This window comes from Marivirga sericea (genome assembly GCF_900177665.1).
In the GTDB taxonomy this organism is placed as follows: domain Bacteria; phylum Bacteroidota; class Bacteroidia; order Cytophagales; family Cyclobacteriaceae; genus Marivirga; species Marivirga sericea.
The window spans coordinates 288,356-346,026 of sequence record NZ_FXAW01000006.1; the positions used below are offsets into that span (position 1 = coordinate 288,356).

The following is a 57,671-nucleotide window of genomic DNA, read 5'->3' on the forward strand; positions in this document are numbered from 1 at the left end:
AGCAATACCTTCTACTAAGTTTCGCCACGACAAAGCAATGATTCCAAATCGTGGATTCACCTCTCCTTTATGATATTGATTGTTAATAGTGGAATAGTAGCTATCCGGATATATCAAAATTTTTTCAAAATGTGACAAGTAAATTCGAGGGAGACCAAATGTTAATTGCACTGACAGTGCCGCCACAAGGACTTTCATCTCCTCTGTAACTTCTTCCATGTTTCTTGGAATAAAGGTTTTGGCCTTAATGAACTGCCCCACGCGTTTCATAAACTCTTGCTGATGTTTTAGTTTGAGGTTCCGAAAATATGGGGAATACTTCTTTAACTTTCGTATTTGCTCTTGACTAAGGCGTTTTCCACCTATCATTCTAAAGTAGTTTAGAATAGGAAGAAAAACATTCTTGAAGATCATAAAAGCAAGGAGCAAAAGTGAACCTATGGCTATTATTTCTCCCAAGATTTACGGCAAAAAGTCAGGCTTATCCAACTTATTATTAATTCTATAAGCAGCATTTACTAAGCCTACATGACTGTACGCTTGCGGAAAATTCCCCCACATAGAGCCATCCGAAGATTTTACATCCTCACTTAGTAATCCAACATGATTTGAATAGCCAATAACCTCTTCAAAAGCTTCCATGGCTTCCTCAGTTCTACCTACACAAGCAAGCGCTTCAGCATACCAAAATGCACATATCAAGAATGTAGTTTCGGGCTCTCCAAAATCATCAGCATGCTTATAACGGTAGAATAGGCCTTTCCCTACCTTCAAGTCTTCTTCCAAAGCCTTCAAATGATCTTTGGCTTTTTGACTATTGTGAGGCATGTAATTCATCATAATCAGCTGTAAAGTACTGGCATCCATTCTTTCCACTCCTTCTGCTTGTGCATACGCCTTTCTGCTAGGAGCATAACATTTTTCTAAGTGAGCAGCAGCTTGCTTTAATAACTTTTCTGCTTTTCTGCCCAATTCAATCTCTCCAATTTCTTTTGCTATCTTCATAGCAGCATGGCTACCAGCCCATTGAAAAAGGTGAGTGTATGCATGCTTTTGCTTCAAATTTCTGAATTCCCATAAACCTGCATCCGCTTCATCCATAGTAAATTCAATCTTGTCCAAAATAGTTTTCAACAAATAACCCGACTGGGACTTTTCCATATTCGCAAATCGCTTATCGGTGTACAGCGGGAGGATAGCTAATAAAATTTGCCCATAAACATCATTTTGAATATGTGTGTAAGCATCATTACCCACTCTAACAGGTTGATTGCCCATGTAACCTGGAAGATCTAGCTCTTTTTCAATAATAGTGCTTTCACCAACCAGATTATAAAGTGGCTGAATTCTTTCTTTTCCCCTCATCGGAATATTTGTGAGGTACAAAAAGTAATTTTCCATTTCCTCAAAGTGCCCAATATTATTGAAAGCAGTTAATGTGTAGTAAGTGTCGCGCATCCAACAATAGCGATAGTCCCAATTACGAGTACTACCTGGTGATTCAGGCAAGGACATCGTAGGAGACGCAATGATTCCTCCAGTATCCTCATACTGATGAATTTTCAACGCTAAAGATGACCGTATAACCTCCTCTTGATAATGCTGGCCAATACTGGTGGATTTTACCCAGTTTTGCCAATAAAAAACCGTTTTATTAATGAAGTTTTCAGCCGTTTCCTGCAGTTCCGCTTCCAAAGGAGCGCCATAAGTCATCACCATATAACGTGTTTTGGTTAGCACAAAAGGACTGCTGTCCATCAACATATTAATCGGAATATTAGTCGTTAGTCTCAATGTTTCGGGCAGGCCAAAATAACGGATGTGACTACTTCCTCTTTCTCTAGTTAACTTCTTTTGACCGTAATCACCCACTGGATTACAAACCACTCTCAATTGTGGCAGACCTCTTAGAGGCTCGATTTTTCTAATCAGCATTTGAGGGCGATAATAGCGGTCAAATTGACGAAATCTCGGAGCGCAGTCCGTAATCTTGTAAGCAAACTCATCCGTTTCCACAACTGTTTCCAGCACATTGGTATTGGGAATATATGCTTGAGTAATTTTGTAATTTTCTGATGTCGGTTTGATGCTAAACTCACCCCCTTTCTCTCCTCCAATCAAACTCCCAAAAATAAAAGAGCTATCAAAACGAGGCATGCACATCCATTTAATATCGGTGTCTTTTCCAATTAATGCTAAATAGGCGCAATTGCCAATCATTCCAAGGTCGTAAGTATGTCTATCTTGCATATTCTTATTTCTTAAAGTCTATAATTTTTTAAAATATTCTAAAGGGAAAATATGGTGCCTTAAAATATCATTTGCCATAAACAATTTCGCCCAAATTAGCATCGAAATTTTCAATCGCATCTTTAATGAGTCGAATGGCTTCTAAATAGAAAACAGGATTTATTTTATCAGCAGTATCTGTAATTTTATGATAATCGGGGTGGTCATCCACTCCAAAATAAATAAAAGGTATTTGTGCTTTGTGGAAAGGAGCATGATCTGATGCAGTAACCCAGTTGGGTTTTTTCTTAGGCTCGTCTCTTCCAAATAATAACTCGATGCCCTTATCCTTGGCTGCTTCCTTAATCAGTGGCTTTAGGAAAGGAGTAAAATATGTTCCCACAGCATATAACTCATTTTTATCGCCTCGGCTAACCATGTCCAGATTGACATTCATCTTGATTCTACTGGTATCCATTACCACTGATTGCATAAAAAATTTCGCACCTTGCAAGCCCATCTCTTCAGCATCAAAAAAAGCAAATAAGAGATTGTTTTCTGGCTGGTTTTCCCTGAAATATTCAGCTAAGGCTAAAAGTGAGGCCACTCCGCTTGCATTATCATCCGCTCCATTAAATATTTCTGTGCTATTTTTCATGCCTACGTGATCATAGTGTGCAGAAATCACAATAAAATTCTTCCCTGAAAACCCTTCTACAAAACCCAAAATATTTACCGCTGGAATACTGTCTTTACCAAATGTAAAAGACTGCGTATAATCTTGTACATAGGCAGAAACGCCTAGTTTTTGCAACCTTTGAATAATAAATCTTCTAGCTATATCATTCCCTTCTGTATTCGTTTTTCTTCCTTCCAAAGAATCAGATGCTAAAAAATACAAATCATTCATTACCTTGGCAGAGTCAGGGAACGCTGAAACGGAATCCTCTTGTGCAAAACCATGCTGAACAAAGAGCAGACTAATAATTATAAGGTACAATCGGATTGGCTTCATCAGGATACGGGTTCTTTTATATTTTTCATTCTAAATGATAAAGAATAAATTTATAGATAATGACGTTAAGATTCAGCTGATTATGCAAAAATCTTTAATTTTTCTGCGAATTTAGTTTTATGCGACATTTTATATTTTCATTATTATTGATTTTTTCTTCCTTGAGTGCTTATTCTCAAGAAGCTTTCCCGTTTTTAAACAAGAGCAATCAGCTGCCAGAAGATCTACTGAAGAGACGTGCCGTAGTTTTCATGAATGTCAATTCTTTAGAGTGGGATAAAGAAGCTCAAAAAATCCATAATAGTTTTATTGAAATAGGGGTGGATGCTGTGGCATACTATGCTTTATCAGATATTATGTCTGGTGAAGATGCCACAACTGCTTTCTATTCGGATATCACTCAAAGGAGCATTGAGAACATGCTTATTATCCATCAAACTAATTCAGGTTTTGAATTGTATGCTACCAAGATTCCCCCAGAAGGTGGGTTTTTCCAAAAAAATATGCAAGCTTTCTTCTTAGATGCAAAATCACTGGAAAAATTAGGGGCTGATTTGCAAATAAGGGTTAATAAGTCAGATTTAGAAAGGGAAAACTTCTTAATAATTGATGTCCCGGAAACTTTCAAGCGTACAAATGTGATCAAATCTAGAAGAGTTGCCAGTTTTAACCCTGATATCAGAATTGATAAGCTGGCAGTGCCCAAATTTACAGATAATATAATGCTTGATATGGATATAGATAAAGCAAATGCTGAACTGGACTCCATCATGAAACAACATTATCCGTTCAAATTCGGATTGATTGATCCTGATATGACAACAGAAGAGATGATTAGCCAAGGCTATTTGATGGTACTTAAAAAACTACAAAACAATGGTGAAAGTCTTCGAAGAATGCTGGGGTATGACCTATCAGAACGAGAGACTTTATTAATATCAGTGAGGAAAGGGAAAAATGAAAGAGTAATGAAGTACCGAATAGGCGAGCATGTGCATAAATACTATGTGCAACAGCTCTATACCAAAGATATATACCTAGGTAATACTTGGGATGCTGGAAAAACATGGCAAGAAGCCCTAATTAACCATATTGAAAACCTCAAAGCTCAATTAGAAAGGTAGTGTTGTAATGGGAAGAGATCTTTTTAGTTCTTCGTCATTAATAAACTGCTTTTAAGTCACCTATTGGAAATAAAAAACTTAGGTATGAGATTTGATAACGCTTCAACTACTATTAAAAAACTTAAACATTATTCGATATGAAAAAGCTGAGTGTATTTTTTACTACAATTTTATTAATTTCTATTTCTCCACAAATACGTGCTCAAGACAGATCAGAAACTAAAAACCTAAGAACTATTTCTGTAAGCGGTTTTGCAGAAAAAGAAATTGAACCTGATATTATTTATTTTACTATTTCTTTAAAAGAGTACCAACTGAAAAACGGTAGTAAGTTTCAAATGAGTGAATTGGAAAATCAATTGGTGCGCGCAGTTGAAAAAGCTGGCTTTGATAAGGATATTCTGACGGTTGAAAACGTCTTCGGCTACAACTATAGCTGGAACAAAAAGACTGAAAATAAGGATTTTATGGCAAGAAAGCAATTTCAATTAAAGTTGCCAGGTGCAAAAAAGTTAAATTCTATACTCGAAAAGCTTGACCCAAAGGCCATTGAATATGCAAGAGTGAGCCAATACACTCATTCACGTTTGCAAGAACTTAATCAAGAACTGCAAGTTGAGGCTGTGAAAAATGCAAAAGCTAAAGCAGAGGCTCTATTAAAGCCCTTAGCTGAGCAAGTTGGTAAAGTCTTGGAGGTTTCTGAAAATCAACAAAAATATCAGCCCATCTATTACAAGTCTTATCAGAATAATAGAATGATGTCAGCATCTGATAGTGAAAGTATGGCAGTGGAATCAGACTTAGACTTTAAGAACATCAAATTAGAAGCAGAGATACATATTGTCTTTTTGATTCAATAATTTGTAATTAAGCTTATATATTGCATTTGATTTAACTAAAGCCTATTAGCTAATTATGGCTTAGATTAAGTTCAATACTTAAAAGCAAACAATGAATTTGCTTTGAGTCTTAAAACTTTATAATCCGTATAAAAAATTTTTACTATGCAACCACTAGAAATTAATAGCTATGAAGACTTCAAAGCCTATGAAGGACAAGAATTAGGCGTTTCCAATTGGCACACCATTGACCAAAAACAAGTTAATCAATTTGCAGATGCCACACTCGATCACCAGTGGATTCATTTGGATGAAGAAAGAGCCGCTAAGAGTCCATTTGGAGGAACTATAGCACATGGATATTTAACACTGTCTTTAGCGCCCTATTTATGGGAGCAGATTGCAAATGTTAAGAATCTAAAAATGATGATTAACTATGGAATAGAAAAAATGAAATTTAATCAGGCAGTGAAAGTTGGCTCATCAGTCAGGTTGAAAGCGAGTTTAAATTCAATAGTGGATTTGAGAGGTGTGAGCAAAGCTCAAATTGATATCGTTATGGAAATAAAAGATGAGAGAAAACATGCATACACAGCATCGCTCATATTCTTATATCATTTTAACTAATCGAATTTAATCTCAAATTTTCAGAATAAAATGGGATAAAATGCCCAAATTATAGAAAGGCTTTTTGGAGATAAAATTAGGCAGTAGCTTCAATGTTGCTGTCTTTTTCTACTTCATGTTGAGAATATGTAGGACAGGTTCTTTGAGCACAAGCTGAAGCAAAAAGTATTAAACCAGATATTGCTGCGAATAATTTTATAGATTTTTTCATGGGTTCCTTTTTTTATTAAATGATGTTACAAATTTAGGTTGATATTTTTTGATAAAAAATACGGATAGAGTCATTTGTTACTTCTTAGCTTTTATTATGTCCGCTGGGAAAGATAATCGATAAATGACCATATTTTAGCATTAAAGCTTCTATATCTTAAGATTAAAAAGACTTATCTTTTCTTGACTCTTGTAAGTTTAAGTTTTTTAGTGTCGCTGCACGAATAAAGTTTACATTTGTGCGTAAAATAATACATCAAAACCTATGTTACATAATTGTTGAATAAAGACTAAATTCATTTTTTAACATAATTTTTTAAGCCAAATCTTTCTTAATACGTATTTTTGAAAAAATTCTCTCTATGAAAAACTTCATTTCGATCTTATTTATTGTCCTTTTGACCATTTCTTGTGATTCTTCAAAAGAAAAGAAAAATGAATTATCTGAAGAAACTGAAAAGAAAGATTTACAAGTTCCCTCTTTTAGCGGTGCTATCGCTTATCAGTTTGTTCAAACCCAAGTAGATTTTGGTCCGAGAGTACCGAATACCGACCCACATTCAAAGACAGCGCAATACCTTATAAGCCAATTGGAAACTTTTGGAGCCAATGTTAAGACTCAGAAATTTGAAGCAGATACTTATGATGGTGAAGTCTGGAACTTAACGAATATAATTGGTTCCATTCAGCCTGAAAAAACGAAAAGAATCCTATTGGCAGCGCATTGGGATACAAGAAAAATCGCTGACAAAGATACTGAAAGAAAAGACGAGCCAATTGATGGTGCAAATGATGGCGCAAGTGGAGTTGGTGTAATATTAGAAGTTGTTAAGGCTATTCAAAATGCAGAACATAAGCCTAATGTAGGAATAGACATCATATTTTTCGATGGTGAAGATAATGGCGAGCCACAAGGCTTATCAGGAAGAGATCCTTCCAAAACATGGTGGTGTTTAGGCTCTCAATACTGGAGTCAAAACAAGCATATCCCAGGATATTCGGCATACTATGGCATTTTACTGGACATGGTAGGTGGTGTTAATGCTCAGTTTCATAAGGAAGGCTATTCCATGAAATATGCCCCAAGCATTGTGGAAAAAGTTTGGAATACTGCAGATCAAATTGGATATGGGAGGTATTTCATCAATAATAATGTGGCTTCCATCACGGATGATCACTATTTTGTAAATGAATTTGGCAAAATCCCCATGATTGATATCATTGCCCATGAGCCAACTTCAGGGGATTTCTTTCCTGATTTCCATCATACTCATAAAGACAATATGGACATCATTTCGCAGGAAACCTTAAAAGCAGTGGGCCAAACGTTATTGCAAGTCATTTATGAAGAGCAATGAAAAATATAAAATCAAGTTTTAGTAGATTTAAGACTGATTGCGTGATCTAGTAGTCCGCACTGACTTTCAGCCCACCACTTCCTAAAAAAACAACATGCTCAATATGCCGCTCAGCATAATGACTTTGCAAAAATTGCTTAGAAAATGATAGTGCTTTATCGTGTCCGCTTGACTTAACTTATGAATAAAATAGATTACAAAAAGAGTTAAGCCAGAGAAATAGAAGTATAAAATATCGTTTTCCAAGAACTGTGTCATATAGAAGATCAGGAAATAAAAAAGTGATATAAGAACATACAAAACCAATTTAGTTTTGCGAATCCCCCAAATAATAGGAAGGGTTTTACATCCAAAATCGGCATCTCCTTTCCAATCTTCCATGTCTTTAATTATTTCCCTAATAAGGCTTATGGCAAAAGCAAAAAGGCCGAAAGTATGCACTAACACAGGTTTTTGACCAAAATACAGTGAAATAATTGAAATGGAGAGACCTGTTAAAACAGCGACTATAAAGTTTCCTACGAAAGGGAGCCTTTTCAATTGATTGGAATACAACCATAGCATAAAAGCCGATGCAAAGTGAATAGCACCTATCTTCCAATCTAAAAAGGCACCAATAATAATAGCCGCGAAATTCAAAAAAGTATGCCAGAACAGAACCACTCTACGCTTGATTACCTTTCCCACTATTACTTTCTCTGGTTTATTGATGTAATCTATTTTTACATCGTAGTAATCGTTGATGATGTAGCCAGCTGCAGCTAAAAAAACCGTACTTAAACTAAGTAAAAAAAGCTCCAAATTGAGAATACCAATACCTTCTAGCAGATACAGTGCGGTAAGATATTGAGTCAGCACTATAATCAAGAGGTTTTGAACACGAATCAGCTTTACAAAACCTGGAAATGAAAAGTTTTTTGGCAACTGCTGTGTCATTATGTGGTTTCAAATGATTGATCGTTTAAATTTCAGTAATCAATTGCTTTTGTCCTAATAGGGGCTGTATTATTTTTTGAATAATATAATTTATCAACAACACCTTTGGGAGAAAGCAAAAAACTTTTAACACCGATAACTTCTAGTTGATTCCTAAAAAGTACTCTTCATTGCTCTTGTAATAAGTACTGCTTTAATCTTGAGATCAACTACTCTTGGTTGTCTAATATACTTTGACTAATTAATCTATACATTTCCTGTGCGGCTTCGTCATTTTGCAGCATTTCCATATGCTTATCTAATGTTTCTAAATCACCTCTTTTGGCTGGTCCAGTTTGCACAGATTTAGGGGAATGCTTCAGCGCTTTATCAATGGTTTCTAAAACCAATGGATGTAATAATGAAAAATCCAGCTTAGCATTGTTCATGATTTTCTCTGAAATACTCATCATGTGGTTTGTAAAGTTACAGGCAAATACTGCCGCCAAATGCATTTGTTTCCTTTGTACGGTAGAAACTATCTGAGTATTTTTACTCAAAGACTTTGCAAGATTATTCAAAATCTTTAGCGCTTCTTTATTCTCACTCTCCAATAAAAAAGGAAGATGCTGAAAATCTAGCGTTTTGCTTTTAGAGAATGTTTGTAAAGGATAGAAAACGCCTGTAGCGGCTGCTGTAGAAAATTCCAAAGCATCTAAGCCTTTGCTACCAGAAGTATGCACCATCAAACTCTGTTCAGGTAAAGCAATCTCATGAGCAATACTTTTAATCGTATCGTCAGGCACTGCTAAAATGAAAATTTGCGAAGGACTGTCTGTGAAATTTAAATCAGTTTTTACCGAAGCATCATATAAGTTTCCGACTAGTTTCTTTGCAGATTTTCCGTCCGGAGAGTACACCTCTTTTACAAAATGGCCAACATTTTCAAGAGCCGCTGCCAAATGCCATGCAACATTACCTGCTCCTATGAAACTGATATGGTATGCTACATTTTTCACTCCAAGCCTTTTCGCTTCATTTTATAAAACTCTGAATACCGTCTGAAAATGGCCATTCCAAAACCTATGGTCAGCACTAAAGTACCAATCCATAGCAAATTAATAAACGGCTTTTCGAGTGCTTTGAGAATTACATAATCCTTTTGAGTGGTTCGGACAGAAAGTGTAAATGTATTGGATTCTGGCTTGATGTTTTCAATATTGAGCTTTATACCAATCTCTCTGTTTTCATCCGGCATTCGACCTGCCATATTATCTCTAATCAAATAATAGGGATTCAAGATATAATCTTCACCATCTCCATAAACTTTGATGGTAGCCCTAACCGCAAGGTCATCTCCTTTTAGTTTCTCCCCTTCTATTTCATCTACTCTTTTAACTTCCTCTAAAACGGTAACAAAATCATTTAGGAAGAATTTCTCTCCAAAAGTGACGTCCATTTTTTTGGCTTCCGACCATTCAATCTCTTGTGTTGGATCAGGAACTGAAGAAACGTGCGTATATAAATCTTTGGTAAACTTCCTTCTGATATCAGGCGAAGAAATCAAACCACCCATATCGGCATTGATTTGTGCTCGTGGGAAAAGTGAAAACTTTTCTCCATCAGCATGAAGATAATCCACTTTGTAATAATGATTAGCTCCGTATACTTTCAAGGTATCTCCCTTTTTCAAGCTCTCATCTTCTCTTGTAATTTCTCTTTTGACTATTTTATCGTTTTCATTTGAAGTGTTCTCCAAATAAGATGCTTTTACATATCCACCATCATAAGTTTCAAAAAAACGACCCTTATAAGTCAAAGTATATTCACCCATTGTTTGGGGATCATTTATGAACAGTGGAATATTCTCTTGATTAAAGTTATCTTCGACTTCCTCAGAATTAGTCAATAATAAACCGGTATCGTTAACGGAAATAGTTCTGGAGTAACCTGTGGAAAATAAAATTCCCAATAGCATCATACCTAAACCCATATGGGCAATAGCTCCACCCGAAAGCTTATAATTACTTTTTACAATCTTAAAGAATATTTTAGCATTTGCAGTAATAGTATATATAGAAGCAATCACTAATAATATATATGGAATATTGGTCATTCCAGCCATAACAATTATTAATGCAGAAATGGCAAGAGTGATCAAAATTGGCATCAAAAGAGAGTCTTTCACTTCTGATTTCTTCATTTTCTGCCACCAGAAAAATTGACCTGTTCCAGACAAGATTGCTAAGCCCATGGCAAACCACATCTGCCATTTAGTATAAAATTCAACCTGGTCAGCTGGAGGAGCTAGATTTGAAATGCCCCCAAAGGACTGAATAATGGAATTGTAAACTGGAATTGAGGTGGGTAACAATATTTGAAAGCCCATTAAGCACAGTAAAGTAGCTCCCATAAAAATCCAAAACTCTCTAGAATAGGTAGAAACTTCTTTTTCAGTTGATGGGATATGTTTCCAGCGTACTACAGCCAAAACAATTGATATAATTAAAAAGCTTAATAAGTAAAGAAGTAACTGACCCGAAAGTCCTAAATCAGTAAAAGAATGAACAGAGGATTCACCTAAAACGCCACTTCTTACCATGAAGGTGGCATATAATACCATCAAGAAAACTGAAAGAACCAAAATAATGGAAGCTTTCAAAGCCGTTTCACTTTTCTTGTAAGTGATCATGGTGTGAATACTGGCTACTAAAACCAACCAAGGCACTAAAGAGGCATTTTCAACTGGATCCCAATTCCAAAATCCTTCAAAGTTCAAGGTTTCGTAAGCCCAATAGCCCCCCATTAAAATTCCAACCCCTAAAATAGCAGCAGAGAACAGTGCCCAAGGCAATGCAGGGCGAACCCATCCTATGAAATCCTTTTTCCATAATCCCCCAATAGCATAAGCGAATGGAATTAAAGTAGTAGCATAACCCAAGAATAAAACAGGGGGATGAATCACCATCCAATAATTTTGCAGTAATGGATTTAAACCCGTACCGTCTTCTGGGACATAATTTGGATTGATATTAAATATAGGCGCATCCATTGCGTCTCTCAATAAGATGAATGGAGAACTACCAATTTTCAAATCGCCTATGACTACTCCCAAAATCATGGAAGCAAGAAAAGCCTGTACTACTGAAAAACTCACCATCACGGAGGGTGCCCATTTTTTATTGGTCAATAATATGACAAACCCTAAAAGTACATTCCAGAATGACCAAAGCAAGAAACTACCTTCTTGTCCTTCCCAGAACGATGAAATTATGTATTCTACTGGAAGCACCTTTGAAGAATGGCTCCACGCATAGAAATATTCATAATAGTGATTAGAAATGATGGTGAATAGCGTAATGACAATGCCGAAAACCGCTAAGCCATGAACAACATAAGTAATTTGCCCATTTTTCATCCAGCCTTTTTGCATTTCAGGCAATGGGCTTTTTTCTGCTTTGTAGAAATTAAAAATAGAAATGAGGGCAGCTACAAAGCTTATAATAACAAAAAGGTGACCAATGTCACCTATTGCAGTATGTATCATATTTTCGAAATCAAATTAAATAACAGTTTCTTCTTGATATTTTGACGGGCACTTCATTAAAATTTTATCGGCAATAAATGTTGCTTTTTGGAATGAACCAATTACCACGACTTGCTCAGAGCGTTTGAAATCTGCAGGCATAGGCTCATTGTAAAAAACTTCTTGTTCCATTCCATTTTCATCTACCATCATGAAAGTGAAAGAAAGTTTATCATCAGAAGGATTCAATCCAATTATTTCGCCTTCAGGACTTTTTTTCAATTCACCGACTACATGAATTTTTGTTTCATTTCCATCTAATGCCATATCGTGGGCATCTTTGAAAGAAACATAGGAACTGGCATCACCTGCAGTGGAAACAATCATCATAATAGCAGCGGCTATTACGATTATACCAAAAATATAGGACTTTTTCATTTGTATTAATTTTATTCTCCGATTGGAACAAAGGTACTACCCAAAAAATTCTTTACTCTCTCTCTTTTAAGGATTTTTCTAATTTTTTTACTTTTCGCTCAGTCATAATAGCATAAATCATAAGTCCTGCAAAAAGCGTTACGATAACGGCTACCAACACATAGATTTTCCCGTCCGCTCTCATTCCATCAGCCATCTCTATCTGGCTATTGCCATAGTCTTCTTCTACAATTTCAGTTTTTTGAGCCGAAAGCCCTAAACTCATCAGCAACAGGGAGAAAACAATAAAATATTTAATCTTCTTCATCAATTTTTGATTTAATAAATGACAATCTAATTCTTAATTCCGTTAGCCAAACGCCCAATAGTGTCCAACCTATAACGGCAGGATAAAAAACCATTCTTAATCTACCATCTAATTCATACGCATTAAAGCCTGGGTTACCACCATTTCCAGGATGTAAAGAATCTGTAAGCCTTGGTAAAATAAATAATAGAGGAATCAAGGTGGCGTAAGCGAAGATATTGTAAACTCCTCCGATTTTTGCTTTTTGCTGTGGATCTGTAATTGAATTTCTCAATAAGATGTAGGCAAAATAAATTAACATCCCGATGGCCGAGGCATTTTGCTTAGGATCTCCACTCCAAGGCGCTCCCCAAGTGTAATTCGCCCATATCATGCCCGTGGCTAATCCTAAAATCCCAAACAGGATGGAAGTATTGACCAGTTCAATGGCATAAATATCATATTTGAGATTGCCTGTTCTTAAGTAGCGGATAGAAAAAATTACTGAAGCGGTCAGCATTATAACCATACCGAACCACATTGGCACATGAAAGTGCATAGCGCGGATGGTTTCATTTAAAATAGCCAATCTAGGAGCTTCCATCAATAAGCCCGCAATTAGTGTGTAAAACACCAGCCCAACTCCTATAATTTTCCACCAAGTCTTTCTCATTTCAAATATAGAATAATAATTAATATCATAAACACTTGTTATTTGGTACTCATTATCATGCAGAGACAAGTTCATCTCTTGTATTTGCCTAATAGGCTCTATTTAATTTCTCCAAATAAAAGGAAATAATATATATGCCGTAGTGATGACAATTGCATCTACGGATATTAAAGTAAACAGTTTGTCATTCATCAAGCTAATGTCAATCCCATCTATAGCATTCTTTGAGAGTCCTACCGACATCAGTAAAATAGGTAATAATATTGGGAAACTTAACACTGCCATTAACGCTGTGCTATTGTTGGCTTTGGAAACAATACCCGAAACCAAAGTTAAAACTCCAGAAAATCCAATAGCAGCAAAAAGTATGGTTAGAAGAAAATAAATATGATTTGAAACCTGATTTCCTAAAATAATAGCGTACACAGCAAAACCGATAATCGCTATTACAACAGAGAGCAAAATATTAAAAATAAGTTTACCACTTAAAATGACCTCAGGTTTACAAAGTGTATAGTAATACAACATTCTTCCTTCTCCCTCCTGTAAAAAACTTTTAGCTACCCCATTAATATTGGCAAAAACAATAATAATCCAAAACAGAGCATTCCAAGTGACCGTTTGCATTTGGCCAGTTCTCACATTGAAGCTTAGATAGCAAATAAAAATGGTGCTTACCAAATAAAGTAATATTCCATTGAAGGCGGTTTTATTCCGCCATTCTAGTCTAACTTCTTTTTCAAAAATGGATATTACTTGTTTTATCACGGTGCAAATTTAATAGATAAACCTCAATAAGGCATGGTAAAAACGGAATGTTGTGCTTAATTTGCACAAAAAATTAAACATGAATATTACCCCGACTGATTTTGATGATTTATATATAATTAAGCCGACAGTATTTGAAGATTCAAGAGGCTATTTTTTTGAGAGTTTTCATCAAAAGAAATTTGAAGATGCAACTGGAATTCAATGTGAGTTTGTGCAAGACAATCAGTCCCGTTCGATTTATGGTGTAATTAGAGGTTTACATTTACAAGCTCCTCCAGTGGCTCAAGCAAAGCTAGTAAGAGTATTGAAAGGGGAAGTTCTGGATGTGGTAGTAGATTTAAGAAAAGATAAACCCACTTATGGGAAATCTTTTTCGATTCATCTTTCTGCAGAAAACAAACAGCAATTATTCATTCCAAGAGGTTTTGCACACGGAATTGCGGTATTAAGTAACGAGGCTGAATTTTTTTATAAATGCGATAATTATTACAGCCCAGAAAATGAAAGAGGCATAATGTTTAATGACGCCTCCTTAAATATTGATTGGAAAATTGTTCCTGAAAAAAGAATAATTTCTGAAAAAGATCAGAACAATTTATTGTTCAATGATTTTAAATCGCCTTTTTAAATCAACTAGCTAATTCTTCCTTTTTACTATTTTCTGATTCGACTTTATTCAGATATTTATTAAAGCCAAATATTAAAATAATAATGTATGCAATTCCCAGGCCAACTAAACCAGAGTAAAAACCTAATTTAATTAAGCTGGGACTATCTGGTTTTGAAAACACTGTAAAACCATCAATAAGCTCAAAACTTGGCATTAAAAATATCTCTTGTTCTACCTTCTGTAGTTCATTATATTGATTTCTGCTCTCTTGAAATACTGCAATCGGTCCATATTCTTGATCCCCAATAAATAAATTTGTCTCTTTTGCACTTTCTTTACCTGATACATTATAGCTAGCTATTAAAGCTTTTTTCAAACTATCCAATCTAGAAAGCTCTAATCTAATATTTTCAGCCTTACCCTTGAGGATTTCCTTTTCTATCTCAAGTCTTTTAGAAACAAACTGGTTTTCTTTGAAATAATAAACCAAAGGTTCCTGCAACTTTGTTAAGCCCTGATTGTCAAAAACATTAACAAAAATTTTATATGTGGTTTTATTGTCTAGTCTCAGTTTTTCAACAAACTTGTTAATTGTTTCTTCATCATCAATTTTGCCTTTTAATTGTTCCTTTAAAACTTCCAACTGCACAATTTCTTCTTCTGACACGAAGGGTTCGTAGCTAAAGCCTTTAAGATTCTTTGCTTGAGTAGTATCTATATCAAGCAATTTAGCAAGCTGGACATAATTTTGCTCCCCGCAAAGCTGCTGAAGTTTATCCACAGAATTTTCCATTAATCTACCACTAGAATACCTAGAATTAATTAGCATGTAGCTACTGTAGTAATCCGGAAGATAATAGTTTAACGCAACACCTGTAAAACCACCAAGTATCGCGAAAAGTAAAATTAGTTTGACATACTTAAACGTGGCATTTCTAAAGTGAACAAACACCATTATTATTCCTACAAATATGCTTTTGAAAAACCTCCCAATAGTGGAGAACAGCTCTCTCAAATCAATTTCATCAGAACTATTGGAATTCTGTGATTTTTTGTCTATTTCTGACATAATATCTTAAAAATTTTTACAAATAAACGGAAGTTTTGGATACTATTGAAATAAATTTTGTTTTGAATCATTTATTCTGTTAGACAATCCTTATTTTTGAGTCCAAAAAAACCTTAAAACCATTGAAAACTATATTAATTACAGGAGGCGCAGGATTTATTGGCTCTCATGTTGTGCGACTATTTATTAATCAATATCCTGAATATAAAATCGTCAATCTTGACGCCTTAACTTATGCAGGCAACTTAGAAAATCTCAAGGATATCGAAGGTAAGCCAAATTATATTTTTGAAAAAGGTGATATCACTGATGAAAATTTTATTTTTGACCTTTTTGAAAAATATGATTTTGATGGAGTGATCCATTTAGCTGCAGAATCACATGTAGATAGATCCATTAGCAATCCTCTCGAATTTTTGAAAACCAATATTTTTGGCACGGTGACTTTGTTGAATGCCGCCAAAGATAAATGGAAAGGTAATTTTGAAAGCAAACGATTTTATCATGTTTCCACTGATGAGGTTTATGGTTCCGTTGACGATGGAGGGTTCTTCACTGAAGAAACTTCATACGACCCTCAATCTCCATATTCTGCATCTAAGGCCGGTTCAGATCATTTTGTTAGAGCTTATGCTAATACTTATGGGCTTCCAGTTGTTATCAGTAATTGCTCAAATAATTACGGGCCAAACCAGTTCCCGGAAAAACTTATACCGCTCTTTATTAATAATATTAGAAATAACAAACCCCTTCCTGTATACGGAAAAGGGGAAAATATAAGAGATTGGCTTTTTGTAATTGATCATGCTAGAGCCATTGATTTGGTTTATCATAAAGGAAAAAACAAAGAGACTTATAATATTGGTGGCTTTAACGAATGGAAAAACCTAGACTTAATCAAGGTTATTTGTAAAACGATGGATAAAAAGCTAGGTAGGAAAGAAGGAGCGTCCGAAGAGCTAATAACTTATGTAAAAGATCGAGCTGGTCACGATTTGAGGTATGCCATCGATGCAAATAAAATCATGAAAGAGCTGGGATGGGAACCTAGTCTTCAATTTGAGGAAGGAATTTCCAAAACCATTGATTGGTATCTGGACAATGAAAAATGGCTTAAAAATGTCACTTCGGGTGCCTATCAGCAGTATTATGATGAAATGTATAAAGAAAGAAACTAGACCCTAGATATTAGAATCTAGACTCTGAAATTAGGATTTATAAAATATAGAACCAGTCTATAATCTAGGTTCTAGCATCTAAAAATCTAAACTATGAAAGGAATAATATTAGCAGGAGGGTCAGGAACAAGATTGCACCCATTAACAATTGCATTGAGCAAGCAACTTATGCCGGTTTACGATAAACCTATGATTTATTACCCGCTATCCACATTAATGCTAGCTGGAATAAATGAGATTTTGATTATTTCAACCCCTGAACATACTGGTCTATTTAAGCAATTATTAGGAGATGGCGCTCAACTTGGCTGTCACTTTGAGTACGCTGTTCAGGAAAATCCCGAAGGGCTGGCACAAGCCTTTATTATAGGTGAAGATTTTGTGGGAGATGATGATGTAGCACTGATTTTAGGGGATAATATCTTTTATGGTTCTGGAATGTCTACGTTATTACAATCAAATAAGAAACCGGAGGGTGGAATAGTGTATGCCTATCATGTGCATGATCCTGAACGATATGGAGTGGTGGAATTTAATGAAAATGGGAAAGCAATTTCTATTGAAGAAAAACCCCAAAAGCCAAAATCGTCTTTTGCTGTTCCTGGCATCTATTTTTATGACAACAGAGTGATTGATATTGCTAAAAATATTAAGCCTAGTCCAAGAGGGGAACTTGAAATCACCGATATCAACAAAAAGTATTTAGAAGAAGGGAAGCTAAAAGTAAGTGTTTTAAACAGGGGAACTGCCTGGCTGGACACCGGAACTTTTGCCTCTTTAATGCAGGCTTCAGAATTTGTGAAGGTCATTGAAGAACGACAAGGCTTGAAAATTGGCTGCATAGAAGAAGTGGCCTTCAGAATGGGCTTCATTAACAAATCTCAATTACAAAAGCTTGCAGAGCCATTGGTGAAAAGTGGCTATGGGGAGTACTTGATGCGTTTGATTCGGCAATCAAAATAACTGTTCCTATAATCAACTTCTCAAAGCTTCTTGTATGTTATTGTTGCATCATTTACTATTTGGCGCTTAGCAAAAGAACTTTTAAAAAGGTGGGCCGTAAGTACTGGCTTTCCCACTTACTCATGGCACAAGAACAAAATCCCTCAAAAACTACTTTAGCTTCAGCCTTTAAAACAATTATTTGGCCAAGGAGGAAATATATTCTCATTGGTTTGGTTCTCATCATAATCAGTAGAGCCGCTTCATTAGTTTTGCCCGGCTCGAGCAAAATTTTGGTAGATGAAATAGTGCCAAATGGCGACCTGCAAATGCTTAAGTATTTAATTTTTGCTGTAGTAGGTGCAATTGTAGTTCAGGCAGTAACTTCCTTCGCTTTGACACAAATCCTGAGCGTGGAAGCGCAAAATCTAATCGCTCAACTCCGGTCAAAAGTTCAGTCTCATATCTTAAAATTACCAATTCGCTACTTTGACAATGCCAAAACCGGAGAATTGGTTTCCAGAATAATGACTGATGTAGAAGGTGTTAGGAACTTGGTAGGTACTGGACTAGCTCAAATGGTGGGTGGAATACTAACATCCATTGTCTGCTTGATAATTCTAATCACCATTAGTCCAATGATGACACTTTATGTCCTTGTTCCAGTCGCTATTTTCGGTTTTATTTCTTTAAAAGCATTCGGAAGAATTCGCCCCATCTTTAGAGAAAGAGGAAAAATCAATGCAGACGTTACAGGAAGGCTAACAGAGACCTTAGGCGGCATAAGGGTAATAAAAGGGTTCAATGCAGAGCTTCAGGAAATTAGGGTCTTCGCAGAAGGAGTTGATAAATTATTCAAAAATATTAAATCCAGTTTAACAGCAACTAGCTTAATCACTAGTTCTGCCACATTACTTTTAGGCTTAGCATCAGCAGGTATTATGGGGATAGGAGGGTGGATGATTATGAATGATCAACTGACTTTTGGTGACTTTCTAGCTTTCACGCTCTATCTCGGCTTTATGATTGCTCCTATCGTTCAAATGAGCAACATTGGTAGTCAACTAACAGAAGCTTTCGCAGGACTAGACAGGACCGAGGAGATTATGAATACGCCCGTGGAAACCGATAATCCAAACAGAACAATCGAATTGAAGGATGTTAAGGGCCAAATAGAATTTCGAAACGTATCCTTCGCTTATGAAGAAGATAAAGATGTAGTCAGAAATATCAGTTTTGAGGCATTACCTGGTTCAGTTACAGCTTTTGTTGGTACTTCAGGCTCTGGTAAAAGCACAATCTCCGGCTTAGTATCTTCTTTTTTAAATCCTGATGAGGGTGAAATATTAGTGGACGGTCATGATTTACAGAAAATAACCTTGCAAAGTTATAGAAGCAAATTAGGCGTAGTCTTGCAAGAAGATTTCCTATTTGAAGGTACGATAAAAGAAAATATTCTATTTCCACGGCCTGCTGCAACGGAGGCAGAATTAATGAATGCGGTTAAATCCGCCTATGTTCATCAATTTACAGATAAGTTTGAAGACGGTTTGGACACACAAATCGGAGAGCGAGGCGTAAAACTTTCTGGTGGTCAACAACAAAGAATTGCAATTGCAAGAGCCATCTTAGCTGATCCTAAAATATTAATTCTGGATGAGGCAACCTCTAATTTAGATACTGAAAGCGAGCATTTTATACAATCGAGTTTGAAAGAATTAATGAAAGGAAAAACAACTTTCGTAATTGCACACCGACTAAGCACCATTAGACAGGCAGATCAAATCTTAGTGATTGAGGATGGGAAAATTGCGGAAAAAGGTCAGCATGATGAATTAATAGATAAGAAAGGGAGATATTTTGACCTTTATACATATCAGGCAAGAATCTGATTTCGGAAATCGTGTCTTTTTTTTACCTATGTATTAAAAATCCTATATTCTCAAGAAAGCCCTTTGCAATAATTAAAAATTTAAACATTTACGTACTTTTGCGAACATATTTAATCAAAAACTACTGTAGGTTTTAAGACCGAATCCAAAGTATTTTAGATCAACCCCATAAATTGTATTAAATATTACGCATCTGAATTTCTTTGATTTAGCTTGTCCAAACCTCACTAGTTATATTTGATGCATGATTTCGAATATATTTAGAACATTAAAAAACTCAAGACTTAATGACAATATCATTAAGGGAGTTATATTCATTCTCCTCTTTTTAGGAATGTTGATTAAATCTTTCATGAATAGTTAGAGCTTTCAAGTTTAACAAGCAATATCGTCTTTGGCATATTTTTTGGTTAGTTTTACTTAATCAATAAAACACATAGCCATGAAAAGACTATTCAATTTAATTCTCGCAATAAACTTAATATTTTTAGGAAGTTGTTCATTCAACGGTCAAGATGGTGCACCAGGCCCGCAAGGCCCCAGAGGACCTCAAGGACCAGCAGGACAAAATGGCCAGGATGGTCAAGAAGCATTCGTATTCGAATATGTTGACTTAACATTTTCTTCAGGAAACGAATACAGTTTACTTTTAGAACTACCCAATGATTTTGAAATGCTGGAATCCGATGTAGTGTTGGTTTATTTTCTATATGATTATTTCGAAGATGAAGACCTTGATTTATGGAGAGCATTGCCTCAAACCGAATTCACAGATTTCGGAACTTTAATCTACAACTACGATTTCACCCGATTTGATGTAAATCTATTTATGGATGGCAATTTTGATCTAAATCTTCTGGGAGCTAGGTTTACTGATAATTGGATTGCCAGAGTAGTAGTAGTGCCTGGCCAATTCACAAATAGTAGAGCCACAAATCCTGTTGATTATAAAGACTATAATGCTGTCATTGAATACTACAATATTAGTGAAGAACATGTAGTTACTGTCAAATAATTTAATGTTCATGGTATTCTGTCGGGTAAGTCAAAAATTTGACTTACCCTTTATCTTATAATTATACATCTTTAACCGTTGAGGCTTGTAATTGATCTAAAAGCTAAGCAAAAAACGCTTGCTTTTTATTAGTAAACTTACATCTATATATTTGATTGCCCCCCTCGGATACGTATAAAATTCGGGGCTTTCGATAAAAAGCAAGTTATTTTCTTTAGAAAACTTAATTAAAAGTTACAAATAAATTATCTTTCGGATTAATTGGGGTCAATCAATATATGGACGGCATTCTAAGCTTTTTTGATAATACGGAACACATACTCTACACTGTTTTCGCTGCAGTTATTATCATCTTTCTCATTTTTGACTTGGGATTCTTCAATAGAGATGCAAAAAAAGTATCTCTACGGTCTGCTACTTATCAATCAATCTTTTGGATAGTGATCTCGGTAGCCTTTGGCTATTTGATATATAAGTTTTATGGCGGCAGTGTAGTGATGCTAGAATATTTCTCAGCGTACGTGGCGGAGTACGCCTTATCAGTAGATAATATTTTTGTCATCCTACTCATCTTAAGATATTTTAAAGTCGAAGAAAACCTATATCATAAGATACTATTTTGGGGTGTTTTAGGAGCCATCCTGTTTCGTGCAATTTTTATATTTTTAGGTGCTTACCTCGTAGACCAGTTTCATTGGATTCTCTATATATTTGGGGCCTTTTTAGTATATAGTGGTGTAAAAATATTCTTCCAAAAATCGGAAGATGACCTTGACCCTGAAAAAAATGTGATCATTCAGTTTGCAAGAAAATATCTTAAAATCACGAAAGGTAATTTCAGTGGTAAATTTATAATCAGAAGGGGAAATATGATTTTATTTACCCCTTTGTTCTTAGTCATACTGTTAGTAGAATCAACGGACTTAATATTTGCAGTGGATTCCATACCTGCGGTATTTGCGATTACTCAAAATGAATTCATTTTATATACCTCCAATATTTTTGCTATACTAGGTTTACGAGCTAAATTTTTCTTGCTTGCTGGCATTATTGATAAATTCTATCTTCTACAAAAAGGGCTCTCTTTTATATTAATTTTTATTGGAGCAAAAATGCTCTTAGAATTTGTGCATATCCACATCAATACTCTAGTCTCCTTTAGCGTGATATTCTCAACTCTACTACTTTCCATCTTGCTCTCATTAGTTATTCCACCAAGGAAAAATTCCAAAGATTTGGTTCCTTAAGCGATACGATATCTAAAGCTAAAGACTTATGAACTGATCATGAACTAATATCAGTTAATCTTGGAAATCAACAGGAAGTATACTTTTTGGCAATAGTTTAAGCAAAACAGGTAAGGTTAAGAATGAAGCAGGCAGTTCTATTATTACAAATGCTGGAATTGAATTTAAAATATCGATCAATTTCACTCTGACTAATTCCTTTTCTTCATCGCTTAAAGGCTGCGCTTTAAACTTTTCAAGCAAATGCCATAGCTCACTGCTCTCTCTAATTTCTTGCCCAATGCTTACCCTATTTTTTTTGAGAACAGAAGCTATCCTTTGAAGAATTGTTTCGCTAATAACTTGAAATGAATGCTTATTTTGCAGAAAATATACTTCTTTCCAATTTTCTATTACAAATGATTCAATGGCTATTAAACTAATATCTAGCTCTTCCTCTGAAATCCCTAATCGTTGCGCCAATTCTGTTAAAAAAGCTCGTTCTTCAATGCTTATAACTTTATCTGCCCAAATCATTAAAATAGCCAGTTCCAGCACGTACTTCTTCAGCAACCATGTATCTGCTTGTCTCAAATCAATTTGATCTAACGTAACTCCATCTTTAAAAGCCTCTTTTGCTAGTTTGCTTTGGGCCTTCGATAAATTAGCAGAGCTTAAAAAATTGAAAAACATATTACGCTCTTCTCTAGCAATAATTTGATTGGCATGGGCGGCAGCAGCTATCACCTTCAAAAGCAAAATTTTCATAGCGTCCTTGTGCCATTTTATGTTGTGAAAATTCCCAGCACGCCATTCCCCAAAATAATAAGTGTCTAAAAAAAGTAGGCTATTTTGAAAGAGACTAGCCCAATAATTATCCCAACGAGACTTTAAAAACAACCTTCTATGAAGTACCTGTTCAGTAAATCTAACATCCTCTACCCTAGGCCTATTAAAAAACAGCAGTTTCTTTTTATTTATACTAGGATCTAAAATTGAATAAAATCTACCAATAGATTGGCTCGTCTCCAAATAATAATCCTTCCAATCACTTTCTCTTTGCGGTAGACTTACCTGCTTTAGTCTGGCACTATGTATAAAGCTCTCTAGCAGTACGATTTTCATCTTCCCTAAGCTATTCCATCTTTGTTCTTTCGGATGCCTAAGGCCTGGAGCATGAATAGGATGACCATAAATCAAACCAGTAGGTTGAATTAATTTGTATAATAGATTATCCTGATCTTGAATTTGATATTGGTTCAGATCGATCGGATACGGACTCCTGAATTTGATATACTCTTTTAGCCAACCTTTTTCAGCAGGATTCATATGGTAGATTTTAGCTTTCTCCTAATTGCTTATAAATTAGCTAATTAATTCTACAATAGAAATTAAGAAATTGTATTTTTCTATTATTCACTCCTTTGGACGACTAAAATCTAGCCCTTAGGTTTATATTTTGCCTTGCCAAACATCTGTTGTGCATCAGTGTTTTCCATTAACTCTTGAACACTGACTTCTGGATTATTTGCCATATAGGACTTTACAATTTGCCAACCTACCCAAATACCTATTCTACCAGGACATTGTTGACTGATTTCAAAGGTTTTTGGTCTTTCTCCTATGAATTTATTTTTCATAAAGTGACTTGTCTCATATAATAAATCATTTTCTAAGAAATTAGCCCAAATGATATGCTCATTTTTATTAATATCTGCTATTTCTTTAGCCGTGTAACCAATGATCAGAGAATCTGGAGTGCATGGAATTGTCATTTTGGTCATATAATATGACTTGCCATAAAATATCATATCAGCCAAAAGGCTCTGGTCGCTCCTATCAGTTTTATTTCGCTTTTGAGTCAGTAAAAGCATTGTCATCGGAACTATATATTCCTTTTGGTATCGCATTAAGATATAATCAGGAACACCATTTGGTCCATAAGCTGCATCTGGACCCAAAAAATAATCAGCAGCAATACTAATTAAACTATCCGAGACAAAAAGATCTTTCTGCAAACCCGCCAAAACAATTTCTAATTCAGGAACCACTACATCTGGATAATAATGCTTATAAAATTTAAACGCTCTTTCAAAATCTACCTGTAAGCTATTAAAATCTCCGAACGTATTTCTAACTTGTTGATAAAGCGTATCTTTATAAGCAGGAGATGAAAAAATATTGACCATGCTATTAACTACCACTGAATCTGCAGTGTATCTCCTTCTTTCAAAGAAATAATCTGCAACAAAAGGATTGTTTTCGATAAATTGAATTGCTCCCTCCTCGGACTTTAAAGAGACCATCTTTCCTGTAAGATCATTAAGAGGAATTTCAATTTCTACGTCAGTAACATTTGGTGCCTCCTCACAAAATTTATCTGAATCGCTACATCCTGAAAAAACAAAAAAGACGATGAAGGAAGTTAGTATACAATATTTATTACTTTGCATAAGTCATTGATTATATTTGTTCTGAATATCAAACCCAAAATAAATGAAAAAATTGCTCTTTTCTACTCTATTCCTGTTTTCAGTTTATTTGGCAGAGGCACAAGTTAGATTTGGATTCAAAGCTGCTCCCAATATTTCTTTCAACCGAATAGAGGCTGACACCGACAATACCCAATTTGATACCGATGGAGTTGGTTTGCGTTTCCAATTAGGGCCTATTTTCGATATCGAATTTAAAGAAAATCACTACTTTAGCACTGGACTTATTTTTACTTCCAAGCGATCTGCTTTTGTTGCAGATTCACTCGGAGCTACTTATGATGAAGACTATAGTCCGCAGTATTTACAAGTACCTATTACTTTAAAACTCTTCACTGAAGAAATAGGTTTGGATAAGAGAATTTACTTTCAGTTCGGAGGAACGGTTGACTTTAAGACCAACAATGAAGGAGAAGAAGAGAATATTGTTCAAAGCTTTAGGTTTATTGATTTAAACTCTTTGCTAGCCATCGGATTAGAATATGGAATCGGCATCAACACGAAAATATTTGGAGGCATTATATATCAAAGAGGTTTATTAAATACTATCAAGGAAAATAATTATGATGATAGTTTTAATCTAAGAAATGATTTTGTTGGTTTAGAAATTGGAATAATCTTTTAATTTGTTGCCGGCAAACTCATTACATAATAATCATCTCTACCGATTCTAATATCGTCATCTTGAATCCAAGGATTATAAATTCTTAAAGTTTTATAAGTCGTTCCTTGTGCTTTAGCATAATCTACCCAATCAATAGAATTACGAACTGTATCATAACGGTAAACGAAGGGCTCGTACAAGTGCTCTTTGACAATATCCAGACCATAGCTTTCAGGACTCTCAAAAATTTGTTTAATAGCTAAAATTCTAAAAACATAGCGAGAAGTTTCATCATTAAGCATTAAATCATAGAAATTATCTACTTTTTGATTATCCAACGCATTTTGCATTCCTCTCATACCTCTATTGTAAGAAGCTGCTACCAAGGTCCAATCTTCAAATTTAGCATATGACCTTTTTAGGTACTTGCATGCAGCCCTTGTTGACAGGACAGGGTCATACCGCTGGTCTACGTCTCTATTAATTTCTAGACCGTATTCTCTCCCTGTACTTTTCAGAATCTGCCAAAATCCTGCTGCACCAGCATAGCTATCCACATTCTCCAGACCACTTTCAATTAATGCTAAATATTTGAAATCATCAGGAATCCCGTATTCAGCCAAAATCGGTTCTATCACAGGAAACCAACGATTAGCTCTTTTAAATAAAAATATAGTGTTGTTGTGCCAATAGGAGTTTATATGAAGTTCTTTATCCAGTCGTTCTTTTACATCATCAATCTCCAACGGAACATTTTCACCTGCTAAATCAATTTTTTCTGGAATAGGTATAGTTTTCGCATTTTTAAAAGCAATTGGCTGCATCTGTTCGGCTACTGGTTTATGAATTTCAGTTTTTCCTTCCTTGCGGAAAAAAGCTACTATCAAAAACGTAACTAAAGAAGCTATTGAAATATATAAGGCAAATCTACTGTCTGTCATATAAACTGTTAACTCTTCTTAACTTTAGAAGTTTGGAGAAAGCATAAATTGTGAATAGAAGTTATCTATTACTTTCACTGCTTCGGTTGGCGTATCTACTACTGTAAACAAGTCCATATCTTCGGGGCTGACATTGTTCTCAGCTTCAATCAAAGTATCTTTTATCCAATCTATTAATCCTGACCAAAACTTTTTCCCCACCAATACTATTGGAAATCTCCCTATTTTATGTGTTTGAATAAGGGTTAGGGCTTCAAAAAGTTCATCCATAGTTCCAAAACCACCTGGCATCACTACAAACCCCTGTGCATACTTTACGAACATGACCTTTCTAACGAAAAAATAGTCAAACGTTATTAGCTTATCTGGATCAATGTAAATATTATTGAATTGCTCAAAGGGCAATACTATATTAAGTCCTACTGACTTGCCGTTTTCGCTTTTTGCTCCTTTATTTCCTGCTTCCATAATCCCAGGTCCTCCACCTGTAATTACACCGTATCCATGCCGGACTAACTTAGCTGCTACTTCTTCAGCAATCTTATAATACTTATGATCCGGCTTTGTTCTTGCAGAACCAAATATGGAAACGCAAGGCCCAATCTTTGAAAGCTTTTCAAAACCGTCCACAAACTCTGACATGATTTTGAAAATAGCCCAAGAGTCTGAACTTTTAATCTCATTCCAATCTCTGTCTTTGAAAGCCTTCCTTATTTTATTTAATTCTAATTTATCTTCGTTATTTGATTCGCTCATATCTAATATGTTTAAGGTTAGTATAACGTTTTACTGTTACAAATTCTAAGTATCGGTTAAAAATAATAATCTACTCTTGTGGTCTTATTTGCTCATAGTCCGCCGGTTTGCTTCTCTTCCACCTCCTATGTGTCCACAGCCACAAATGCGGGTTTTTGTAAATATCTGCTTCTAACAGTCGCATGTGTTTTTCCGTGATATAGCCGTAGGCTTGTTCTCTTGGCTCTTCTGTGATAATTTCCATATCTACCTCAAACCTAGATCTTCCAATTTTTTTTACATGGGCATAAACGGGTACTAAATTAAGTTTTTGGCAAAATTTTTCTACCCCAAAAAACACCCCAGTCTCTCGACCTAAAAACTGCATCCAATATGAATTATAGGTGTTTGCTGGTGATTGATCGGCTGCGAAACCGAGTAAATAATGATCATCTTGATGTGCAAGCACTTCACGCATTACATTATTTTTCGGAAACAAATGATTTCCCGGAAAGCGTGTTCGATTATCCCTCATCAATTTATCCATCACTTTGTTCTTCAGTGGCTTATACATGATTAATGATAAAGGCTGATTCCTTTCTACCATGAAATTTATTCCTTGTGCCGCCCATTCCCAATTAGCAAAATGCGGTAAAATCATGGCGATGTTCTTCTTTTCATCCATTAACTTCTGTAGTTCTGGATTAGGTTTAATCTTATATCGCTTTTTTATAGTTTCCTTTGAAAATCCAAATGCTTTTACACTTTCTATGAGTAAATCTGCAAAATGAAAATAAAACTGCTTTGCGATTTTCTTAATCTCCGCTTCAGATTTCTCAGGAAAGCATTTACTCAAATTATCCGTTACAACTTTATATCTGTACAATTTAAATTTGATAAATATAAAAGCAATGACGCTAGAAAGCCCGTGGTAAAACCAAAACGGAATTTTACTCAAAAGCCAAAAAACAGCTTTTAAAAAATAGTATTTAGCTTTCATCTTTTAGTCTTGTAATTGAAGTTTTACCAAGTTGCTGTAAGTCCCGTTTTCCGATTCTAGAAGTTCTTGATGGGAGCCTTGCTCAGAAATCTGTCCCTCTTTTAACACAAAAATCTTATCTACTTTACGGATAGTTGCTAAACGATGTGCGATAATAATAGTCGTTCTACCTTTCATGAGTTCATCCAATGCTTGTTGGACTAAATATTCAGACTCTGCATCTAGAGAGGAAGTAGCCTCATCTAATACTAAGATCTTTGGGTCTTTTAAGATTGCCCTGGCAATGGCTATCCTCTGCCGTTGCCCTCCAGATAACTTAACGCCTCGCTCTCCAACTAAGGTATCTAAGCCCTCAGGAAAATCTTTTATGAAAAGCCATGCATTAGCTTTTTCAGCAGCCGCAATGACTTCTTCATCTGAAGCATCTGGTTTTCCATATGCAATATTTTCACGGATAGAACCACCGAATAAAATTATTTCCTGAGGTACGATGCCGATATTTTGTCTGTATCCGGTAATTGATAAGGAATTGATATCCTGCTCATCGACTTTAATCGTGCCAGAAGACAATGGATAAAAACGCATTAATAATTGGATGATCGTTGATTTTCCAGCCCCACTATGTCCAACAAGGGCTACCTTTTCTCCTGCCCCTACGGATAAATTCAAGCCTTTTAATACCTTAACATCTTTACGAGTCGGATAGGAAAATTGTACATCTTCAAAATCAATGGATCCTTCCAAATGAATTTTTTCTTCTTCCTCTATTTTAAATTCTTCTTCCTCTTGCAATATTTCCATTACTCTCTCAGAAGCGCCTATGGCTTTTTGAATTTGACCGTATAAATCGCCCAAACCAGCTATAGAACCGCCAATAAAGGTGGTGTAAAGCACAAAGCTTAGTAAATCCCCTACGCTCATGCTTCCCTCTTGCACTAGACTGGCACCGTACCACAAGACAGCAACGATTCCACCAAACATGGCAAAAATAATAAAGGAAATAAATGCTCCTCTGAATGTGGCAGATTTCAATGCTACTTTCACCACTTTATCAAGTGATTTTCGGTATCTCAAAACCTCAGTCAATTCGCTGGTGAAAGCTTTTACAATATTGATGGATTGCAAAGTCTCTTCCACAATCACATTGGCAGAGGCTAACTCAGCTTGTGTTTTTTTAGAAAGCTTTCGAATGAATCTTCCGAATACCATTGCCGCTATGACCAATATAGGAAAGGTGGCAATCATGAAAAGCGCCAACTTAGGTGTGAAGTAGAAAATGATGGCTGCCCCTATAATCAAGGTGGAGACTTGCCTGATAAATTCAGCAAGTGTTACTGAAAAGGTGTCTTGCAATAAGGAAACATCAGATGTAATCCTACTAACTAATTCCCCCACACGACTTTTATCATAAAAAGCCATCGGCAAGCTCATTAACTTCGTATAAAGTTTAGCCCGCATATCAGCCATGGCTCTCTCACTTACTTGAGCAAAAAGATACACCCTGAAAAAAGAAAAGAAACTCTGAACAGCTAATATTCCAATTAGTATAAAAGCAACAGTATTGATTTCTGTAAATATGCCAGATGTTTTACCCTGCGCTACATCTACTAATTTTCCCATTACGTACGGAAAACCTAGTAGTGTGGTACTTGAAATCAACAGGAAAAATAGTCCAGCTACAAAATAACCCTTGTAAGGCTTTATAAACTGAAACACTCCTGTTAGCTTTTTAAAATTCTCTTTGTTAAGTGGCTTTTTCTCTTCCTCTTTTAGCGTTTCGCTCGATCTTCTTTTTGCCATTCTTAAATACTATCTCTTTTGATTTGAATACAACCTCGCAAAGGTACAATAGTTCTTTAATTAAGGCGTGTTTTTAGCTTTGAACTTTTCTTTTCCCTCATCTAAAAAATCTACAAAGTTGCTGATGCTCCTTTCATAAGCAATTGGCTCAACTAAAAGTTCGCCATCAGTATCTAATAAAACATAGTAAGGTTGAGCATTATTATTAAAGCGAGTGATTTGAAAATCAGCATTTTGCTTACCTATTGACTTTTTCACCTTTCCGTCATATTCACTAGTATACCAATCACTTTCCGGTAATTCAGTCTTTTCATCGACATATAAGGCCAACATAACAAAATCGCTTTTCAATCGGCTCAATACCTTTGGGTCTGACCAAACCCTGGCTTCCATTTCACGGCAGTTAACGCAGCCATGGCCTGTGAAATCTACAAAGATAGGCTTGTCTTGCTCTTTGGCACAGGCTAATGCTTGTTCATAATCGAAATAGCCTTTTATCCCATGAGGGAAATGAAGCATATCTCCATGCTTTGGTTCTTCGCACAACTGATCCTCCGAACTTAATGCTCCTGAACCTCCACTGTTTTCTCGAATAAGAGTTGGCAAATCAAAATCATGAGAACTCATGGGAGGCAAATATCCTGAAAGTGCTTTTAATGGCGCCCCAAATAAGCCAGGAATCATGTATAAAACAAAACTAAACGTCACAATGCTTAACATTAATCTCCCAACTGATAATCTTTCGATTGGGCTATCTCCCGGCAATCTTAGTTTCCCCAATAAATACAGCCCTAACATGGCAAAAATCACGATCCACAGTACTAAATAAATATCTCTATCTAAAATTCCCCAATGATAAACCTGATCGGCTATGCTTAAGAATTTTAAGCCTAATGCTAATTCTAAAAATCCTAAAACTACTTTTACAGAATTTAACCATCCACCGGATTTTGGAAGGTTATTTAACCACTCAGGGAAAATAGCAAAGAGCGTAAACGGAATAGCGAAAGCTAAACTAAAAGCGAACATCCCTAAAAGTGGTTTGATTACCATGCCACCAGCAGATTCCACTAAAATACTACCTACAATAGGACCAGTACAGCTAAATGACACTAAAACCAAAGTAAAGGCCATGAAGAAAACGCCTCCTAAACCACCTTTATCTGCTTTGGCATCCACTTTATTGACAAAACTTGAAGGTAAATTGATTTCAAATAGTCCTAAAAAGGATAGTGCAAAAATGAAGAATACCAAAAAGAAAAAGACATTCGGAATCCAGTGAGTGCTGAGCCAATTGGCAAATTCAGGACCATTAATTACAGCAATAATGGTTCCCGCCACCACGTAAATCACAATAATTGAAATTCCATAAATTACAGCTTGACGAATGGCGCCCGCTCTCGATTTCGCCTTTCCTGTGAAGAAAGTTACCGTCATCGGGATCATAGGGAAAACACATGGCGTCAATAAAGCAGCTAAACCGGCCAAAAAAGCCACCACCATAAAACCTAAAAGTGAATAAGGGGAGTTTGAATCTGTTTGCTGAAGATCAATTATTTTTTTTTTACCTTCTTTTTTAGATTTATCTTGCTCGCTGCTTGTAGACTTGATAGATGATTTAGTTTTTTCGCCAAAAGAGAAATCATCGCTAAAAGGAATACATTTCCCGTCTACATCAGAACAAACTTGGTAGCTATTGCTAGTCACAATTTTAAACGGAATTTCTTTTATGAGTACTTTTTGTTGAAACTCAGCTTTCTCCTTGAAATAAGTATAATTTCCTTCCCAAATTTCATCATAACCTTCAGAAGGGTTGATGGGAATTAGACTATCCACCAACTGGTAGGAATCATCCTCTTTAAAATCAAACTCCGTCAGCATTGGCCCTAAATCCGGATCGAAATCTGACGAATAAAGATACCAGTTTTCATCTATTTCTGCTCGGAAGGAAAGTGTGGCCGTATCTCCTACTTCTACATTTTCTTCTAAAATGGAACTTTCCCAGCTAATGGGCTTAATTACTTGGGCAAAGGTGTTTTGCAAAAATAAACCTACCAATAATAGGCTGTAAACTAAATATCTCATAAACTTTTAATAAGGCCTGTTCGTCTTACAAAACTAAAACACGAAGATAGTTAAATTTTGTTGGAACAAATGTTACTAATGTCATGCAGGCGATAAAGCGGAAATGGTTATTTTTCTCAATTTTAGGGTTAATTTTAATAGGTGCTGGTTTAAGCCTAGGTATTGATGCTGGTTTTTACCGCATGCAAAACCCTGAAGGCTGGAACTGGATTTATTATGGCACTTTTGCTTTGGTCGTCTTCAATTCAGGAATTTGCTGTTTTGGGCAAGGCGTCATTTTTAAAGTGCGTCTTGATAATCTTGAACAAAATAAAACCCGATAGTTTGAATGCGGTTAATAGTAATAAAATCTTAAATCTAAAAAAATGAAAGCAATTTGGAACAATCAAGTAGTGGCAGAAAGTGATGAGACCATTGTAATAGAAGGCAATCACTATTTTCCCCCTGAGTCAATCAAAAAAGAGTTTTATGCAAAGACTGATTACAAGACGGTCTGCCCTTGGAAAGGTACGGCTTCCTATTACAGCCTAAAAGTAGACGGGAAAGAAAATAAAGATGCGGCCTGGTATTATCCCGATACTAAGGAAATGGCCAAAAAATTTGAAAATTATGTAGCCTTTTGGAAGGGCGTGGAAGTAACAGAGTAAAAATTATTTCTTTTTAGCTAAATTTAGCTATGCAATCTGCTTTAAAGAGACTTTCTTCTGCTTTCATGATGATTACAGCCAGTATTTTACTGGGTTCTTTCGGCTATATGTTAATAGAAGGCTATGGTTTTAGAGATGGCGTTTATATGTCTGTAATTACTTTCTCAACGGTGGGATTTAAGGAAGTTCAGCCATTAAGCGATGACGGAAAGCTTTTTACGGTATTTTATATTATCGTAAATTTAGGTTTATTTGCTTATACGGCTTCGGTAATTTCATCCTTCTTATTTGAAGGAAGATTTAAAGAAATCTATAAAACCTATACTGATAGAAAAGCATTGAAAAAATTAAAGAATCATATCATCATTTGTGGTTTTGGCAAGAATGGAGAAATAGCCGGAAATGGATTAAATTCTTCAAACAAAGATATTGTATTTATTGAAAAGGATGCAGATGTTATCAATAATTACAATAATGAAAGAGGCTATCAGCTACTTCACGGTGATTCGGTGCTGGAATCCGTATTGATTGAAGCAGGAGTGGAAAGAGCAAGCACTATTATCACCACCTTACCAAGCGATGCTGATAACGTATTTATTACTTTGACTGCAAAGGAACTCAATCCTCAAATACAGATTATAGCCAAAGCAACGGAGAGAAATACAGAAAAGAAATTGAGAAGAGCAGGAGCAGATCATGTGGTAATGCCTGACAGAGTAGGCGGTTCTTATATGGCCTCTCTAGTTACCAAGCCGAGTGTAGTGGAATTTTTAGAAATATTGAATGGAGATCAAGATTCAGAGTACTCTCTTGAGGAAATAAACCACAATTTGCTTAAGGATAGATTTAAAAATCTTTCTTTAGGCGAAATGGATGTGAAAAATAAAACAGGTGCCACAGTTCTGGCTTTTAAGGATAAAAAGGAGGGGTTTGTTTTCAATCCAAATTCAGATGTAATCTGTGATGAAGGCGATGTGCTTATTTTGTTAGGGGATAAAAAATCAATTCAGGCTTTTAAGGATGAGTTTGTAGGCTAAAATAAATTTAACATACAAACTCCTAAAAAACCCCGTCATTCAATCGTTTCAAAGCCTCTTTCTTATATTGTGTATCTACGACAATAGAAATATTATGTCGGCTACCACCATAAGAAATCATACGAACTGGAACATCCTGAAGGGCTGCAAAAATTTTGCTAACCAAGCCCGGCTTTTCGGCTACCATATTGCCTACTAAGCAAATTATACTTTGCTCTTGATCTACTTCCACTTCTCCGAAAGGACGCAATTCACTTAAAATGCTGTCTAGATAATAAATGTTATCAATCGTCACTGATATAGCCACCTCAGAAGTCGTAATGACGTCAATTGGTGTTTTGTACTTCTCGAAAATTTCAAATACTCTTCTTAAAAAGCCATAGGCCATGAGCATGCGAAGCGATTTTACTTTGATAGCAATTATGCCGTCTTTAGCGGCTATTGCTTTAATGCCTTCTCCTGCACCTTCCTTGGTGTGGATCAAAGTCCCAGGTGCTTCGGGTTTCATGGTATTTTTTAAGCGAACAGGAATCGTTCTTTTCTGAGCTGGTCTAATGCATGAGGGATGCAAAATTTTAGCTCCGAAATAAGCAAGTTCTGCTGCTTCCTCAAACGAAAGCTCGGGAATACTAAAGGTGTTTTGCACTACACGCGGATCGTTATTGTGCATGCCATCAATGTCCGTCCATATCTGGATTTCATCCGCATTTAAAGCTGCTCCTACTAGTGACGCAGTATAGTCGCTTCCTCCTCTCTTTAAATTGTCAATATTGCCTTCTGCATTGCGACAAATGTAGCCTTGGGTAATAATCAAATTAGTTTCTGCCGGTTGCTTCACTAAGATATCTGACAATTCTTTGTTGATAAAGGCTTCATCTGGCTCAGAAACAGCATCCGTTCTAATAAAATCAAGTGCATTAATTAATGCGCTATTTAGTTTGTGCTCTTGAAGGTGCAAATTAAATATATTGGTCGACATCAGTTCACCTTGAGCAAGTAGTTCTTTGTCAATCAAATTCGTGAATGGCTTTTCAACACACGTTCTGATAAAGTCCATGCTTTCAGCTATGATTACATCTGCTTTATTTTTGAACACTTCAGTGTCAAATAGCTCTATCACAAATTCATCATACCTTTTTTGAAGCTTCTTAATAACCTTACTAGCCTGCTCATGCTCCTTTTTGCGTAACCTTTCTCCTATTTCCACCAATATGTTGGTCACTCCGCTAAGAGCTGAAAGTACTACTAATTTTTTATTATGGTCTTTCGTGATGATTTCACGAATCTGATTCATTCCTTGGGGCGTGCCTACAGAAGTCCCACCAAATTTCAATACAATCATAATCCTTTTGCTAATCCTAACATTTTTAGTGCGGTAAATGCAGCTTCATCTCCTTTGTTTCCATGCTTGCCTCCGGCTCTGTCTAAAGCTTGCTGTTGTGTATTGGGAGTCAGAACCCCGAAAATAACGGGTTTGTTGTATTTAAGGCTGACATTGGTAATACCATGAGCCACAGCATCACAAATAAAATCGAAATGTTTTGTTTCTCCTTGAATAACACAGCCTAAACAAATTACTGCATCAACTTCGTTTCTTTCAGCCATCCATTGTGCGGCCAAGCTCAACTCAAAACTTCCAGGCACATAATGCTTTTGAATATTTTCTTTGGGAATTCCATTTTCCAACAATGTTTCATAAGCGCCATTGTATAATGATTCTGTTACTTCTTCATTCCATTCTGAAACTACGATTGCAAATTTTTTGTCTTGCAATCCTTTCATGTTTTTGCCTGAATGGTTGCTAAGATTTTTAAGATTTGATGCCATTTTATTATAATTTATTGCTTCTAAATAAAAGCTTTTTTTCAGTTAAACTGTCAACCATAAAACACCCTTATAATCTCCGCCAGTTGGCGGAGATAGTTTCACAGATTTAAATTAGTAGAATATTTCTATCTAAATCACTATTTCTCTCAATCTGTGCGTCTCCCCGCTAGCTAGCGGGGGGGAAGGGGGCTTTTGAGTCATCCTTTGATTTTCAATTTTCAGCAAGGGACTTTCGCCTTTTGCTTGAAAAACCGTAAGAGTACTCTATTTTTCATTACCCAACAAAAAAGGGACAGGCTTATTCAACCTATCCCTTTTTCCTTACTTAATTATTTCTTCTAAATTATTTTTGTGCCTCTAAGCGGGATAGGTATTTCTGTGCTTCCACTTTCTGTTTGGATTCACTAAAATCTTCGACCACCTTTCGGTAGCTTCCCATAGCTGCTTCTGAATCATTTGCTTTTTCATATGCTAAGCCTTGTTTTAATAAGTAGACTGGGCTAAATTCCTTATTACTTTTATAGTCTGCCGCTTTGCCATACTGAGCAGCTGCTTTAGAATAATTTCCCAATTCCATGTAAGCATCGCCTATTAAAGAAAAAGCCCTTGGCTGCACTAGCAAATCATCACTGCTAAAATCTTCCAAGTAATCTATTGCTGTTTCAAATTGACCTTGTTTCAAATAGATGCTTCCTAAATAGAAGCTACTTAAATTAGCGGCCTTTGTTGATCCATAATCTTCTACAATAGCTAAAAATCCAAAGTTATTACCATCACCATTCAAAGCTAGGTCATATTCTCCGTTTTCATACCAATAAACTGCTTGGAACATTTCCTTTTGAGCTTCCTCATTTAGGTTGTTCATATAGTATCGGTAGCCAAAAAAGGCTACGATTACAAGGGCTATTACTCCTCCTAATCCAAATACTACTTTTTTATTGTTTTCAATGAATTCTTCAGTCTTAGAAAGTTGCTGAGCTAATACCTCAGGGTTTTCGTAAAACTCAGAACTTTGTTTTTCTTTCGATTTTGTTTTTGCCATTGCCACTATTTTAAGATCGCAAAGCTATAAAAATTTATTTATTATTACCCAATTCATTGCTTTAATAGTTTAAAGCTTTGTGAATTAAGCTATGATAATAAAACCCGCCAAATTTTTAGCAGTAATTTTTGCTGATAAAATTGATAATTTGACAGGTTTTGTAATAAGAACAATTAATCCACTATAAAAGGATAGTCTTTTTGAGCATATACATCTTTATAGACTTCATCGACATGAGGAAAATCTGATTCCTCAGCGAATTTCACGCATTCCTTCACCTGCTCCTTAGCCTCGTTATCTATTTCTTTTAATTCATCTTCTGTGGCATATTTATTTTTCAAAATAGCCTCTTTTGCTTGCTCAATTGGATCTTTCCCTTTGTATTCTTCCAATTCTTCTTTAGTTCTATACTTGGCAGGATCAGACATGGAGTGTCCCTTATATCGATAAGTTCTGAACTCTAGTAAGGTTGGGCCATCACCTTTTCTTGCTCTTTCAGCAGCCTCTGCCACTGCATTGTGCACATTCTCTACATTCATCGCATCAACGCCTTTTGACGGCATATCGTACGCCTCGCCTAAAGTATGCAATTCCGTCACATTTGAAGTTCTTTGCACAGAAGTACCCATTGCATATCCATTATTTTCGATTGCGAAAATAACAGGTAGCTTCATGCTCATTGCCATGTTCAAAGCTTCATGAAAAGCACCCTGACGAACTGCACCATCACCCATATAAGTAATGCAAACATTATCAGTTCCTTTATATTGCTCAGAGAAAGCAATTCCAGCGCCTAATGGGATTTGTCCACCCACAATACCATGACCACCAAAGAAATGATTTTCCTTATCGAACATATGCATAGAGCCTCCTTTTCCTTTAGAAACCCCTGTTTCTTTTCCAAATAATTCAGCCATCACCGCTTTCGGGTCAGTTCCTAAACCAATTGGGTGTGCATGATCTCGATATGCGGTGATGTATTTATCGCCCTTTTTCAATGCACTGACAGCTCCGGCCACACAAGCCTCCTGTCCAATGTAAAGGTGGCAAAAACCACTAATTTTCTGCTGACCATATAATTGCCCAGCTTTCTCCTCAAATCTTCTCATCAAGGACATGCTTCTGAACCATTCCATATAAGTTTCTTTGTCGAAACTCTTTTTATTGGCAGATTTAGATTTCTTTGTAGCCATATTGCTTTTACTTTTTTCTGTGAATTTCTTTCGTCACAAAAGAATAACTTAACTTTGTTATTCTTGTTCCGGGATGCGAAAATAACGAAAAAACCCACAAGTGCGAAAAATGAAGCTCCTAAATATCCGATTAGCTCAATTCAAAAACTATCCGCAAGCAAATTTCTCATTTGTGGGGGGCATTAATTGCTTTTTAGGGAGAAATGGAATTGGTAAAACTAATATACTAGATGCCATTTATTATCTGGCTTTCACCAAAAGTGCTTTCAATGCAGTGGATAAAGATAATATTTTACATGAAGAAAGCTTTTTCTCTATTAAAGCCAGCTTCGAAATAGAAGAAAAAGCTGTTGAAGTACTTTGCGCTGTTCGGCTGGGTGAAAAAAAAATGGTACGGTGGGCTGGTAAAGAGTATGAAAGGCTAAGTGAACATATAGGGAAGTTACCATTAGTGATAATTGTTCCTCAGGATACGGATATAGTGCGTGAAGCGAGCGAAATGCGTAGAAAGTTTTTTGACAATCTTCTGTGCCAGCTAGATCAGGAGTATTTAAAATTGTTGGTAAACTATAATCACCTGCTCAAACAAAGAAATGCTCTTTTGAAATCTTTTTTGGAAAAAAGCAGATTTTCCGCTGAACAAATAGCTCCATATGATGAGCTAATGATTCCTTTAGCGCTAAATATTGCAGAGAATCGAAAAGCCCTAATGGAAAAATTTCTGCCAATCTTTAAAGCGTTTTATCAAGATCTCTCTGATGGTCAGGAAGAAGTAAGCATCAATTACGATACCCGAGTAAACAATTCTTTTGAAAATGATTTTAAAGCACAGCATCAAAAAGATTTTCGCCAAGGCAGAACTACACTAGGAATTCATAAGGATGATTATCTGTTCCTATCAGAGGGAAAGGCCGTTAAAAAGTTTGGCTCTCAAGGACAGCAGAAGTCATTTGTTATTGCTCTAAAATTAGCGCAATTTGATCTCCTGAAAACTTCCAAGAATCAAAAACCTTTACTTTTACTGGATGATGTTTTTGATAAACTAGATGATAAGAGAATTGCTTATCTATTGCAAATGATGGCCGATGGTAGATTTGGTCAAATCTTTTTAACCGATGCCAGACCAGAAAGAAGTAAAGAGTATTTAAGAAATATTGACACCGACAAGAAATTTTTTGAATTAGACCTAAAGACTCAAGAAAATGTATAAAAAGAAAAGTCCACACCCGGCAAGTATTAGAAAATCTGAAGCAGCTCCACTAGGTCAGGTAATCAATGAGATGTTTGAAGCGTATCACTTAAATAAAAAAGTCGATCACACACAAGTAGTCAATCTGTGGCCAAAATTGATGGGAAAGGCAATTGCTAGTAGAACCAAAGGCGTTTTCATGAAGGATAATAAACTTTTTGTAACGGTAGAATCAAGTGCTTTAAAACAAGAACTTTTGATGAATAAGGAGAAAATCATTCATTTGTTCAGAGAGGAGCTTGGGAAGGAAATCGTAAAGGAAATTGTGTTGCTGTAAAGAGTTTAAGTGAAGGAATTGACCATTCTTTAAAAACTTACATATACCAAAGTAATGATAGTTCTATTTTACAGTACCTTTTAGCTCTAGACCTTCCTTAACGTTTCGGTATGTCTTTTGAAGGGATGAAAACCTTGGATCTTCAGTTACAATAATTTTTCCATTTGATATTACTCCTGGAACTTTCATTAAGCATACGACCTCATCATCAACCACAAAAGCAAAGTTCTTTCCCGTGTATAGTTTACTAACTGCTGCTAATTTTTCACTCCCTTCTTCTGATAGGATGATTTCAAATTTCCTCATATTGCTTGCAGAATCAAATTCTATTTTGCTAATACTAGCATAATCACCTGTGTTAATGATTGGCTTATCTGAAATACAAACAACTTTTTTTGCATTAAGCAGCTTAATTTTTTTGTATGAACACCCTTTCTCTTCAAATTCAAGATAGACACCGTCTTTATCGCTCTGGGAAAAACAAATCACTGGAAGAAATGACAATAGAAAAATTTTCAATAGAATTAATTTCATGTTACTATAAGCTTAACGAGTTTTGTTTGCAAAAAGTAAGCTACTAAAAGCAAGCAGAAATACCAACTTTTAACATACATTAATGGTTGCGAGATGGTCTAATTAACTCTGTTGAAACAGTACTATTGTCAAACACAAAAAGCTTTTAATCAGGAACCGCATCTTATTGCAGATAAGTCCTTATATTTTTACAGGGAAGAATCAATGAACGTCAAAATATTGAAATTTGTCTTAAGGTGTAAACGTGTTGAAGAGAAGAAGTTATAATTGCAATTATTTTTTTATTACAGTATAGCCCTAAAAAACGGTCTTCCCTTTTTGACAAAAGTGTTTTTTCTTTCTTATTTTTCCTGATCCCAATTGCTTACTTTAATATTATTTAAAGCAATGTTGTTATGAATTTTTAATACTTCATTCAAAAGAAACTTAACTTAGCATCAGCTATCAAGATAATACTTGTGATTGTACTCATTAATAATCGGTGGGTAAACAATAAAGTAACTGAATTAGGAAAAAGCTTTGGTTCGGTGTATAAGGAGAGACTATTAATAGAAAATTACATTTTTCAATTAGCTACTGCAACTCGTGATCAAAAATATTTGCTAAGCCAATTTGATGCCAAAGAGAATTCTGAAAATATATGTGAAATTGAAGCAATCAATAATGAAATAGCTTTTTTGATTAAAGATTACCAAAACGCTTATTTGATAATTGCAGAAAAGGAAGTCTTTGAAAACTGACTAGAAAATAACAATCAACTTAGAGCTATTGAGAAAGACCCACAGTCGGGGATTTTTCGATTGAATATTTTATATGATCAGAATGTTAGAATATTGGATACGCTTTCAAAAATTCAAATGATCTGTTCTGTCTTAATGTTTTTCATTTTATTAGTAGATTTATTTAAAGTAAGATAAGTATTCATTTGTAATACTCATTTTCTGGCAATAGCTTATCTTTCACCACACTAATTTAAGATTGTAATTTTATTACTTTAAAAAATAATTCTCTATCAATGCGTATAGAGCCCCTGCGCCAAAAGATAATACCCTAAGCAATATAAGAGCGCTAAGAATAATTAAACTGTATTTCATCATCCTGTACTCTGAATATGGTATTAGTTTGTATTTCATGTTTGAAGGTATATTTTACATTATGATAAATTTCCATCGTCTTCAGATTTGCCTCAGACCGTGGCTATAACGAGTGGATTAATCATCCCCCTATGCACACTTTGAGAAATACTAAAGTATCAAAATATAATTAAAATGTAAATTTCTAGTTAATTTTTTCGGAGATTTCCAACCCTTTTAAGTGATCCGTTGTCTTTGATGTAGAAGGTTTTGGTTGAAATCTTTCTGTGGATGGCTGGTTACCGTTCATAGTTTTATGGTTGTAGGCGAAAAGGGTGGTAGCAATACTGCCCTTTTCTATTTTAGAACCAAGTCTATTCTTTATGATACCAAAAATTGCTCCTTGGTCTCTTGGCTCTCTCTTCCTTTGAGCTCCTTTTAAAACTACCTTTATCAAAGAATACTTTATAAGAAAAAGAAGGTAAAAATGGGAAGAAACTTCTTTGATATAACTTCATTGGCTGATCCGAATAATCTAACTGCCCTAAAGAAAAATCATCTCTATTATCAACATGATAGTAATTAAAATAAGGGTTTTGGCGACTATAAGCATTGTAAATTGAAAATGACCAAACTGCTCTGTTTCCTCTTTTTGTGACTTTATGGTAATTAAAACCTAGATCCAATCGATGAAAATCTCTCATTCTACCTGAATTTCTTTCATCATAAATTAAGGTTTCTCTCTCAATTACAGGATTAAATGGATCTGGTGTATTTCGAAGCCCTATAGCTGGAGTAAAAGGAAGCCCCGTCTGGTAGGTCCAGTTAGCAGAGAAATCCCATTTCTCGTTTATTTTCGTACTCAAATTGATGTTGAAAATATGCGGTCGATCATACTCAAAAACATAGGGGTTCCCATTATTGATTTCAGGGAATTGATATTCTGTTTTGGAGAGTGTGTAACTTGCAAAACCTGTCCACTTGCCTCTAGATTTTTTTAGCATAGTCTCCCATCCCATACTTGTACCCGAACCTCCACTAGTGATCTTATTTTTCCAGTTCGAATCTCCCAATACCGCTGCAATTCCTTCTTTGTAAGTAGTCAAATTACTCAACTCTTTATAATAGACATTGCTTTCTAATTGCCACATATTCTGTTGAAAATTTGATTTGTAGCCTAACGAGAATTGATTTGATGCTGAAGCAGGAGCGACCTCATCTGCAGGAATCCAAATTTCATTGGCCCCAATATCGCCTGTTGTATAAAGTAAGTGAGCGTACTGGCTTGCTCCTGTATAACGAGCTAATAACCATTGATTAGAAGCAATACCGATAGCCAATTGTCCTCTTTGCACAAAATCGAAGCTGGAATAATCATCATTTTGGTAATAATTAAATCTGCCTCCAACTTTTAGTGAGCTGTTTTCCCAGAAATCAAGGTGCTCATCAAAATATAAGGCACCTTCTAAAACAGGAATAACCTCATTTACCGTATTGACGGTTTGGGCATTTGTCTGATTGGGCTGATGGATTTTATAGGATAGCTGAGCGCCAAAATGCGTGGTTAAGGAATTGCTATTATAATATTTCCAGTCTGACTGCAAGCGGTTATCCATCAGTGAAGATTGGAAACGGTTATCAAATGTAGGTTCTTTATTATCCTCATCTTCATAATAAAAGCTGTTGTTCTTTAGGCGATATCGAACTACTGACAAACTGTTTTCACCTACTAGCTTTGAATTAGGTTTATATTTCCATTGTAAAGCAGCGAGCCAATTTCCCCAAACAGTTTGTAACCGACTTCTGCCTACCGTATTGGGAATAGTGGAAGCTGATTCTGCCCATAAATTTAGGTAATCATCTCCTTGATAAAAATTGGCTGATAAAGTATGCTTATCATTCACGTTATAGGTGAATTTTCCATTTATATCATGAAAGCCGTAAGCAAAAGTAAAATCATTGCCACCCGAAAGAGTAGTCCCTAATGCCATTAATCCATCTATCATTGTTTTTCTGGCACTTAGCATGTAAGTAGCCTTTTTGTTGAGCGCAGGCCCTTCCACCATGAGGCTTGTTGCCATGGGGCCGATACTGAAATTCCCTTTAAATTCTTCAGCATTTCCTTCATATTGAGAAAGGCTGATTATGGAAGATAATTTACCACCATATCGAGCGGGAAAACCATCTTTATAAATTTCCATGGAATTAATCATGTCAGGATTAAAAACAGAATAGAATCCTCCTAAATGATTAACATAGATTAAAGGAATATTATCGATCATGTACAAATTTTCGCCAGGACTTCCACCACGAACAATCAATTGACTGCTTCCTTCATTCTGGGCAGTAATCCCAGGAAATAATTGCACCGCTTTTAAAACATCTGGAGCTGCACCTATGGTGGGAATATTGGTAAAATCCTTTGATTTAAGCTGCGTCATAGGCTGGAAAACATCTCTAACTCCCGTTACTTTGACTTCTTTCAAATCCGTATTCATCTGAAGATCAATGAATATATTTTTACTGTTTTCATTTACTTCAATTACTTGACTTTTGTATCCTGCATAAGAAATTCTCAGAGAGTCTCTGAGTTTTGCATTTAAGGAAAAATAACCATTATGGTCAGTAATAGCTCCTTTTTCTGTTTGTAGATTGATAATATGCGCACCAATTAATTTCTCTTTTCCTGCAACGTCTCTAACGTATCCTGAAAAATTAACTGTCTGTGAGTAAACAAGCTGAAAACTAAATAATAAAAATAGGCAAAAGGTCGTAATCCTAATCATTGGTTGAAGTAGTTTTCAGTTCCGGAAGGGTAGATGGTGTCAGTTTTTACAAATGAATAGCCAGCATTGATGCCATAAGCTCCTTCTACATTATTAAAATTTGAAATAGCTGCCTGGTTGCCTGAGCCAATAATGGGATAGCGACTATTTTCGTATTGGTAATTTTGCTTCATGAAATTATAGTACGCTTCGTTAAGCGTCCAAAGCTCAACCACTAAGGGATACTTGTTCGCTATTAAAGGCCCACCATCACTGCTACTGGCTCCATTAGTTGTATAATTAATCAAAATTTCTTGACTATTTCCTGTCATCAACTCATTAGAAAATAGAGGGAATGGAACGCCTTCATTTAATAAGATAGGGTCTTCAATATTTAGAATTTCAATTCTGTTTTCTTCTTCATCTTCAAATTCAAAAATACTTCTTTTTAAAAGCCGAATATTCACATAAAAATAGTCTCTTGCAGCATTATTAGGGACTTCTATTTTAATGGCAGGATGGCTAACTCCTTCATCATCCACGCCCGCAACATCAATATGTTCTATATTTAGTATGGGCTGAGAAGGTGGTATGATTTGGTTAAAACTAGTTTTGATTTCTCCTGAAGCATCAAATAACTCAAAGTTATACTCCTTAACTGTTTCAATCTGTTGATTTAATTTATAGGTGGCTGAGTTTTCATCATAACTCAACTCAAAAGTTTCATTTTCAACCATCAGTTGAATCAATGCATCTTCAACTGGCGGATTTCCCTCACCATTTACGGAAGTGGTTTTGGTTATTTCTACTTCTATGCTGTCCCCTGCAATCATGATATTATTGATGACCCAGTCATCATTAAATTCCGGGAAATCATCTTCCAATAATTTGGTGCAGCTTGAAAGTCCAATTATTAAAATCAGAAAGACACTTAATACTATATTTTTCATATTTTAAAATTTAGCCCGAATCTTGAATATAAATCTCTACCATATAATAACTCTGCGTTTAGTGCAAAATTGCTCGTTAAAAAGTATTTTAAACCAACACCAATATTCCCTATAATTCCATTTTCTACTTCTTTAGTGAATCCTTCACTTGGTTCGGGACAGAAGAAATAACCCAATTCAATACTTAAGTAAGGTTGAAGTCTGAAATCTGATAAATCTTTATCTGGAATAAAGCTTAAGATGTTCAAGGCAGTATTTGCACCTACCATATAACCGCCTGTTGTTTCTATTTCGCCAACGAAGGTTGACGGTGATAATTGCTCAATTTTTGTATAATCAGTGAGAAGGAAACCAAAAAACAGTCCTAAAGAAATCTTTTCATTAGCAGCGTAGGTTAATTCATTGTGAATGTAGAAATTTCTAAAAAAACTGTCAGACTCGCTCGAAAAGTCTGAAACGTAGTTGGACTTTAAACTTGAAATTTGAAGACCATATTCAAGTTTTTTCTTCTTGATATTTTCTTGTGCTGTCGCATCTACGGCAAAAAACACTATGATGATAAAAATGATTGATTTTCTCATATTTAAAATTTTATGCTTAAGCCATATCTGAATTTAGCAGGTGATCTGTAATTATATTCCATAAAAACCCCCCAGTGTTTATAGAAGTGGTATGCTAATCCTCCTCCTATGTCATAAAAGAAATAATTTTCTTTTTGCGGTAGGGCATCGGCTGGAACCGGAGAATAACGACCACCTATTTTAGCGTTGAAATATAAATCTAATCTAAACCGGTGGCCATCTTTTATCAGGAGCTGTAAAGGATGAATATTAGTTTGAATCCCGTAATTATATGCCCTTGAATCCAATCCAATAATGAAAGGTTCATTAGTAGTTGGATTAATTACTTGCAGTAGATAAAAATCTGGATTAGTAGCAAGATAAGCTCCCGCTTCAATAAATTTAGTGAGACCACTATTATATTCTAGTTGAAAAAAATGGGCACCGCGAAAAATGTAACGACTATGAGATGCTTTGATGTTATTCCGTCCTTTCAGGCCATTTTGAGCAAAAGTACTTTCAACGGAAATAATTAGAAAAACGGATAGCAATAAGATTGAAAATAGCTTGTGGTTCATGACTATAAATAAACCTCAAAGCTATAGGTTTTATTGTGGAACTTATAAAGTTAGTTATAAATATTATACCTCTTACAGATCACATTTAACCTGTAAGAGGTATACATTTACCATTCCATAGGAACATCCATCAACAAAATCTCTGACTCTTTATTTGCTTTTATCTCTATTTGCTCCAAGTTAAGCAATCCAATTCCATCTCGCTTTTCCATTTTTTCATCTCCTACTTCTATTTCTCCTTCCAAAAGGAAGATGAACAATCCATTGTCTTTTTTCTTGAGTTCATAAGTCGATTCAAACCCGGTCTCAAAATCAGCCAAATGAAACCAAGCGTCCTGATGAATCCATGTATCTACCTCATTTGCATTAGGGGAAACGATGGTTTGAAACTTATTAATTCTCTCTTCCGCCGGATAATGAACTTGGCCATATCGAGGCTCTACATTTTGCTTATTAGGAAAAACCCATATTTGTAAAAACTCCGTTCCTATCTCTTCATTAGGATTAAACTCTGAGTGCATAATACCGGTTCCACCAGACATGACTTGTACATCACCTTGTTTGATGGTCGCTTGATTCCCCATACTATCTTCATGCGCTAAATCACCTTTCAATGGAATCGATATGATTTCCATGTTGTCATGAGGATGTTTCGGAAAACCAGTTCCACTCGTGATTTTATCATCATTCAAAACCCTCAGTGCCCCAAAATGAATTCTATCAGGATTGTAATATGACGCAAAACTAAAAGTATGATGAGTATCTAACCAACCATGGTTTGCATGCCCTCTTGAATCTGCTTTATAAATTATCTTTTCCATTATTTTATAATTGTATGTATCTACATGTAATTACGGGATAATATAAATATTGTGACGTTTTAGGCAAAAAAACTAATTATAATATTTAAAATCATTAATCCACTTTAAAGCCCGATTAGATTGCTTTTTTAGAATTTTAGTTATGCTATTTATCACTTTTTCAAAATCAACTTGGCAAAACTATATTAGTTATAATAATTATTTTATAAATTTAGTGGTAAGAAAAAAACCATAAACAATGAATATGTATCTTAAATCAATTGTATTTGTAGCCCTTTTAGCAACCGTGGCTTGCAGCCCACAAAAAAAAGAAAAGGAAGAAAATAGTAATTCAGAGGCATTCGAAAAAGCACAAGAAGAAGTTAAGGAAAAGATTTCTAGTGTGGTTAAAGAGCTGCCTGCACCATCGGAAATACCATTTTTGTTAATGGAAACTGGTGCGGACTTAGACGAAAGTCTTATTCACGATCTAAACAAAGTGAGCGCTTACAGCAGCAATAACAATGAAGCAGCTGTTAATTTAGGGGTCTACGCGACTGATGTGGCTTATTTAAGCGCTTATGAAAAGTCTCAAAAGGCCATGAATTATATGACACAGGTTAGACCACTAGCAGATCAGTTGGCACTTTCTGGTTCGTTTGATCCAAAAACTATTGAAAGGTTCGAAAGCAATCTTTCTAATACTGATTCATTAGCTATGATTGTAAATGAAGCAATCAACAACGCTGATGATCATCTACGGAAAACAGATAGACCAAAAGTAGCCGCCTTATTATTGGCAGGATCTTTCATTGAAGGTCTATACATTGCAACAGCACTGGTTGAAAATTACCCAAATGACCTTCCGGATAATGCACGGAAATTAATTTTAATCCCCTTAGTTGATGTGATCATCAAGCAAGAGGAGCCCTTAATTGACTTAATTCAACTATTGGAAAGTGTGGAACAAGATGATTACACAGCTACAATGATCAAAGATTTAAAAGTTCTGAAAGAAGAATATAAAAAGCTTAATGTTCAGCAATTGATGGATGAAGGAAAAGGTGCTGAATTATTAGAAGATGAAACTTTAGACAATATCACCAACCAAATGGGTAAAATCAGAGATGATGTTACGGGTTGATTACTAAATTAAAACACTTTAAAAAGGGTATGGGAGCATGTTATATTGCAGTCTCTGCCCTTTTTTTCTGCACCATTGATGATCATAAATCAATTTCAAAACTAAGCTATGAGTGAACATCTATTAAAGGCCTTACTGGAATTATTTGCCATTATTGCTAAAAAGGGAACTGTTACGGAAGATGAGCGAAATAATGTAAAGAAATTTTTGACAGAAAACCTTTCAGAAGAATCTGCAGAGCGCCACTTAAAGATGTTCGATAATTTCGCAATAGACGCAGCTTCTGATGGTGATCAAAGAATCGATAAGATTTGCCAAAAAATTAATACGGAATTCACCTACCCTCAAAAAATCGTGTTGGCTCTTCAGCTCATTGAACTCATTCTAGCAGATGGAGAAATTGCAGACGAAGAAACTCAGGTTCTAGACTTTGTAGCAGAAAAAATAAAAATCCCCGCAGAAATTGTTGCTTACATTCAGTCATTCGCTCTTGCTAAAACTATTGAGGAGTTTGAATCAGACAAATTTTTGATTGTAGCAGAAGAGGATAAAAAGGTATCTGAATCTACTTATTTTATTCAAGAAGATCATTTAGATGGTTTTTTGGCGGTATTGAAACTTTCCGGCACAGAAATGTACTTTGTCAAATATGTAGGGAATGCACAATTGAATATGAATGGAATTCCCCTTAGGAAAAATGTCATTACACTCTTTCCCTCAGGAAGTACAATAAAAGGAGAAAAGTCCCAGACTATTTTTTATAGTGATGTAGCAAGTCATTATAAAACTGATGATAGCGCACCTCATATTTCATTTGTGGCAGACAATATTAGCTTCACATTTCCAAACGGTCATAAAGGGCTGCACAAGGTAAACATTGCAGAAGATACTGGGAGACTAGTAGGTTTAATGGGAGCATCAGGTTCTGGAAAATCAACCCTACTTAATGTGCTAAATGGCAATGAAAGCCCATCTGAAGGAAAAGTTGAAATCAACGGAATTAACATACATAAAACCCCTGAAGCCATTAAAGGCACAATTGGATACGTTCCTCAAGACGATTTATTAATAGAAGAATTAACGGTTTACGAGAATTTATTCTATGCGGCTAAATTATGCTTTGATGATAAGTCGCTTTCAGATATTGAGCATTTGGTTTCCCAAACTTTATCGTCTCTCGGTTTATCTGAAACCAAACATTTAAAAGTCGGCTCTCCATTAGATAAAACGATCAGCGGTGGCCAAAGAAAACGCTTAAACATTGGTTTAGAATTACTGAGAGAACCTCACGTTCTTTTTGTCGATGAACCTACCTCTGGTCTTTCTTCCAGAGATTCGGAAAATATCATGGATTTGCTAAAAGAATTGAGTTTGAAGGGGAAAATGGTTTTTGTCGTGATCCATCAACCCTCCTCAGACATCTTCCGAATGTTTGATAAGTTGGTAATTTTAGATGTTGGTGGATTTCAAATTTATTATGGAAACCCTGTTGAAGCTGTTCTTTATTTCAAAAATCAAATAAATACAATCGATAAAGACCAAGCTGCATGTATTGAGTGCGGCAACGTAAACCCTGAACAAATCTTCAATATCATTGAAACCAAAGTGGTCAATGAGTATGGAAAAGCCACAGATGAAAGAAAAATCAGTCCCAAAAAATGGTTTAATCTCTTTGAACAGCAATTAGAAATACCTAAAGTCGACAACCCTGACCCACTACCTAAACCGGAACTACAAATTCCAAATTGGCTAAAGCAAATTGGCTTATTTTTTAGGAGAGATTTTAAATCAAAACTAGCCAATCGTCAGTATTTATTAATCAATTTATTAGAGGCTCCGATCTTAGCAATTTTGTTGGCCTATATAATTCGATACTATCCGGAAACTGAAAAAAACGAATATCTTTTTATCGATAACCTCAATATTCCTGCTTTTTTCTTCATGAGTATTATTGTCGCCCTTTTTATGGGATTGACTGTAAGCGCAGAAGAAATTATCAAAGATCGGAAAATCCTAAAAAGAGAATCATTCCTGCATTTAAGCAGAAGTAGTTACCTTTTTTCTAAAATCGGAATTCTATTTTTGTTTTCTGCTATTCAGACTTTCACTTATGTGATGATTGGTGATTTGATTTTAGAAATTGATGGTTTGAGCCTCACTTATTGGGCCATTCTATTTTCTACAGCCTGCTTTGCAAATATGCTCGGCTTAAATATTTCTTCGGCCTTTAATTCAGCTATTACTATTTACATTTTAATTCCAATTTTGCTTATTCCTCAGCTTATTCTTAGTGGAGTAGTTGTAAAGTTTGACAACTTAAATCCACAAATTACAGCTCCCGATCAAGTTCCTCTGGTTGGCGAATTAATGGCTTCGCGTTGGGCTTTTGAAGCATCTATGGTAGCACAATTCAAATCCAATGAATATGCTGAACCATTTTATGAACTGGACAGACAAATGGCGCAATCGGAATACAAAACAGTATATTATATTCCAAGATTACAGTCAAAGATAGACTTTTTAAGAAGAAATCTTGAGAATACTAATACCGAAGAATTTTCAGAAGCTGTGACGCTACTAAATAGAGAAATAGGTCTTGAACTGGAGGTTGTTGGCAAAGATAAATTTGATGCGTATCATAAGTTAACTCCTGATAAGTTTGATGAATGGACGGCTAATAAAACAGAGGCATTTCTTAATACCCTAAGTCGTTTTTATAACAATTTTTTCAACGAAGCCAATTCCAAAAAGGAAAAAGCTATTTATATGCTAACTTCTAGTCCAGAAAAGAAGCAGCGATTTGAGTTCTTAAGAGATAATTACTACAATAAAACCGTAGCTAACTTAGTTAAAAACACAAATGATCCTAACCGAATTATTGAACATGAAGGACATCTTATTCAAAAAATCTATCCGGTTTTTATGGAACCGCAACCGGATCACGCTTTTGATTTTAGAACGCAATTCTATGCTGGTGAAAAATACTTTGCTGGCTATATTTTCAACACGCTTCAATTTAATCTAGCTATTATCTGGTTGATGAGTATTCTACTTTATGCTATGCTTTATTATGATGTTTTAAGAAAAATAGTGAATTTTAAAAGACCCTTTTAACCATAGAATTCGGAAACCCATAAAAACAATTTGTCGGATTTTTAATTTAGAGAATATGAAAAACTTTATAATTATCACAGGAATATTTTTGGCAGCTTTCGCATGTCAGCCAAAAGAAAAAGCCGAGCAACAAGAAAAAACAGAAATCGCTAAACCAGACTCACCATCTTTCAATCCGGAAAATTCAGATGCAGAAGCTGTTACACTAGCAGATCAAGTATTAAAAGCGCACGGTGGAGAAGAAAACTGGGACAACACCCGATATATTGCTTGGAACTTTTTAGGCGCCCGAGATTTAGTTTGGGATAAATACACCGGAAATGTTCGCATTGATTTCCCAGGACAAAATGCTACTTATCTTATCAACATCAACGAAGACACCGGGAGGGTTAAAATAGGGGATAGAGAATTGACTAAAAATGATTCTTTAAATCAGTATATTAAGAGGGGTAAACAAATATGGGTAAACGATTCCTACTGGCTAGTTTTCCCCTATAAATTTAAAGATCCGGGTGTTCAATTAAAATATCTAGGGCTGGATACTACTTTAACAGGAAAAAATGCTGAAGTAATCAGCCTAAGTTTCGAAAAAGTTGGGTTCACGCCTCAAAACAAATACAATGCCTATATTGACCCTGAAACTCATTTAATTCTGCAATGGGACTACTACCAAAACGCGTCTGATAGTGCGGCAGCATTCAAAAGCGAATGGACGGACTATCAAGAATATGGCGGGATTTACCTATCATCTGGAAGGGGAGAGCGAAGCTTAGGAGACATTAAAGTCGCTCAAGAGTGGGATGATAAGATCTTTGAAGAATTTTAAATAAATAAAAAGGCTGGTAATAAAATATTATTAATGCTCTACACTAATTAAAATTAGCAAGAGTAAGCCAATGTATTGGAGTGCTAAAATAAGAAAGCCCACAATGACCTATTCATTGTGGGCTTTTCTTTAAAAATATTATTATTCCCTTACTCCTTCAAAATAGCTCTACTAATCACTAATTTCTGAATCTCAGAAGTTCCTTCACCTATCGTACAAAGTTTAGAATCTCTGTAGTACTTCTCTACAGGATAGTCTTTTGTATATCCGTATCCTCCGAAAATCTGCACTGCTTCAACTGAGTTTTTCACCGCTACTTCAGATGCATAATACTTTGCCATAGCGGACTCTTTGTTTACGCTTTTTCCTTTATTCTTTAGGTCTGCTGCTTGGAAAGTGAGCAATTTTGCGCCTTCCAATTCGGTAGCCATATCTGCCAATTTAAAGGCAATACCTTGAAAACTTGATATAGGCTGGTTGAACTGATGTCTTTCTTTACTGTAGGCTAAAGCCGCTTCATAAGCACCTTCAGCAATGCCTAAAGATAATGCTGCGATAGAAATTCGACCACCATCTAAAACCTTCATTGACTGAATGAAGCCTTCGCCAACATTTCCTAACATATTATCTTTATGAACCCGGCAATCTTCGAAAATCATCTCGGCTGTTTCAGACAACCGCATTCCTAATTTATTCTCTTTTCTGCCTCCTTTAAAACCTTCTGTTCCTCTTTCTACCACAAAAGCAGTCATGCCATGAGAATCTCCTGTCTCTCCAGTTCTTACAATCACAACAGCTACATCACCAGATTTACCGTGAGTAATCCAGTTTTTAGCACCATTAATTACCCAATAATCGCCATCCTGAACGGCAGTAGTTTTCATGTTTCCTGCATCTGAACCTGTATTAGGTTCAGTCAAACCCCATGCTCCAATCCATTCGGCCGTGGCGAGCTTTGGTAACCACCTTTTCTTCTGCTCATCATTGGCAAATTGCAGAATATGGCCCGTACATAATGAATTATGCGCGGCCATTGACAAACCGATGGAAGGATCCACCTTGGCTAATTCCAAAATAGCCGTTACATATTCTTCATAACCAAAACCAGATCCGCCATACTCTTGAGGAACTAAAACGCCCATCAATCCTAAGCCACCTAGCTTTTTCATTACGTCAATAGGGAAGTGTTGCTCTTCGTCCCATTGATCTCTATGAGGGGTGATTTCTTTAGCCCCGAAATCGCGCACCATTTGGGCAATCATTTCTTGATTTTCATTCAATCCAAAATCCATAAATATCTGTTATTAGTCGTTTCCTGAAATAAGTGCAAATATAGCTTAAAATAGCCAAACTACCCAACTAACATTCGTTAGGGCAAAAAGGTTGAGGTGAAGCGGAAAAAACCTAGAAGAAAGGATTCCAAAATCAAAAAACGAGCCTCCACCTAAATGCCCATCGCCACACTAATCTGTATTTACTGATTTCTGCATGTTCCAAAATATCCTCCCAATCCTTTCGAGTGAAAGCTCGCCAAACGGAAAGGCAAGCATCATTTTTTACCATACTAGATTTACTTAAAAACTTTGTAATCCATTTGATGGAGTAGTAGGCAAAAGGGTGTCGATGCAAATCGTTAATGATCACTTTATCTGACTGCTTTCGAAACTGCCCCAATAGTTGGACTAAATCAACTTTCGAAAAATGGTGAAGAAAAAGTGTACAAGTCATTACATCAAACTTTCTGTTTTTGAAGCTTTCCGAAAAAATATTCTCTGCATAAAATGATATCTCTGGGAAATCTTTACAATGTTTCTTCGCATACGCAACTACGTTAGGGTTGGCATCAAAACCATGCAATTCAACTTTGATGTTTTGTTTCCTTGACCACTTAGCGATTTTGAGTAACATTTCGCCACTGCCACAGCCTAAGTCAGCAATTAGCCAGTTTTTCTGTGGCTGCGTTTTGAAAACTTTCTTTATTGCTTTTAATGTAACCGCATTCCCCCCTAGCAAATGATTGATAATATCTAGCTCCTTTAATGCACGATACAAGGAAGGGCTATTATCTGATAAATCATCCATGATCTCAGCTTCTTCTGATCGATAAGATAAATCAACTTTTCTCATTTCTCTACACGCTCCAAGAGCATACTTTCCATAGTTAATCCTGGTCCAAATGCGAAACTTAAAACTTTGTCTTTGGGCTGAATCTTATCCCACATCTCATGTAAAACAAAAAGAACTGTAGGAGACGACATGTTTCCAAAATCTCTCAAAACCTTATAAGCTGAGGCATTAATTTCACTAGGTAGCTTCAGTCCCTTCTCTACTGCCTCTAAAATTCTTTTTCCACCAGGGTGAATAGCAAATTGATTAATATCTCGCAAAGTTAATTGAAGCTTGTTCATCAATTCCTCGCTTAACTTCGCTATATTCTGAGCGATTACTTCTGGGACATAGCTGCTCAACTTCATCTCAAAACCTAAACTACCGATACTCCAAGCCATTTCCTGTTCGGAATCATTTTCCACCACGCTCTTAAATGCCTTCATTTCCAGAGCCTGTTCTGTTTTCTCATTGCTGACCACCGCAGCTGAAGCACCATCTCCAAAAAGCGTGTTAGCCAATAAATTATCTTCAGAGTAATTAGCCTGAAAATGAATGGTACATAATTCCACACATAGTATCAAAACTTTAGCGTCCTTCTCTGATCGTGCGATATGATGAGCCGTTTTAAGTGCATTGAAAGCTGCAAAACATCCCATAAACTGTATCGATGTTCTTTCAATATCTGCATTTAAACCAGCTTTTTTAATGAGTTGAATGTCGAGTCCCGGGGCGAACATACCAGTACAACTTACTGTAATTAAGTGAGTAAACTCATGCGCTTCGTATTTATGAAAAACTTTTGCCAGACTTTTTATGGCCAAAGGCAGTGCATGTTTTTCAAATAACTGCATACGCTCTGGTGTATTAGGAATGGCCTTGCCGTTATTTAATTGAGGATAAAACTTCCACTCCTTATCATCCGAAAATTGGTAGTCTGGAATGACAGTATGTCTTTTTTGAATTCCAGACATCCTAAAAACGGCCTTTAACTTACGGCTGTTTTCTTCGTTCAATTGCATGGCTTTTTGCATGAAGCCTGCTATATCATTTTGAGCAATGCTTATCTCCGGATTGGCAGGAGAAATCAGGTTGATGTATGGCATAAATTATTCTTGAATGACTATATTAAGCAAAAATTTTCAATTTTGTTCATGAAAAAAGCTATTCATATCCTTCAACATCTTAGGATTCCTTTTTCCTTCTTTTTATTACCTGTTTACATCTTTGCCTTAGGCATAAGTCCTAACATTGGTGCTGATAGAATTATCTTGACTTTCGTGATCTTGCACTTTTTGATATACCCGGCCAGTAACGCTTATAATTCTTATTTTGACAAGGATAAAGGCAGCATTGGATTACTAAAAAATCCACCGCCCGTTACAAAAGGATTATATTACACCAGTTTGATATTTGACTTTATCGGCATTGCTTTTGCCTGGCTGATTAGTATGGAGTTTGCGCTCTTGGTCTTCATCTACGGATTGGCATCAAAAGCCTATAGCCACCCAGGAATTCGATTAAAAAAGTATCCTCTTTTAGGATGGGTTGTAGCTGGTTTTTTCCAAGGTGTGTTTACTTTTTACATGGCTTATGTGGGCATCAACGATTTCAGCTGGGAAATTGCTTTAAAATGGAAAGTCATTTTACCAGGATTATTAACATCTGCTTTTTTATGGGGATCTTATCCAATGACTCAAATTTATCAGCACGATGAGGATTCCGAAAGAGGAGATCACACTCTTTCTATTTGGCTCGGGATAAAAGGAACGTTCTTATTTACCTTAATAGCATTCCTATTGGCCACCTTAGGTTTTGAATATTATTTTCTGAATTTTCATACTGAAAAAATGGCCATTGCTTTTTTAGCCTTCATGGCTCCAACAGTCTTGTATTTTCTTATTTGGTTTGGACTAGTCAATAGGAATCTAAAATTCGCAAATTTTGCATGGACTATGGGGCTGAATGTCATATCCGCTCTCTGTCTCAATGCTTTTTTTATTTATTTCTTTTTAGAAATAAGTCATATTGGACAATTGTAGTTGTTCTCTTAAAGTAGCGAGCAGTTTCACTTAGAAAAAACTATAAATCCTAATTGTAGATTAAGGCCTATGAAAAAGCTCGCTTGACCAGAAGTAAATTCAATACCTGGTTCAAGAGCTAAATCAATATTCATACGCTTAAAAAAGCTTCTCTGCCAGCCATAAGATAATTGTAAATCAAAAACCCCCGGCCCTTTGGGGTAATTTTCTGCATTGGTTAGAAAATATGAAGTATGGTAAAAGCTACCAGACAACCCAATATAGTTAGCAGCATTACTACTTACGTTTTTGTCGCTTGCTGCTCGTTTGGCAATATTATGGTAAAAGCGAGGCTGCACTTTTATTTGAGGTGTCAGGACATAATAGTTGTCAACATAATAAAAAGTACGAGTATATGTTCCTCCACCGAAACCTCCTAAAAGGCTTATGCTACTATACAAAGAAATATTCTGCTCTAACTTCTTTTCATAAGAAATGGCTAGTATTGATGGCAAAAGTGTTTCTACTTTTATTAAATTTTGAGCAACAGAAGCAGACTCCCCTTTTGCAATAGCTGAAGGTTTATCTTGTGCGTTTAAGTGAAAACCGCTAATAAAGAGTAATAGACTTAAAAGGATTGATAATCTCATTTTCTTGAAAGGTTAATAGTTGTAAAAATATAGGTTCATTTTCAATTTCAAATATGGTAAAAATAACTTAATCTTTAAGGGATTTTTAACAATTCTAAACATATGCCAATCTCTCCGTATAATAAAAGGTAACTTTAAAAAGATAATTATGAATATATTAGTAATAGGAGCAAACGGAAAAATAGGACAAAAAATTGTAAATAAAATTCATAGTAACTCCCCCCATGATGCCATAGCTATGGTCCGAGAGGAGTCTCAAAGAGATCAATTTGAAAAAAAAGGCATCAAAACTGTCATCGGTGATCTTGAAAAAGATTTCAGCCATGCATATGAAGGAAATAATGCCATAGTTTTTACGGCAGGAAGTGGAGGTCATACGGGTGATGACAAAACTAAAACCATTGATCAGCAGGGGGCTATTAAAGCGATAGACTTAGCAGTGCAGCATAAGTATATCCGTTTTATGATGGTAAGTGCATTTGGTGCAGATTTTCAACCGCCTGAATGGCCAAAAAATATGGCGGCTTATTACAATGCTAAATCTGCAGCTGATGATTATTTACAGCAAACGGGTTTAAATTATACTATTTTTAAGCCGGGCATGCTAACGGATGAAGAAGCTAAAGGTAAGGTTGACTTTGGCGAAAGAACAGATGAAAGAACCGGCTCAATTCCTCGATGGGATGTAGCTGATGTTATTGTCAAAAGTCTTGATGCTGAAAACACCTACAAAAAATCTCTAGAGTTGCTATCTGGACCCTATCAGGTTGATGAAGCAATAGAAAAAGTTTAATATTTTTTGCTTTTCCAAAGCTCAGTGCTTTGGAAAAGTTCCTCTTTCTTTCACGCTTCTTAAAGGAGAGAGCTGTAGCCTAATCTTAGCTCAAAACTTCGTGCAGAATCCTGAGAGATCTAATTTCCTTAAAAGAATGACTATGAATTTGATAGAAATGAATTAAGACTTTTAGCAATTGCTGTCTTTGCTCTCCTGTAATTTTTAGATGATACATCAAATCATTTGACAATAGTTCTTCCAATTTAACTAATTCATCTGGCCTTAATTTTATCTGATGATATTGGCCTACTTCATCCATTATTTCAACTGCACCGGATGGTTTAAATCCTAAATAAGAGGTTAATTGTGCCAAGAACTGCAAATGAAAATTAATATAGTTTTCCCTTGCTTGATCAAAATAGGCCAAGCTATCATGTATAAAACCAAACATTAGTGGGTTTTCGTCTTCTTCTCCACGTAGAATATGGTTCAAAAACTCTGCTAAGAAAATACCAATAGAAGATTTAATGATTTCATACGGAATGCTCCCATAGGGTGGGTTCACTTTGATTTCTGACATGCGGTTGATGCTGCTGTTGTTCTTCTTGTACACCACCAAATCCAATAGTGTCAAAGGCTGAAAAATGGCCATCTTATGTTTTGCTTTAGCTTTTCGAACTCCATTTTCAATATAGGATTGTATGCCAAATTTTTCTGTATATACCTGAATAATCAATGAGCTTTCCCCGTATTTAATATGACCTAGTACTATACCTTTTGTTTTATGCAACATAGCTTAGGGAAGTATAGCAAATTTTGTTCGGTAAGTTTCTGTGCCATCATCGTTTATGGAAAAAACTAAATATACTCCGCTTTTGGCTCTAAAACCCGAATAGTTAAGCA

57 protein-coding genes (2 of these 57 running past the window's edge) are annotated in these 57,671 nt (G+C 35.6%); 22 read left to right on the plus strand and 35 right to left on the minus strand.

Translation table 11 applies throughout. The annotated features are described in order from the left end of the window. The 3 genes from B9Y84_RS14910 to B9Y84_RS14920 form a co-directional block, all read right to left on the minus strand. On the minus strand, window positions 1-369 hold the 5' portion of the coding sequence (locus B9Y84_RS14910) for a zinc-dependent peptidase (protein WP_085518266.1). 321 nt of this gene lie to the left of the window's left edge; only the first 369 of its 690 coding nucleotides appear in the window; it begins with the start codon at window positions 367-369; the stop codon falls past the left edge of the window. Window positions 370-462: 93 nt separating this feature from the next. Then, window positions 463-2,250: a glycoside hydrolase family 15 protein gene (locus B9Y84_RS14915; protein WP_085518191.1), complete on the minus strand. Its 1,788-nt coding sequence runs from the start codon at window positions 2,248-2,250 to the stop codon at window positions 463-465. A gap of 67 nt (window positions 2,251-2,317) precedes the next feature. After that, window positions 2,318-3,244, minus strand: a complete 927-nt coding sequence (locus tag B9Y84_RS14920) for a M20/M25/M40 family metallo-hydrolase (RefSeq protein ID WP_085518192.1) — start codon at window positions 3,242-3,244, stop codon at window positions 2,318-2,320. A gap of 119 nt (window positions 3,245-3,363) precedes the next feature. Here B9Y84_RS14920 and B9Y84_RS14925 point away from each other — a divergent pair, with 119 nt between their 5' ends. From B9Y84_RS14925 to B9Y84_RS14935, 3 genes are all read left to right on the plus strand, one after another. Continuing rightward, a complete protein-coding gene (locus B9Y84_RS14925; RefSeq protein ID WP_085518193.1) occupies window positions 3,364-4,368 on the plus strand; it encodes a hypothetical protein in 1,005 nt (334 codons plus the stop codon). A 137-nt stretch (window positions 4,369-4,505) separates the two neighbouring features. Continuing rightward, complete coding sequence (locus B9Y84_RS14930; RefSeq protein ID WP_085518194.1) at window positions 4,506-5,228, plus strand: SIMPL domain-containing protein; 723 nt, start codon at window positions 4,506-4,508, stop codon at window positions 5,226-5,228. 144 nt (window positions 5,229-5,372) lie between these two features. Next, a complete protein-coding gene (locus tag B9Y84_RS14935; protein ID WP_085518195.1) occupies window positions 5,373-5,834 on the plus strand; it encodes a MaoC family dehydratase in 462 nt (153 codons plus the stop codon). A 76-nt stretch (window positions 5,835-5,910) separates the two neighbouring features. Here B9Y84_RS14935 and B9Y84_RS20940 read toward each other — a convergent pair whose 3' ends face one another. Next, window positions 5,911-6,045, minus strand: coding sequence for a hypothetical protein (locus B9Y84_RS20940; protein ID WP_262494123.1), 135 nt, complete (start codon window positions 6,043-6,045; stop codon window positions 5,911-5,913). Window positions 6,046-6,406: 361 nt separating this feature from the next. On the opposite strand from B9Y84_RS20940, the gene B9Y84_RS14940 reads away from it, so the two are divergent. Continuing rightward, entirely contained in the window at window positions 6,407-7,402 is a 996-nt protein-coding gene (locus B9Y84_RS14940; RefSeq protein WP_085518196.1) for a M28 family peptidase, read from the plus strand. A gap of 81 nt (window positions 7,403-7,483) precedes the next feature. Here the strand turns inward: B9Y84_RS14940 and B9Y84_RS14945 are convergent, their stop codons facing one another. From B9Y84_RS14945 to B9Y84_RS14975, 7 genes are all read right to left on the minus strand, one after another. Beyond that, window positions 7,484-8,338, minus strand: coding sequence for a geranylgeranylglycerol-phosphate geranylgeranyltransferase (locus B9Y84_RS14945; protein ID WP_245830871.1), 855 nt, complete (start codon window positions 8,336-8,338; stop codon window positions 7,484-7,486). 209 nt (window positions 8,339-8,547) lie between these two features. Then, window positions 8,548-9,336, minus strand: coding sequence for a Rossmann-like and DUF2520 domain-containing protein (locus B9Y84_RS14950; protein WP_085518197.1), 789 nt, complete (start codon window positions 9,334-9,336; stop codon window positions 8,548-8,550). Further along, window positions 9,333-11,864, minus strand: coding sequence for a cytochrome c biogenesis protein CcsA (ccsA, locus tag B9Y84_RS14955; RefSeq protein ID WP_085518198.1), 2,532 nt, complete (start codon window positions 11,862-11,864; stop codon window positions 9,333-9,335). Before ccsA (B9Y84_RS14955) ends, B9Y84_RS14950 begins: the two co-directional genes overlap by 4 nt. Window positions 11,865-11,879: 15 nt before the next feature. Further along, on the minus strand, window positions 11,880-12,281 hold the full coding sequence (locus B9Y84_RS14960) for a cytochrome c maturation protein CcmE domain-containing protein (protein ID WP_085518199.1): 402 nt from the start codon (window positions 12,279-12,281) through the stop codon (window positions 11,880-11,882). 52 nt (window positions 12,282-12,333) lie between these two features. Beyond that, complete coding sequence (locus B9Y84_RS14965; RefSeq protein ID WP_085518200.1) at window positions 12,334-12,588, minus strand: CcmD family protein; 255 nt, start codon at window positions 12,586-12,588, stop codon at window positions 12,334-12,336. Continuing rightward, on the minus strand, window positions 12,575-13,240 hold the full coding sequence (ccsA, locus tag B9Y84_RS14970) for a cytochrome c biogenesis protein CcsA (RefSeq protein ID WP_085518268.1): 666 nt from the start codon (window positions 13,238-13,240) through the stop codon (window positions 12,575-12,577). The genes B9Y84_RS14965 and ccsA (B9Y84_RS14970) overlap by 14 nt, the downstream gene beginning before the upstream one ends. 102 nt (window positions 13,241-13,342) lie before the next feature. After that, window positions 13,343-14,008: a heme exporter protein CcmB gene (locus tag B9Y84_RS14975; RefSeq protein WP_085518201.1), complete on the minus strand. Its 666-nt coding sequence runs from the start codon at window positions 14,006-14,008 to the stop codon at window positions 13,343-13,345. Between the two features lie 79 nt (window positions 14,009-14,087). Here B9Y84_RS14975 and rfbC point away from each other — a divergent pair, with 79 nt between their 5' ends. Next, on the plus strand, window positions 14,088-14,639 hold the full coding sequence (gene rfbC / locus B9Y84_RS14980; RefSeq protein ID WP_085518202.1) for a dTDP-4-dehydrorhamnose 3,5-epimerase: 552 nt from the start codon (window positions 14,088-14,090) through the stop codon (window positions 14,637-14,639). Window position 14,640: 1 nt separating this feature from the next. On the opposite strand, the gene B9Y84_RS14985 is transcribed toward rfbC, so the two are convergent. Next, window positions 14,641-15,402, minus strand: coding sequence for a hypothetical protein (locus B9Y84_RS14985; RefSeq protein WP_139828056.1), 762 nt, complete (start codon window positions 15,400-15,402; stop codon window positions 14,641-14,643). A gap of 410 nt (window positions 15,403-15,812) precedes the next feature. On the opposite strand from B9Y84_RS14985, the gene rfbB reads away from it, so the two are divergent. From rfbB to B9Y84_RS15010, 5 genes are all read left to right on the plus strand, one after another. Continuing rightward, window positions 15,813-16,868, plus strand: coding sequence for a dTDP-glucose 4,6-dehydratase (gene rfbB / locus B9Y84_RS14990; protein WP_085518204.1), 1,056 nt, complete (start codon window positions 15,813-15,815; stop codon window positions 16,866-16,868). Between the two features lie 93 nt (window positions 16,869-16,961). Continuing rightward, complete coding sequence (gene rfbA, locus B9Y84_RS14995) at window positions 16,962-17,831, plus strand: glucose-1-phosphate thymidylyltransferase RfbA (RefSeq protein ID WP_085518205.1); 870 nt, start codon at window positions 16,962-16,964, stop codon at window positions 17,829-17,831. Between the two features lie 122 nt (window positions 17,832-17,953). Beyond that, window positions 17,954-19,702: an ABC transporter ATP-binding protein gene (locus B9Y84_RS15000; RefSeq protein WP_085518206.1), complete on the plus strand. Its 1,749-nt coding sequence runs from the start codon at window positions 17,954-17,956 to the stop codon at window positions 19,700-19,702. A 442-nt stretch (window positions 19,703-20,144) separates the two neighbouring features. Beyond that, window positions 20,145-20,717, plus strand: a complete 573-nt coding sequence (locus B9Y84_RS15005) for a collagen-like triple helix repeat-containing protein (RefSeq protein WP_085518207.1) — start codon at window positions 20,145-20,147, stop codon at window positions 20,715-20,717. Between the two features lie 278 nt (window positions 20,718-20,995). Continuing rightward, window positions 20,996-21,964, plus strand: coding sequence for a TerC/Alx family metal homeostasis membrane protein (locus B9Y84_RS15010; protein WP_085518208.1), 969 nt, complete (start codon window positions 20,996-20,998; stop codon window positions 21,962-21,964). 54 nt (window positions 21,965-22,018) lie between these two features. Here the strand turns inward: B9Y84_RS15010 and B9Y84_RS15015 are convergent, their stop codons facing one another. Both B9Y84_RS15015 and gldB read right to left on the minus strand, forming a co-directional pair. Then, entirely contained in the window at window positions 22,019-23,272 is a 1,254-nt protein-coding gene (locus B9Y84_RS15015) for a tellurite resistance TerB family protein (RefSeq protein WP_085518209.1), read from the minus strand. Window positions 23,273-23,382: 110 nt separating this feature from the next. Beyond that, the gene (gene gldB / locus B9Y84_RS15020) at window positions 23,383-24,396 is read right to left on the minus strand and encodes a gliding motility lipoprotein GldB (RefSeq protein ID WP_085518210.1); all 1,014 of its coding nucleotides are present in this window, start codon (window positions 24,394-24,396) and stop codon (window positions 23,383-23,385) included. A gap of 43 nt (window positions 24,397-24,439) precedes the next feature. On the opposite strand from gldB, the gene B9Y84_RS15025 reads away from it, so the two are divergent. Beyond that, window positions 24,440-25,060, plus strand: coding sequence for an outer membrane beta-barrel protein (locus B9Y84_RS15025; protein ID WP_085518211.1), 621 nt, complete (start codon window positions 24,440-24,442; stop codon window positions 25,058-25,060). Here the strand turns inward: B9Y84_RS15025 and B9Y84_RS15030 are convergent. The 5 genes from B9Y84_RS15030 to B9Y84_RS15050 all read right to left on the minus strand — a co-directional run bounded on the left by B9Y84_RS15030 (window position 25,057) and on the right by B9Y84_RS15050 (window position 31,600). Beyond that, window positions 25,057-25,980 carry a lytic transglycosylase domain-containing protein gene (locus tag B9Y84_RS15030; RefSeq protein WP_085518212.1) on the minus strand — a complete coding sequence of 308 codons (924 nt, stop codon included), beginning with the start codon at window positions 25,978-25,980 and terminating at the stop codon, window positions 25,057-25,059. The two genes, B9Y84_RS15025 and B9Y84_RS15030, sit on opposite strands and share 4 nt — an antisense overlap. A 24-nt stretch (window positions 25,981-26,004) precedes the next feature. Continuing rightward, the gene (locus B9Y84_RS15035; RefSeq protein ID WP_085518213.1) at window positions 26,005-26,736 is read right to left on the minus strand and encodes an LOG family protein; all 732 of its coding nucleotides are present in this window, start codon (window positions 26,734-26,736) and stop codon (window positions 26,005-26,007) included. A gap of 70 nt (window positions 26,737-26,806) precedes the next feature. Continuing rightward, window positions 26,807-27,715 carry a lysophospholipid acyltransferase family protein gene (locus B9Y84_RS15040; protein ID WP_085518214.1) on the minus strand — a complete coding sequence of 303 codons (909 nt, stop codon included), beginning with the start codon at window positions 27,713-27,715 and terminating at the stop codon, window positions 26,807-26,809. Between the two features lie 3 nt (window positions 27,716-27,718). After that, a complete protein-coding gene (locus B9Y84_RS15045) occupies window positions 27,719-29,515 on the minus strand; it encodes an ABC transporter ATP-binding protein (RefSeq protein WP_085518215.1) in 1,797 nt (598 codons plus the stop codon). A gap of 60 nt (window positions 29,516-29,575) precedes the next feature. Then, window positions 29,576-31,600 carry a protein-disulfide reductase DsbD family protein gene (locus B9Y84_RS15050; protein WP_085518216.1) on the minus strand — a complete coding sequence of 675 codons (2,025 nt, stop codon included), beginning with the start codon at window positions 31,598-31,600 and terminating at the stop codon, window positions 29,576-29,578. Between the two features lie 83 nt (window positions 31,601-31,683). On the opposite strand from B9Y84_RS15050, the gene B9Y84_RS15055 reads away from it, so the two are divergent. Genes B9Y84_RS15055 through B9Y84_RS15065 form a run of 3 tightly spaced genes read left to right on the plus strand, consistent with a single transcriptional unit; the run spans window position 31,684 to window position 33,284 of the window. Beyond that, entirely contained in the window at window positions 31,684-31,923 is a 240-nt protein-coding gene (locus tag B9Y84_RS15055) for a hypothetical protein (RefSeq protein WP_085518217.1), read from the plus strand. A 42-nt stretch (window positions 31,924-31,965) separates the two neighbouring features. Then, a complete protein-coding gene (locus B9Y84_RS15060; protein WP_085518218.1) occupies window positions 31,966-32,247 on the plus strand; it encodes a DUF427 domain-containing protein in 282 nt (93 codons plus the stop codon). A 29-nt stretch (window positions 32,248-32,276) separates the two neighbouring features. Continuing rightward, window positions 32,277-33,284 (plus strand): potassium channel family protein, encoded by a 1,008-nt coding sequence (locus B9Y84_RS15065; protein WP_085518219.1) that lies wholly within the window; start codon window positions 32,277-32,279, stop codon window positions 33,282-33,284. Between the two features lie 22 nt (window positions 33,285-33,306). Here B9Y84_RS15065 and B9Y84_RS15070 read toward each other — a convergent pair whose 3' ends face one another. From B9Y84_RS15070 to pdhA, 4 genes are all read right to left on the minus strand, one after another. Further along, window positions 33,307-34,626 carry an aspartate kinase gene (locus tag B9Y84_RS15070; RefSeq protein WP_085518220.1) on the minus strand — a complete coding sequence of 440 codons (1,320 nt, stop codon included), beginning with the start codon at window positions 34,624-34,626 and terminating at the stop codon, window positions 33,307-33,309. Next, window positions 34,623-35,111: a 6,7-dimethyl-8-ribityllumazine synthase gene (gene ribH / locus B9Y84_RS15075; protein WP_085518221.1), complete on the minus strand. Its 489-nt coding sequence runs from the start codon at window positions 35,109-35,111 to the stop codon at window positions 34,623-34,625. Before ribH ends, B9Y84_RS15070 begins: the two co-directional genes overlap by 4 nt. A 343-nt stretch (window positions 35,112-35,454) precedes the next feature. Next, a complete protein-coding gene (locus B9Y84_RS15080) occupies window positions 35,455-36,153 on the minus strand; it encodes a tetratricopeptide repeat protein (RefSeq protein ID WP_085518222.1) in 699 nt (232 codons plus the stop codon). A gap of 173 nt (window positions 36,154-36,326) precedes the next feature. Then, a complete protein-coding gene (gene pdhA / locus B9Y84_RS15085; RefSeq protein WP_085518223.1) occupies window positions 36,327-37,346 on the minus strand; it encodes a pyruvate dehydrogenase (acetyl-transferring) E1 component subunit alpha in 1,020 nt (339 codons plus the stop codon). Between the two features lie 109 nt (window positions 37,347-37,455). Between pdhA and recF the strand changes: the two genes are divergently transcribed. Both recF and B9Y84_RS15095 read left to right on the plus strand, forming a co-directional pair. Next, complete coding sequence (gene recF / locus B9Y84_RS15090; protein ID WP_176223812.1) at window positions 37,456-38,556, plus strand: DNA replication/repair protein RecF; 1,101 nt, start codon at window positions 37,456-37,458, stop codon at window positions 38,554-38,556. Beyond that, window positions 38,549-38,872, plus strand: coding sequence for a DciA family protein (locus B9Y84_RS15095; protein ID WP_085518225.1), 324 nt, complete (start codon window positions 38,549-38,551; stop codon window positions 38,870-38,872). Before recF ends, B9Y84_RS15095 begins: the two co-directional genes overlap by 8 nt. Window positions 38,873-38,935: 63 nt before the next feature. Here B9Y84_RS15095 and B9Y84_RS15100 read toward each other — a convergent pair whose 3' ends face one another. After that, window positions 38,936-39,406: a hypothetical protein gene (locus tag B9Y84_RS15100; RefSeq protein ID WP_085518226.1), complete on the minus strand. Its 471-nt coding sequence runs from the start codon at window positions 39,404-39,406 to the stop codon at window positions 38,936-38,938. 458 nt (window positions 39,407-39,864) lie between these two features. Here B9Y84_RS15100 and B9Y84_RS15105 point away from each other — a divergent pair, with 458 nt between their 5' ends. Beyond that, window positions 39,865-40,146: a hypothetical protein gene (locus B9Y84_RS15105; protein ID WP_085518227.1), complete on the plus strand. Its 282-nt coding sequence runs from the start codon at window positions 39,865-39,867 to the stop codon at window positions 40,144-40,146. Window positions 40,147-40,853: 707 nt separating this feature from the next. Here B9Y84_RS15105 and B9Y84_RS15110 read toward each other — a convergent pair. From B9Y84_RS15110 to B9Y84_RS15130, 5 genes are all read right to left on the minus strand, one after another. Then, window positions 40,854-43,265: a TonB-dependent receptor gene (locus tag B9Y84_RS15110; protein ID WP_085518228.1), complete on the minus strand. Its 2,412-nt coding sequence runs from the start codon at window positions 43,263-43,265 to the stop codon at window positions 40,854-40,856. Further along, entirely contained in the window at window positions 43,262-44,194 is a 933-nt protein-coding gene (locus B9Y84_RS15115) for a DUF4249 family protein (protein WP_085518229.1), read from the minus strand. The genes B9Y84_RS15110 and B9Y84_RS15115 overlap by 4 nt, the downstream gene beginning before the upstream one ends. Next, a complete protein-coding gene (locus B9Y84_RS15120) occupies window positions 44,191-44,775 on the minus strand; it encodes a porin family protein (RefSeq protein WP_085518230.1) in 585 nt (194 codons plus the stop codon). Before B9Y84_RS15120 ends, B9Y84_RS15115 begins: the two co-directional genes overlap by 4 nt. A 2-nt stretch (window positions 44,776-44,777) precedes the next feature. After that, window positions 44,778-45,332, minus strand: coding sequence for a hypothetical protein (locus B9Y84_RS15125; protein ID WP_085518231.1), 555 nt, complete (start codon window positions 45,330-45,332; stop codon window positions 44,778-44,780). Between the two features lie 107 nt (window positions 45,333-45,439). Further along, on the minus strand, window positions 45,440-46,153 hold the full coding sequence (locus tag B9Y84_RS15130; RefSeq protein WP_085518232.1) for a pirin family protein: 714 nt from the start codon (window positions 46,151-46,153) through the stop codon (window positions 45,440-45,442). 238 nt (window positions 46,154-46,391) lie between these two features. Here B9Y84_RS15130 and B9Y84_RS15135 point away from each other — a divergent pair, with 238 nt between their 5' ends. The 3 genes from B9Y84_RS15135 (at window position 46,392) to B9Y84_RS15145 (ending at window position 51,216) form a co-directional block, all read left to right on the plus strand. Beyond that, window positions 46,392-47,276, plus strand: a complete 885-nt coding sequence (locus B9Y84_RS15135) for a hypothetical protein (protein ID WP_085518233.1) — start codon at window positions 46,392-46,394, stop codon at window positions 47,274-47,276. A gap of 108 nt (window positions 47,277-47,384) precedes the next feature. Continuing rightward, window positions 47,385-50,390 (plus strand): ATP-binding cassette domain-containing protein, encoded by a 3,006-nt coding sequence (locus tag B9Y84_RS15140; protein WP_085518234.1) that lies wholly within the window; start codon window positions 47,385-47,387, stop codon window positions 50,388-50,390. 55 nt (window positions 50,391-50,445) lie between these two features. Next, window positions 50,446-51,216 (plus strand): hypothetical protein, encoded by a 771-nt coding sequence (locus B9Y84_RS15145; protein WP_085518235.1) that lies wholly within the window; start codon window positions 50,446-50,448, stop codon window positions 51,214-51,216. A gap of 149 nt (window positions 51,217-51,365) precedes the next feature. Here the strand turns inward: B9Y84_RS15145 and B9Y84_RS15150 are convergent, their stop codons facing one another. From B9Y84_RS15150 to B9Y84_RS15160, 3 genes are all read right to left on the minus strand, one after another. Continuing rightward, on the minus strand, window positions 51,366-52,508 hold the full coding sequence (locus B9Y84_RS15150) for an acyl-CoA dehydrogenase family protein (RefSeq protein ID WP_085518236.1): 1,143 nt from the start codon (window positions 52,506-52,508) through the stop codon (window positions 51,366-51,368). Between the two features lie 133 nt (window positions 52,509-52,641). Next, the gene (locus tag B9Y84_RS15155; RefSeq protein ID WP_085518237.1) at window positions 52,642-53,343 is read right to left on the minus strand and encodes a methyltransferase domain-containing protein; all 702 of its coding nucleotides are present in this window, start codon (window positions 53,341-53,343) and stop codon (window positions 52,642-52,644) included. Next, the gene (locus B9Y84_RS15160) at window positions 53,340-54,428 is read right to left on the minus strand and encodes a type III polyketide synthase (protein ID WP_085518238.1); all 1,089 of its coding nucleotides are present in this window, start codon (window positions 54,426-54,428) and stop codon (window positions 53,340-53,342) included. The genes B9Y84_RS15155 and B9Y84_RS15160 overlap by 4 nt, the downstream gene beginning before the upstream one ends. 48 nt (window positions 54,429-54,476) lie before the next feature. On the opposite strand from B9Y84_RS15160, the gene B9Y84_RS15165 reads away from it, so the two are divergent. Continuing rightward, a complete protein-coding gene (locus tag B9Y84_RS15165) occupies window positions 54,477-55,364 on the plus strand; it encodes a UbiA family prenyltransferase (protein ID WP_085518239.1) in 888 nt (295 codons plus the stop codon). 26 nt (window positions 55,365-55,390) lie between these two features. On the opposite strand, the gene B9Y84_RS15170 is transcribed toward B9Y84_RS15165, so the two are convergent. Beyond that, window positions 55,391-55,993, minus strand: a complete 603-nt coding sequence (locus B9Y84_RS15170) for a hypothetical protein (RefSeq protein ID WP_085518240.1) — start codon at window positions 55,991-55,993, stop codon at window positions 55,391-55,393. Window positions 55,994-56,141: 148 nt separating this feature from the next. On the opposite strand from B9Y84_RS15170, the gene B9Y84_RS15175 reads away from it, so the two are divergent. After that, the gene (locus tag B9Y84_RS15175) at window positions 56,142-56,786 is read left to right on the plus strand and encodes an SDR family oxidoreductase (protein ID WP_085518241.1); all 645 of its coding nucleotides are present in this window, start codon (window positions 56,142-56,144) and stop codon (window positions 56,784-56,786) included. 85 nt (window positions 56,787-56,871) lie between these two features. Here the strand turns inward: B9Y84_RS15175 and recO are convergent, their stop codons facing one another. Both recO and porZ read right to left on the minus strand, forming a co-directional pair. After that, a complete protein-coding gene (recO, locus tag B9Y84_RS15180) occupies window positions 56,872-57,561 on the minus strand; it encodes a DNA repair protein RecO (RefSeq protein ID WP_085518242.1) in 690 nt (229 codons plus the stop codon). A gap of 3 nt (window positions 57,562-57,564) precedes the next feature. After that, window positions 57,565-57,671, minus strand: partial view of a type IX secretion system anionic LPS delivery protein PorZ gene (gene porZ, locus B9Y84_RS15185; protein WP_139828057.1) — the 3' end only. 2,056 nt of this gene lie beyond the right edge of the window; the window shows 107 of its 2,163 coding nt (coding positions 2,057-2,163); its start codon lies off the right edge, out of view; its stop codon occupies window positions 57,565-57,567.

Coding starts and splice junctions, on each gene's coding strand:
- B9Y84_RS14915 (WP_085518191.1), bottom strand. CDS start 2,250: ATGCAAGATAGACATACTTACGACCTTGGAATGATTGGCAATTGCGCC.
- B9Y84_RS14920 (WP_085518192.1), bottom strand. CDS start 3,244: ATGAAGCCAATCCGATTGTACCTTATAATTATTAGTCTGCTCTTTGTT.
- B9Y84_RS14925 (WP_085518193.1), top strand. CDS start 3,364: ATGCGACATTTTATATTTTCATTATTATTGATTTTTTCTTCCTTGAGT.
- B9Y84_RS14930 (WP_085518194.1), top strand. CDS start 4,506: ATGAAAAAGCTGAGTGTATTTTTTACTACAATTTTATTAATTTCTATT.
- B9Y84_RS14935 (WP_085518195.1), top strand. CDS start 5,373: ATGCAACCACTAGAAATTAATAGCTATGAAGACTTCAAAGCCTATGAA.
- B9Y84_RS20940 (WP_262494123.1), bottom strand. CDS start 6,045: ATGAAAAAATCTATAAAATTATTCGCAGCAATATCTGGTTTAATACTT.
- B9Y84_RS14940 (WP_085518196.1), top strand. CDS start 6,407: ATGAAAAACTTCATTTCGATCTTATTTATTGTCCTTTTGACCATTTCT.
- B9Y84_RS14945 (WP_245830871.1), bottom strand. CDS start 8,338: ATGACACAGCAGTTGCCAAAAAACTTTTCATTTCCAGGTTTTGTAAAG.
- ccsA (WP_085518198.1), bottom strand. CDS start 11,864: ATGATACATACTGCAATAGGTGACATTGGTCACCTTTTTGTTATTATA.
- B9Y84_RS14960 (WP_085518199.1), bottom strand. CDS start 12,281: ATGAAAAAGTCCTATATTTTTGGTATAATCGTAATAGCCGCTGCTATT.
- B9Y84_RS14965 (WP_085518200.1), bottom strand. CDS start 12,588: ATGAAGAAGATTAAATATTTTATTGTTTTCTCCCTGTTGCTGATGAGT.
- ccsA (WP_085518268.1), bottom strand. CDS start 13,240: ATGAGAAAGACTTGGTGGAAAATTATAGGAGTTGGGCTGGTGTTTTAC.
- rfbC (WP_085518202.1), top strand. CDS start 14,088: ATGAATATTACCCCGACTGATTTTGATGATTTATATATAATTAAGCCG.
- rfbA (WP_085518205.1), top strand. CDS start 16,962: ATGAAAGGAATAATATTAGCAGGAGGGTCAGGAACAAGATTGCACCCA.
- B9Y84_RS15000 (WP_085518206.1), top strand. CDS start 17,954: ATGGCACAAGAACAAAATCCCTCAAAAACTACTTTAGCTTCAGCCTTT.
- B9Y84_RS15005 (WP_085518207.1), top strand. CDS start 20,145: ATGAAAAGACTATTCAATTTAATTCTCGCAATAAACTTAATATTTTTA.
- B9Y84_RS15010 (WP_085518208.1), top strand. CDS start 20,996: ATGGACGGCATTCTAAGCTTTTTTGATAATACGGAACACATACTCTAC.
- B9Y84_RS15015 (WP_085518209.1), bottom strand. CDS start 23,272: ATGAATCCTGCTGAAAAAGGTTGGCTAAAAGAGTATATCAAATTCAGG.
- gldB (WP_085518210.1), bottom strand. CDS start 24,396: ATGCAAAGTAATAAATATTGTATACTAACTTCCTTCATCGTCTTTTTT.
- B9Y84_RS15025 (WP_085518211.1), top strand. CDS start 24,440: ATGAAAAAATTGCTCTTTTCTACTCTATTCCTGTTTTCAGTTTATTTG.
- B9Y84_RS15030 (WP_085518212.1), bottom strand. CDS start 25,980: ATGACAGACAGTAGATTTGCCTTATATATTTCAATAGCTTCTTTAGTT.
- B9Y84_RS15035 (WP_085518213.1), bottom strand. CDS start 26,736: ATGAGCGAATCAAATAACGAAGATAAATTAGAATTAAATAAAATAAGG.
- B9Y84_RS15040 (WP_085518214.1), bottom strand. CDS start 27,715: ATGAAAGCTAAATACTATTTTTTAAAAGCTGTTTTTTGGCTTTTGAGT.
- B9Y84_RS15045 (WP_085518215.1), bottom strand. CDS start 29,515: ATGGCAAAAAGAAGATCGAGCGAAACGCTAAAAGAGGAAGAGAAAAAG.
- B9Y84_RS15050 (WP_085518216.1), bottom strand. CDS start 31,600: ATGAGATATTTAGTTTACAGCCTATTATTGGTAGGTTTATTTTTGCAA.
- B9Y84_RS15055 (WP_085518217.1), top strand. CDS start 31,684: ATGCAGGCGATAAAGCGGAAATGGTTATTTTTCTCAATTTTAGGGTTA.
- B9Y84_RS15060 (WP_085518218.1), top strand. CDS start 31,966: ATGAAAGCAATTTGGAACAATCAAGTAGTGGCAGAAAGTGATGAGACC.
- B9Y84_RS15065 (WP_085518219.1), top strand. CDS start 32,277: ATGCAATCTGCTTTAAAGAGACTTTCTTCTGCTTTCATGATGATTACA.
- B9Y84_RS15070 (WP_085518220.1), bottom strand. CDS start 34,626: ATGATTGTATTGAAATTTGGTGGGACTTCTGTAGGCACGCCCCAAGGA.
- ribH (WP_085518221.1), bottom strand. CDS start 35,111: ATGGCATCAAATCTTAAAAATCTTAGCAACCATTCAGGCAAAAACATG.
- B9Y84_RS15080 (WP_085518222.1), bottom strand. CDS start 36,153: ATGGCAAAAACAAAATCGAAAGAAAAACAAAGTTCTGAGTTTTACGAA.
- pdhA (WP_085518223.1), bottom strand. CDS start 37,346: ATGGCTACAAAGAAATCTAAATCTGCCAATAAAAAGAGTTTCGACAAA.
- recF (WP_176223812.1), top strand. CDS start 37,456: ATGAAGCTCCTAAATATCCGATTAGCTCAATTCAAAAACTATCCGCAA.
- B9Y84_RS15095 (WP_085518225.1), top strand. CDS start 38,549: ATGTATAAAAAGAAAAGTCCACACCCGGCAAGTATTAGAAAATCTGAA.
- B9Y84_RS15100 (WP_085518226.1), bottom strand. CDS start 39,406: ATGAAATTAATTCTATTGAAAATTTTTCTATTGTCATTTCTTCCAGTG.
- B9Y84_RS15110 (WP_085518228.1), bottom strand. CDS start 43,265: ATGATTAGGATTACGACCTTTTGCCTATTTTTATTATTTAGTTTTCAG.
- B9Y84_RS15115 (WP_085518229.1), bottom strand. CDS start 44,194: ATGAAAAATATAGTATTAAGTGTCTTTCTGATTTTAATAATTGGACTT.
- B9Y84_RS15120 (WP_085518230.1), bottom strand. CDS start 44,775: ATGAGAAAATCAATCATTTTTATCATCATAGTGTTTTTTGCCGTAGAT.
- B9Y84_RS15125 (WP_085518231.1), bottom strand. CDS start 45,332: ATGAACCACAAGCTATTTTCAATCTTATTGCTATCCGTTTTTCTAATT.
- B9Y84_RS15130 (WP_085518232.1), bottom strand. CDS start 46,153: ATGGAAAAGATAATTTATAAAGCAGATTCAAGAGGGCATGCAAACCAT.
- B9Y84_RS15135 (WP_085518233.1), top strand. CDS start 46,392: ATGAATATGTATCTTAAATCAATTGTATTTGTAGCCCTTTTAGCAACC.
- B9Y84_RS15140 (WP_085518234.1), top strand. CDS start 47,385: ATGAGTGAACATCTATTAAAGGCCTTACTGGAATTATTTGCCATTATT.
- B9Y84_RS15145 (WP_085518235.1), top strand. CDS start 50,446: ATGAAAAACTTTATAATTATCACAGGAATATTTTTGGCAGCTTTCGCA.
- B9Y84_RS15150 (WP_085518236.1), bottom strand. CDS start 52,508: ATGGATTTTGGATTGAATGAAAATCAAGAAATGATTGCCCAAATGGTG.
- B9Y84_RS15155 (WP_085518237.1), bottom strand. CDS start 53,343: ATGAGAAAAGTTGATTTATCTTATCGATCAGAAGAAGCTGAGATCATG.
- B9Y84_RS15160 (WP_085518238.1), bottom strand. CDS start 54,428: ATGCCATACATCAACCTGATTTCTCCTGCCAATCCGGAGATAAGCATT.
- B9Y84_RS15165 (WP_085518239.1), top strand. CDS start 54,477: ATGAAAAAAGCTATTCATATCCTTCAACATCTTAGGATTCCTTTTTCC.
- B9Y84_RS15170 (WP_085518240.1), bottom strand. CDS start 55,993: ATGAGATTATCAATCCTTTTAAGTCTATTACTCTTTATTAGCGGTTTT.
- B9Y84_RS15175 (WP_085518241.1), top strand. CDS start 56,142: ATGAATATATTAGTAATAGGAGCAAACGGAAAAATAGGACAAAAAATT.
- recO (WP_085518242.1), bottom strand. CDS start 57,561: ATGTTGCATAAAACAAAAGGTATAGTACTAGGTCATATTAAATACGGG.